At 56.1% G+C, this 57,671-nt stretch carries 52 protein-coding genes and 4 pseudogenes (2 of these 56 only partly in view); 21 read left to right on the top strand and 35 right to left on the bottom strand.

Annotation, left to right across the window (positions count from 1 at the left end; all coding sequences use genetic code 11):
* The 4 genes from ACTG27_RS06010 to ACTG27_RS05995 all read left to right on the top strand — a co-directional run.
* Positions 1–1,490, top strand: partial view of a hypothetical protein gene (locus tag ACTG27_RS06010; RefSeq protein WP_439979301.1) — the 3' portion only. 13 nt of this gene lie to the left of the window's left edge; 1,490 of the gene's 1,503 nt are visible here — the last part of the coding sequence; the start codon falls outside the window, past its left edge; it ends in the stop codon at positions 1,488–1,490.
* Positions 1,491–1,494: 4 nt separating this feature from the next.
* On the top strand, positions 1,495–1,809 hold the full coding sequence (locus ACTG27_RS06005; RefSeq protein WP_113739540.1) for a DUF2523 domain-containing protein: 315 nt from the start codon (positions 1,495–1,497) through the stop codon (positions 1,807–1,809).
* Positions 1,810–3,012, top strand: a complete 1,203-nt coding sequence (locus ACTG27_RS06000) for a zonular occludens toxin family protein (protein ID WP_439979299.1) — start codon at positions 1,810–1,812, stop codon at positions 3,010–3,012.
* A 757-nt stretch (positions 3,013–3,769) separates the two neighbouring features.
* On the top strand, positions 3,770–4,102 hold the full coding sequence (locus ACTG27_RS05995) for a hypothetical protein (RefSeq protein ID WP_139441351.1): 333 nt from the start codon (positions 3,770–3,772) through the stop codon (positions 4,100–4,102).
* 22 nt (positions 4,103–4,124) lie between these two features.
* On the opposite strand, the gene ACTG27_RS05990 is transcribed toward ACTG27_RS05995, so the two are convergent.
* Entirely contained in the window at positions 4,125–4,475 is a 351-nt protein-coding gene (locus ACTG27_RS05990; protein WP_019446393.1) for a DUF3653 domain-containing protein, read from the bottom strand.
* A gap of 115 nt (positions 4,476–4,590) precedes the next feature.
* Between ACTG27_RS05990 and ACTG27_RS05985 the strand changes: the two genes are divergently transcribed.
* A complete protein-coding gene (locus ACTG27_RS05985) occupies positions 4,591–4,818 on the top strand; it encodes a helix-turn-helix domain-containing transcriptional regulator (protein WP_439979297.1) in 228 nt (75 codons plus the stop codon).
* A 364-nt stretch (positions 4,819–5,182) separates the two neighbouring features.
* Here ACTG27_RS05985 and ACTG27_RS05980 read toward each other — a convergent pair whose 3' ends face one another.
* From ACTG27_RS05980 to ACTG27_RS05965, 4 genes are all read right to left on the bottom strand, one after another.
* A complete protein-coding gene (locus tag ACTG27_RS05980) occupies positions 5,183–5,449 on the bottom strand; it encodes a hypothetical protein (protein WP_439979296.1) in 267 nt (88 codons plus the stop codon).
* 322 nt (positions 5,450–5,771) lie between these two features.
* Positions 5,772–6,110 carry a hypothetical protein gene (locus ACTG27_RS05975; protein ID WP_335873242.1) on the bottom strand — a complete coding sequence of 113 codons (339 nt, stop codon included), beginning with the start codon at positions 6,108–6,110 and terminating at the stop codon, positions 5,772–5,774.
* 376 nt (positions 6,111–6,486) lie between these two features.
* A complete protein-coding gene (locus ACTG27_RS05970) occupies positions 6,487–7,764 on the bottom strand; it encodes a tyrosine-type recombinase/integrase (RefSeq protein WP_439980501.1) in 1,278 nt (425 codons plus the stop codon).
* A 392-nt stretch (positions 7,765–8,156) separates the two neighbouring features.
* The gene (locus ACTG27_RS05965) at positions 8,157–8,459 is read right to left on the bottom strand and encodes a YebG family protein (protein ID WP_244776639.1); all 303 of its coding nucleotides are present in this window, start codon (positions 8,457–8,459) and stop codon (positions 8,157–8,159) included.
* A gap of 170 nt (positions 8,460–8,629) precedes the next feature.
* Between ACTG27_RS05965 and ACTG27_RS05960 the strand changes: the two genes are divergently transcribed.
* A complete protein-coding gene (locus ACTG27_RS05960; protein ID WP_439979294.1) occupies positions 8,630–9,529 on the top strand; it encodes an esterase/lipase family protein in 900 nt (299 codons plus the stop codon).
* A 60-nt stretch (positions 9,530–9,589) separates the two neighbouring features.
* On the opposite strand, the gene ACTG27_RS05955 is transcribed toward ACTG27_RS05960, so the two are convergent.
* Positions 9,590–11,563, bottom strand: a complete 1,974-nt coding sequence (locus tag ACTG27_RS05955; RefSeq protein WP_429135217.1) for an SDR family oxidoreductase — start codon at positions 11,561–11,563, stop codon at positions 9,590–9,592.
* Positions 11,564–11,811: 248 nt separating this feature from the next.
* Between ACTG27_RS05955 and ACTG27_RS05950 the strand changes: the two genes are divergently transcribed.
* From ACTG27_RS05950 to ACTG27_RS05935, 4 genes are all read left to right on the top strand, one after another.
* Positions 11,812–12,384 (top strand): phasin family protein, encoded by a 573-nt coding sequence (locus tag ACTG27_RS05950; RefSeq protein ID WP_005333118.1) that lies wholly within the window; start codon positions 11,812–11,814, stop codon positions 12,382–12,384.
* Positions 12,385–12,478: 94 nt separating this feature from the next.
* Positions 12,479–13,666 (top strand): patatin-like phospholipase family protein, encoded by a 1,188-nt coding sequence (locus tag ACTG27_RS05945; protein ID WP_252657272.1) that lies wholly within the window; start codon positions 12,479–12,481, stop codon positions 13,664–13,666.
* 1 nt (position 13,667) lies between these two features.
* Entirely contained in the window at positions 13,668–14,309 is a 642-nt protein-coding gene (locus ACTG27_RS05940) for a TetR/AcrR family transcriptional regulator (protein WP_439979292.1), read from the top strand.
* A 25-nt stretch (positions 14,310–14,334) separates the two neighbouring features.
* Positions 14,335–15,123 carry a hypothetical protein gene (locus ACTG27_RS05935; RefSeq protein WP_439979291.1) on the top strand — a complete coding sequence of 263 codons (789 nt, stop codon included), beginning with the start codon at positions 14,335–14,337 and terminating at the stop codon, positions 15,121–15,123.
* 115 nt (positions 15,124–15,238) lie between these two features.
* On the opposite strand, the gene ACTG27_RS05930 is transcribed toward ACTG27_RS05935, so the two are convergent.
* Positions 15,239–16,669 (bottom strand): wax ester/triacylglycerol synthase family O-acyltransferase, encoded by a 1,431-nt coding sequence (locus tag ACTG27_RS05930; RefSeq protein WP_439979290.1) that lies wholly within the window; start codon positions 16,667–16,669, stop codon positions 15,239–15,241.
* 255 nt (positions 16,670–16,924) lie between these two features.
* On the bottom strand, positions 16,925–17,257 hold the full coding sequence (locus ACTG27_RS05925) for a polyhydroxyalkanoic acid system family protein (protein ID WP_151286033.1): 333 nt from the start codon (positions 17,255–17,257) through the stop codon (positions 16,925–16,927).
* A gap of 259 nt (positions 17,258–17,516) precedes the next feature.
* Between ACTG27_RS05925 and ACTG27_RS05920 the strand changes: the two genes are divergently transcribed.
* Complete coding sequence (locus ACTG27_RS05920) at positions 17,517–18,245, top strand: FFLEELY motif protein (protein ID WP_021230124.1); 729 nt, start codon at positions 17,517–17,519, stop codon at positions 18,243–18,245.
* A gap of 99 nt (positions 18,246–18,344) precedes the next feature.
* On the opposite strand, the gene ACTG27_RS05915 is transcribed toward ACTG27_RS05920, so the two are convergent.
* The 3 genes and pseudogenes from ACTG27_RS05915 to prpB all read right to left on the bottom strand — a co-directional run bounded on the left by ACTG27_RS05915 (position 18,345) and on the right by prpB (position 21,825).
* Positions 18,345–19,790 carry a bifunctional 2-methylcitrate dehydratase/aconitate hydratase gene (locus ACTG27_RS05915; protein WP_439979289.1) on the bottom strand — a complete coding sequence of 482 codons (1,446 nt, stop codon included), beginning with the start codon at positions 19,788–19,790 and terminating at the stop codon, positions 18,345–18,347.
* 10 nt (positions 19,791–19,800) lie between these two features.
* The gene (gene prpC / locus ACTG27_RS05910; RefSeq protein ID WP_439979288.1) at positions 19,801–20,928 is read right to left on the bottom strand and encodes a bifunctional 2-methylcitrate synthase/citrate synthase; all 1,128 of its coding nucleotides are present in this window, start codon (positions 20,926–20,928) and stop codon (positions 19,801–19,803) included.
* Positions 20,929–20,938: 10 nt separating this feature from the next.
* A pseudogene (prpB, locus tag ACTG27_RS05905) lies at positions 20,939–21,825 on the bottom strand (methylisocitrate lyase).
* Between the two features lie 147 nt (positions 21,826–21,972).
* Between prpB and ACTG27_RS05900 the strand changes: the two are divergent.
* From ACTG27_RS05900 to rsmF, 4 genes are all read left to right on the top strand, one after another.
* Positions 21,973–22,599, top strand: coding sequence for a paraquat-inducible protein A (locus tag ACTG27_RS05900; RefSeq protein ID WP_439979287.1), 627 nt, complete (start codon positions 21,973–21,975; stop codon positions 22,597–22,599).
* Positions 22,583–23,185, top strand: a complete 603-nt coding sequence (locus ACTG27_RS05895) for a paraquat-inducible protein A (RefSeq protein WP_150995855.1) — start codon at positions 22,583–22,585, stop codon at positions 23,183–23,185. The genes ACTG27_RS05900 and ACTG27_RS05895 overlap by 17 nt, the downstream gene beginning before the upstream one ends.
* Before the next feature lie 55 nt (positions 23,186–23,240).
* Positions 23,241–25,793, top strand: a complete 2,553-nt coding sequence (locus ACTG27_RS05890; protein ID WP_439979286.1) for an MlaD family protein — start codon at positions 23,241–23,243, stop codon at positions 25,791–25,793.
* Positions 25,794–25,937: 144 nt separating this feature from the next.
* Complete coding sequence (rsmF, locus tag ACTG27_RS05885) at positions 25,938–27,368, top strand: 16S rRNA (cytosine(1407)-C(5))-methyltransferase RsmF (RefSeq protein WP_323909363.1); 1,431 nt, start codon at positions 25,938–25,940, stop codon at positions 27,366–27,368.
* Between the two features lie 226 nt (positions 27,369–27,594).
* On the opposite strand, the gene ACTG27_RS05880 is transcribed toward rsmF, so the two are convergent.
* On the bottom strand, positions 27,595–27,867 hold the full coding sequence (locus ACTG27_RS05880; protein ID WP_180343660.1) for a RepB family protein: 273 nt from the start codon (positions 27,865–27,867) through the stop codon (positions 27,595–27,597).
* 272 nt (positions 27,868–28,139) lie between these two features.
* Here ACTG27_RS05880 and ACTG27_RS05875 point away from each other — a divergent pair.
* Positions 28,140–29,537: pseudogene (locus tag ACTG27_RS05875) on the top strand (ISNCY family transposase); the annotation flags it as partial.
* 194 nt (positions 29,538–29,731) lie between these two features.
* Entirely contained in the window at positions 29,732–30,478 is a 747-nt protein-coding gene (locus tag ACTG27_RS05870) for a hypothetical protein (RefSeq protein WP_439979285.1), read from the top strand.
* A gap of 28 nt (positions 30,479–30,506) precedes the next feature.
* Here the strand turns inward: ACTG27_RS05870 and ACTG27_RS05865 are convergent, their stop codons facing one another.
* The 16 genes from ACTG27_RS05865 to yceD form a co-directional block, all read right to left on the bottom strand.
* Positions 30,507–30,668 (bottom strand): helix-turn-helix domain-containing transcriptional regulator, encoded by a 162-nt coding sequence (locus ACTG27_RS05865; RefSeq protein WP_212513169.1) that lies wholly within the window; start codon positions 30,666–30,668, stop codon positions 30,507–30,509.
* 12 nt (positions 30,669–30,680) lie between these two features.
* Positions 30,681–31,238 (bottom strand): hypothetical protein, encoded by a 558-nt coding sequence (locus tag ACTG27_RS05860; RefSeq protein WP_439979284.1) that lies wholly within the window; start codon positions 31,236–31,238, stop codon positions 30,681–30,683.
* Positions 31,239–31,460: 222 nt separating this feature from the next.
* The gene (locus ACTG27_RS05855) at positions 31,461–32,402 is read right to left on the bottom strand and encodes a site-specific integrase (protein ID WP_425856708.1); all 942 of its coding nucleotides are present in this window, start codon (positions 32,400–32,402) and stop codon (positions 31,461–31,463) included.
* 372 nt (positions 32,403–32,774) lie between these two features.
* Positions 32,775–33,554: a TatD family hydrolase gene (locus tag ACTG27_RS05850; RefSeq protein ID WP_279504705.1), complete on the bottom strand. Its 780-nt coding sequence runs from the start codon at positions 33,552–33,554 to the stop codon at positions 32,775–32,777.
* Between the two features lie 25 nt (positions 33,555–33,579).
* Positions 33,580–34,527 (bottom strand): DNA polymerase III subunit delta', encoded by a 948-nt coding sequence (gene holB / locus ACTG27_RS05845; RefSeq protein ID WP_069526838.1) that lies wholly within the window; start codon positions 34,525–34,527, stop codon positions 33,580–33,582.
* Entirely contained in the window at positions 34,512–35,153 is a 642-nt protein-coding gene (gene tmk, locus ACTG27_RS05840; protein WP_439979283.1) for a dTMP kinase, read from the bottom strand. Before tmk ends, holB begins: the two co-directional genes overlap by 16 nt.
* A complete protein-coding gene (gene mltG / locus ACTG27_RS05835; protein ID WP_005333156.1) occupies positions 35,153–36,154 on the bottom strand; it encodes an endolytic transglycosylase MltG in 1,002 nt (333 codons plus the stop codon). The genes tmk and mltG overlap by 1 nt, the downstream gene beginning before the upstream one ends.
* Positions 36,144–36,950, bottom strand: coding sequence for an aminodeoxychorismate lyase (pabC, locus tag ACTG27_RS05830; RefSeq protein ID WP_439979282.1), 807 nt, complete (start codon positions 36,948–36,950; stop codon positions 36,144–36,146). The genes mltG and pabC overlap by 11 nt, the downstream gene beginning before the upstream one ends.
* A gap of 68 nt (positions 36,951–37,018) precedes the next feature.
* Entirely contained in the window at positions 37,019–38,260 is a 1,242-nt protein-coding gene (gene fabF, locus ACTG27_RS05825) for a beta-ketoacyl-ACP synthase II (RefSeq protein ID WP_439979281.1), read from the bottom strand.
* An 82-nt stretch (positions 38,261–38,342) separates the two neighbouring features.
* On the bottom strand, positions 38,343–38,579 hold the full coding sequence (gene acpP / locus ACTG27_RS05820) for an acyl carrier protein (RefSeq protein WP_005300909.1): 237 nt from the start codon (positions 38,577–38,579) through the stop codon (positions 38,343–38,345).
* A 158-nt stretch (positions 38,580–38,737) separates the two neighbouring features.
* A complete protein-coding gene (fabG, locus tag ACTG27_RS05815; protein WP_005351850.1) occupies positions 38,738–39,472 on the bottom strand; it encodes a 3-oxoacyl-ACP reductase FabG in 735 nt (244 codons plus the stop codon).
* A gap of 13 nt (positions 39,473–39,485) precedes the next feature.
* The gene (gene fabD, locus ACTG27_RS05810) at positions 39,486–40,421 is read right to left on the bottom strand and encodes an ACP S-malonyltransferase (RefSeq protein WP_005333161.1); all 936 of its coding nucleotides are present in this window, start codon (positions 40,419–40,421) and stop codon (positions 39,486–39,488) included.
* A gap of 71 nt (positions 40,422–40,492) precedes the next feature.
* On the bottom strand, positions 40,493–41,452 hold the full coding sequence (locus tag ACTG27_RS05805; protein ID WP_203117018.1) for a beta-ketoacyl-ACP synthase III: 960 nt from the start codon (positions 41,450–41,452) through the stop codon (positions 40,493–40,495).
* A gap of 7 nt (positions 41,453–41,459) precedes the next feature.
* The gene (plsX, locus tag ACTG27_RS05800) at positions 41,460–42,479 is read right to left on the bottom strand and encodes a phosphate acyltransferase PlsX (protein ID WP_005351844.1); all 1,020 of its coding nucleotides are present in this window, start codon (positions 42,477–42,479) and stop codon (positions 41,460–41,462) included.
* A gap of 9 nt (positions 42,480–42,488) precedes the next feature.
* Positions 42,489–42,656 (bottom strand): 50S ribosomal protein L32, encoded by a 168-nt coding sequence (rpmF, locus tag ACTG27_RS05795; protein ID WP_005300935.1) that lies wholly within the window; start codon positions 42,654–42,656, stop codon positions 42,489–42,491.
* Positions 42,657–42,675: 19 nt separating this feature from the next.
* Complete coding sequence (yceD, locus tag ACTG27_RS05790; protein ID WP_013723766.1) at positions 42,676–43,197, bottom strand: 23S rRNA accumulation protein YceD; 522 nt, start codon at positions 43,195–43,197, stop codon at positions 42,676–42,678.
* A gap of 119 nt (positions 43,198–43,316) precedes the next feature.
* On the opposite strand from yceD, the gene ACTG27_RS05785 reads away from it, so the two are divergent.
* Positions 43,317–43,898, top strand: coding sequence for a Maf family protein (locus ACTG27_RS05785; protein WP_255912219.1), 582 nt, complete (start codon positions 43,317–43,319; stop codon positions 43,896–43,898).
* Positions 43,899–43,998: 100 nt separating this feature from the next.
* Here ACTG27_RS05785 and ACTG27_RS05780 read toward each other — a convergent pair whose 3' ends face one another.
* Positions 43,999–44,661, bottom strand: coding sequence for an HAD family hydrolase (locus ACTG27_RS05780; protein WP_439979280.1), 663 nt, complete (start codon positions 44,659–44,661; stop codon positions 43,999–44,001).
* Positions 44,661–45,605: a 23S rRNA pseudouridine(955/2504/2580) synthase RluC gene (rluC, locus tag ACTG27_RS05775; RefSeq protein WP_439979279.1), complete on the bottom strand. Its 945-nt coding sequence runs from the start codon at positions 45,603–45,605 to the stop codon at positions 44,661–44,663. Before rluC ends, ACTG27_RS05780 begins: the two co-directional genes overlap by 1 nt.
* Before the next feature lie 413 nt (positions 45,606–46,018).
* Between rluC and rne the strand changes: the two genes are divergently transcribed.
* Positions 46,019–49,111, top strand: a complete 3,093-nt coding sequence (gene rne / locus ACTG27_RS05770) for a ribonuclease E (RefSeq protein WP_439979278.1) — start codon at positions 46,019–46,021, stop codon at positions 49,109–49,111.
* Positions 49,112–49,227: 116 nt separating this feature from the next.
* Positions 49,228–50,318, top strand: a pseudogene (locus tag ACTG27_RS05765) (IS3 family transposase); the annotation flags it as partial.
* Between the two features lie 184 nt (positions 50,319–50,502).
* Here the strand turns inward: ACTG27_RS05765 and ACTG27_RS05760 are convergent.
* The 4 genes and pseudogenes from ACTG27_RS05760 to apbC form a co-directional block, all read right to left on the bottom strand.
* Positions 50,503–51,973, bottom strand: a pseudogene (locus ACTG27_RS05760) (inorganic phosphate transporter).
* A 377-nt stretch (positions 51,974–52,350) separates the two neighbouring features.
* Positions 52,351–52,932 (bottom strand): dCTP deaminase, encoded by a 582-nt coding sequence (gene dcd / locus ACTG27_RS05755; protein ID WP_005336719.1) that lies wholly within the window; start codon positions 52,930–52,932, stop codon positions 52,351–52,353.
* Positions 52,933–52,995: 63 nt separating this feature from the next.
* Positions 52,996–53,640, bottom strand: a complete 645-nt coding sequence (gene udk, locus ACTG27_RS05750) for a uridine kinase (protein ID WP_307894918.1) — start codon at positions 53,638–53,640, stop codon at positions 52,996–52,998.
* Between the two features lie 110 nt (positions 53,641–53,750).
* Positions 53,751–54,833, bottom strand: coding sequence for an iron-sulfur cluster carrier protein ApbC (gene apbC, locus ACTG27_RS05745; protein WP_307894919.1), 1,083 nt, complete (start codon positions 54,831–54,833; stop codon positions 53,751–53,753).
* A gap of 186 nt (positions 54,834–55,019) precedes the next feature.
* Between apbC and metG the strand changes: the two genes are divergently transcribed.
* On the top strand, positions 55,020–57,053 hold the full coding sequence (gene metG / locus ACTG27_RS05740; RefSeq protein ID WP_041202234.1) for a methionine--tRNA ligase: 2,034 nt from the start codon (positions 55,020–55,022) through the stop codon (positions 57,051–57,053).
* A gap of 137 nt (positions 57,054–57,190) precedes the next feature.
* Here metG and ACTG27_RS05735 read toward each other — a convergent pair whose 3' ends face one another.
* Positions 57,191–57,671: the 3' portion of a CHAD domain-containing protein gene (locus ACTG27_RS05735; protein WP_439979276.1), read on the bottom strand. The gene runs 386 nt beyond the window's last position; 481 of the gene's 867 nt are visible here — the last part of the coding sequence; its start codon lies beyond the right edge, outside the window; it ends in the stop codon at positions 57,191–57,193.

The following is a 57,671-nucleotide window of genomic DNA, read 5'->3' as shown; positions in this document are numbered from 1 at the left end:
GCGAACATCCTTTTCAATCTAAGGCGGCTTCGGTCGCCTTTTTTTATATTGGGGGCTGTGTGCGCATAGGTTGGCTTTTATTATTTTTCCCATCGCTGGCATTTGCTATCTCGGGCTGTCCTGTCGGTGTGCAATTGGGTAACGTTACTTTGGCAACGCCTTTGCCAGCTTGTCTTAAATTCGAAAGTTCCGAACTGGGTGGCTGTGAGGTTAATTGCGTTGGGGTTTGTATTGATCGCCCCTTGCTTAATCAACGCGGGCCAGTGGAGACCACAGGTACGGCTTGTAAGTTTACAGGCTATGGCAGTGGTGATGGTGATTCAGATGGTAGTGGTAATACGCCAGATGAAGGCCCTTCTGGTACTAAGCCGATTGCTGGTTGGGTTGATTTTGAACCTGTGATTGGTGATGCCACCGGAACATCTGTTTCGGGTGCTGTTGCCAAGTTAAATAAAAACTTGGGTGTTGCTCTGCGTCAGGTTGTAGAAAGCACTAAGTCAGATACAGCCAATCTCAATTCTATCGCTCATAATGCCGAGTCATTTTCTCGTGATATGAAAGATGCGCTTTATCATATAAAGCAATCATCTAGCGAGTTGTCTCATGTTAATGGCAATCTTGGCGGTGTGGCTGCTGCACTTAGTACCACAAGGGACTATTTGCAATCTATAGATGTTAAGTTGAGTAATCTTGGCTCTGGTTCTTCTGGTGGCGTTCCTTCTTCTGTTGCGTCTGACGTTGCTGGTATTTCCTCAATGATGGGTGCCTCTTTAAATATGATGTCCAGTATTCAGGGCAACACAAACGGACTTAATAATAAACTTGACGACATTTCTGGAAATACTAAGGCAACCTCTTACTTTGCCAAGGATATGAAAGACTCGCTGAAAAATATTGAGCGTTCTTTGGGTGGTGGTTCTGGCTCCGGTTCTGATGGTGGCTCATCTGCTTGGACTGCTTCTGACATTGCGTCACTTGTTGAGAGTGCCGGAACTACTGCAAACCAATCTGAGCAACAGACGTATGTTTTGCAAGATATGCGCACTGCTCTTGAGATTATGGCCGAGAAGGCTGGCAACGGTAACGGTAATGGCGGCGGTGACGGTAGCGGTGAAGGTTCTGGCGTTGACTATTCCAAGATGCCCGGATCTTCTTCTAATCCTCTTTATGTTGGTTCTGCGTCTTATAAGTCACAAAGGTGTGAAGGGGGCGCTGATTGTTTCTTTGATTTGCCCTCTATTAATAAGAAGTTGGAAGAGGCAAATGATTCATTGACTAATAAATATCAGTCCATATCTGAAGATGTTAAGCAGGTCTTTGCGTTTAATCTTACTGGCTCTGCTGATCCAATGGAGTGTTTGGAGCTATTTACACATCAGGGTAAGGAATACACTGTTTGCCCTCCATCTGGTGATTACTGGAAAACCTTGGCGGCGTTGATGATGTTTATTTTTTACTTCGTGGCGTTGATGATTATCTTTAAGAGGTGATGGCATGGAATGGCTTTCTGATTTCTTTGGTGGTTTTTATAACGACTTATATAACTTGGCCGTTGATTTTGCTGCATGGATTGCTGTCAAAATGGCGGTTCAATGGGTTGAGTTTAAGTTATTCCTCTTGATGTTTACTTGGGATGTGGCAAAGGAGGTTTTGTTGAATGTCCATTTCAGCGAGTTGCTTTCATCTTCTTTTAATTCATTGCCTCCCAGTGTTCGGGGGATATTGCTTTACCTGCATTTCGATAAGGGTCTGGCGATATTGTCTCAGGCGTTTGTCACCCGCTTCATGCTCAATATGATGGGGTGGTAAATGTCGATTAAGATCCATCACGGGGCGCCAGGTTCTTACAAATCATCAGGGGCGATCTATACCGATGTGCTGCCCGCCATCAAAGCCGGTCGTCACATCATCACCAACGTGCGGGGCTTCACTGCCGAGCGTTGCAGGGAGGTGCTGGGCAAGGCGGTGCCTGAAGGCTTTGAAGTGACCTACATCGAGACCGAATCACAGGAGGGGCGCGATAAGTTCGCTCGGTTCTATCACTGGGCACCAAAGGGGGTGTTCTTTCTGGTCGATGAAGTGCAGCGGATCTTTCCGCCTTCATGGCGTCAGAGTGATTTAGATCGTCTGGATTATCCCAACGGGCCGGATGCAGCCAAGGCAGATGGCCGACCGGAAACCATAGACGTTGCATTTGATATGCACCGACATCACAACTGGGATTTTGTATTTACGACTCCGAACATCAAAAAGGTTCACGCTGTTATTCGGGCTGCTGCTGAAACCGCAATTCGCCATACCAATATGGGCCTGTTGGGCATTGGTGGGCGTTATAAGACGGTTTTACATCTGGCTGATAATAGCGGGTCGTCCATGTCCGATGTATTGCAAGCCAAGCCATTTAATAAGGTGCCGAAATATGTTTTCAAACTCTATGACTCAACTACAACAGGTAAGGTCTCGGATACAATCGCGGGCAGCTCGATGTTTCGAGATCCTAAAATACTTTTTTTTCTGGCGCTTATGGGGTTTTGTATCTTCTTTGGCTTCATTAAGCCTGCGTATATCGATAAGCCTAATGAAGCCCCTCCGCCCTCTCCTGCCGCTGTTCCGGCTGCTGGGGAGGTGGGTGGTACGTCCAGTGCTGGGGTACGTGCTAGCGGCGCTCCTGCTGCGTCTGCTGGCGGGGTTCTTTCTGTAGGGCCGTTTGCGGGGCACAAGCTGATCATCAGTTGTCACCAGCTGATAAAGGATGAACGGGGATCATATCGGGTTGAGTATTGCTTTGCCCTTCGCAAGGGTGACGATGTGCAGCCCGTCTACAGTGACGATTGGCCGGATCAACTGGCCAGTGTGGATGCTATGAGCGCCTGCCATGCGGTTGTGAAGTATCAGGGCAAGCCTGTTGATGTTTATTGTGATCCAGAGGGTGACGCCCTGCGCCGTAAATACAATGCTGCCCTCTTTGCGGGTGGTGATACCAAAAACAAACCAAGTGATGACCGGACATAATTAGGGCCGGCTCTGAAGTACAGCATCTTTTCGCTGTACTGAACGAGCTGGCGGGCAAGCGATAGCGCGGCAGTTTTATGCTAACTGCGTAACGCGGATATTTATGTTAAATATGGCTGTTAATGCCACAAAGAACAGGGGCGGTAGCCCCTACAAGCCGCCCTCTGCTGTCCATTTGATCTCCAAAAGCCTCGCGGCGGAACATGCCCATCTACCCCAGAGACTGGATCACCCCCTTCCCTGCCAAACCGATCTTTAATGCCCCAGTCAGAGCGACCAGTCGTAAGGGTTGAGGAAGGAGCGCAGCGAGGACGAAACCCTGTAGGCTATAGGGCGCGGGTGGTGCCTGCCTATTCCTCCTGTCGTAGACAAGCCGCTCTCAAGGTCTTTCGCCGTCTTTGTCTTTGGGGCTGCGGGTTTTCCGGTTCGGCTCCCCCCGTGTAGTAATACGGGGGGAATACTACCCCTTCCCTCTACCCCTACCGTCTACCCCCCGCCCCTTCCCGTTCTGCCCTTGACCACTCGATGGTGGGGCCATACGGGCAACCACTCGGCTAAGGCTTACTCGGGCGAGTGTTTAGTGCAGGGGCGTTCTTACTAAAGCGCGGGGGGCGCAGCCTCCAGCTTTTGCGGCGCTACGCGCCGACATATGTTTTTTCTATCAACCCATCTTAATGATAGTTGTTGATTATAATTGACACAGTTGACAGTATAGTTTCTGGTTGTGGTAAAGCCATTGATAACAAGAGGGATTCTTATGGATACAACCTTAAAAATACTATGTCATTTGTTTAGTTTTGACCTTCTCAAGAATGCTAGCCCGATGGTTGTTGCCTTGGCTCATCGTTCAATTCGGTTTGGCTTTGATAGTCTATCTGTAGAGCAGAAATTGATTCTTAAACCCTTTCTATCCGTTAAGTGTTCTGGTTATGACGATGTGGATGGTGCGCATCAGTGTTCGAAGGTGTTAGAGGGTGAAGATCTTTTGGAGGCTTATGGAGCATCGGGTGGGTCTTGGTTCATTCAATGTCGTCTCTGTCACGCAGCAACGAAGTACATTGCTTATTGCGCTTCGGCGAATGATAAATAAATGGGGGCCGTAGCCCCCAAGCTCACATTACGCCAAGTTTCTTTCTCCAATAGAAAGCAGCCATTTGCCGTTCGGATCGCTCCACCTGGATGATGGCAATCGCCTCTATCCTGCGTCTGTCGAATCTCACACCTGTTGGTGATACAAGGCAATCATTCATCATTCGCCAACCTTCCCAGTCTTTCCAAATTGTGGGCAGTTCTCTCCCTGAAGCCATACGCATTAGCCGTTTATAGACAGGTGGGATCTCTTTGCCTTTATCCCAATATGTGACCTGCCTCACAGAAACAAAACAAAGATTGGCCGTTTCTTCAATTGATAAACCGCACTCAAACCATCGAAAAATGAAGTTTTTGGTCAACTCTCGTTCCATCCAAGTAAATACCTGATAAACCAGCAAAATTGCGTGGATTGGCTTATCGGCGGGTTTCGGATGGGCATTTAACAAAACGTCGCATTATGCGCAATGACGGGTGCAGGAGGAGGAAATGAAGAGAACCAAACAATGGAGCCGCTTTGATGTGGCTGACGTCTTGGCCACTGAGGCCGACATGGTTGCCTATCTGCTGGCAGCTCTTGAAGATGGTGATCCGGCGCTGCTGACTGCGGCGCTTGATGATGTGGAGCGTGCTCGCAGCCAAGCTGCGTGGCCAGCCGCGCTACACTCTGGAAGAACTGTTGGCTCAGTGTGGCCCCAATGCTATTTCACGAGGTGAAATGGCATTGGGGTCAAGATTAGAGATTACGAGGAATAAGCGGACGTATGCTTCGACGCATAATTATTGCAGGCCTCATTGGCTTTGTGCAATTCATTGGCTTTAGACCAAAGTTGCTCTGGCGAGGCTCCAGACTTCTTCATGGCCTCATACTCTTGTTCTAGTTTTTTCTCATTCTCGCTGAGAACAAGCATCTCATCATCACATATGTTCATATATAGGAGCTTCCTCGTAAGTAGAGCAAAATGCTCTAGACAGATATGAGTCCAGCTTGGATGAATTTCAAGCTGTGGCGAGCTGAGGCTCTAAACTGATGCCGATAAATGTGGTTATCGGCATCACGTGAGAGATAACAAGGCTTTCTTCAGCCGGTTCTGCGGCACAATTCCTTCATCAATCCAGCGCATGACGATGAACCGTCACGAATGCCAGTCTCGGTCAGCTTAAGAAGATCCTCACCCAAGTCAGCAAGACCTGCTATCCGGTTCCCCTGCTGTTTGGCAATGTAGAGGTCGGCCAACTTGGCCAACTGATCCGCCAAAGCCCCCTCGCCCACAACATCTACTCGCTCAACCAGGAAGTCAGGCGGTGCCTTTTCCTGGTTGAAGTAGTCATCCCAATGATCAGACATACCCCCTCCCCTTAGTCGATATTCTGAAACCACAAATGTCCCATTTTGAGACAAGAGTTCACTATTAAATCAATACGTTGTGCGGAATCCCCCTCACTTATTGAGCGTTATGTTTGATTTTCACCGTTATAACTATCGTCATTACCGTGAATATTCTTGGAAATATCTGTCCCCTACTTGAGAGGTATCTCTCTGAAAATATTGATACTCCTTCTTGTAAAACAGCCATAAAAATGCCGACTATCGCGATAGATTCCCCTCCCCTTAATTCTCACGGTTTATTGTTGTGGCTGGCATGATTGCGACTTTTTTGGAAGTCGGGTCAATTCATATTTAAGGCACGTTTGGCGATGGCCAATGTGGGTGGCTGGCAGGTCAAGTAGAGGGTGCTGTTGAACTGCTGCACTATGCGTTTGAGCTCGTTCATATCATCGGGATGGAGGGTTAAGGACCAGAGTGCTCGGGGCTGGCCGTGATGGAGGCCATTGGTATAGATAATGGTGCAATCTTCGATACGCAACTCTTTGCAGTGGGCCTCCATCTGCAGGCCCACATCCGGAAACCAGATATGCAGCGTGCCTGAAGAGATAAAGGTGAACTGGGCTATGAGCGACCCTTTGCCAACGATTCTGAAGGTCTTTTCCACCACTGCCACTTGCATACCCGCTCCTTGGTATCTCGTTAATATCGATATCAATATCACCAATGATGACTGGATATGCAAGTGTGATAACAAGGCGCTGTTCAACCGAATATGATTGCTTCCGGCATGTTTTACTTAGCTTTCGGCATCGGGTGTTCTCGGTGTTTCAGCAAGCAATTTCGTTTTTTGCTTCTCTGTTACGCGATAAATATGTATGCCGCAGATGAGAAGGTGCCTGTTCTTAATCATCCATGTGAGCCAAAAATATTTCCTGAACCGATTGCCATCCAGAGAAGTACAACATTGCCGCGCCAACTTCTATGACACCCCAAACAAGCCATTCTGTGTTCTAAGAGCAGTCAATACAAATCAGGGTCAGATGTCACATTGTTCGTTAGCTTTTGTGAACGTTATCTCTCATTTGTTGGTTCAGTCGGTCCAGCGGCTTTTGCTGGGCGCTCTCATGTCGTTCACTGTTGCTGGTGTGCAGGTATTTCGAAGTGGTGTCGATGCTGTCATGTCCTGCATCGGCCTGTACGTGGGAGAGCGGCCGCCCGTGCAGATTGATGTCATGGGTGATCCCGGTATGGCGGATCGCATGGGGAGAGAGTTGCCGCATTTCGGCTGCATCCTGGGCAAAGCCATCTTGCTCTGCCAGTTCGGCTCCCTTACCTATGATCACCATGATCAAATCCCGTAACTGGCGAATACCGAGGTTGGCATTGAGTTCCCCCTGCTCGCGACCATGTGCTGCCGCTTTATGGCGAACGAACAGGGGGGTCTGTTCATTCGGTGTCGGCAAGGGAGAGAGACCGAGGAAGCGGCGGTAGCGTTCGAGTGCCGCCAACAACGCTTGGGATACCGCTACGGTACGCCGTTTGCCCCCTTTGCTTTGCGGAATAAAGTAGCCCCAGACGCCGGTTTTGCGATCCCGCCTGAACTGCCCCATCACAGGGGTAAAGCCCGGCCGGGCTGCAACCTCAGAGATCCGCAGATAGCAGGCGTACATCAGAATGGTGAGAAAACGGCTGCGCTCATGCTGCTCCGGATGGTCGTTGGCAAGGGTATCGGCAGCTTGCATCACGTATGACCACTGCAACTCGCTGAAGGCCTGCACCTGATCATCGGCCTCCTGCTGCTGCGGCCGTTTGACCCGCTGCAGTAGCAGAGCGGGATTCCTGTCCATGTACTCCTCCTGGATCAGGAACTGGAAGAAGGCCGACAGGATGGCCAGCTTGGTCTTCATCGCCTGCTCGCTCAGGCGATAGGGCAAGGTGCGGCCCAGCTCCCGCTTGCCGAGAAACGGTCGCCATTGCGGATTGGGCAACCGCTCTCCCCACTCCTTGTCGAGGACAAACTGCGCCACGTTGCGATAGGCGATTAGCTCTTCAGGGGGGGACTGACAGTAGTCGAGATAGCGGATCATGATGCGGCGAGTGAGATCTTTCGGGCTGATGGCCGCCTCGCGAAAGCACCAGTGCAAAAAAGTGGTCAGTTCGCTGCGATAGGTTTTGTAGTTGTTTTCGCTGTTGCGCTGCTCCAGCAGCCAATCGACCGCCAGTTCGTAAACCAGACCGGCATCGGGTACATCGTTGAGGCTGAGGTTGGCAAGGTACTGATTGACCTGTGGGTTACCGGCCTCCAGATAGATAAGGCTGTCAAACAGCGGCATGGCTGGCGGCAAGGATAATGGTTGTTGAATCATGGTGTTGCTTGTTGCTTGTTGCTTGTTGATGCTGAGATGAGTCGATATGAGCCTGTGAGCCGAGTTGCTAGAAAAGGGCTCGTGATACATGAATGCGGCTTCTATTGGGATTGGTACTACCTCTTGTTGTTGCTGATTAAGGTCACCAGGAGCGATCTGGATAACGTTTTCTCCACTGTTTGCTCATTATTTCCTCATAGATCTGGCTGATGTCGCTCAGTGGTTCACGCTATTCAGTTATGCATTGGATATGCACCGTTGTTAAAAAATTCTCGGGGTAAATAGCCGTAAAAATGGTTTTAAATGCAAATAAAGTGAATGAATTGAGCCATTTATCCCGAGGAATAAGGTCTGTGCAATCAGGCCACCTGCTTTAGTGGCTTCTCCTTGCGCTTGGCTGCTGGGGCCTCTTCCTCTTTCGTGCCTGCCTGAACCTTGCCGCCACGCATCAGGGTTTGCAGCACATCACGCTGCTCTGCCAGGTAGAATGCCAGACTCTCTTGCTGCTCTGGCGCCAGCTCGATCGGGGCGCCAGCCAACAGGGTCATCAACTCATCGGCCGTATCCAGCAGCTTGTCATAGGCATCGGCCTCTTTTTTGCTGGCAAAGGTCATTTTTTCCACTCCCCCACGAACAACCACATATTTGATCTCGACAGCCATGATGGCCTCCTCTTGGTGATGATGGATAGAGTATATGTATGGATATACAGTATTGCAAATAACCTCACCGGAAAAGAGTTCGCCGGGGTTTAGCGACAAAAGCCGCGCTGGATCAAGCTGTCTCAAAGTGCCATTTGACTTCCACGCCTGACTGGTCGGATCATGGCCTTATGACGATCGTACGACACCTGTTTATCCTGCTGATGGTAGAGGTGCTGCTCCTCGGGAGTATCGCCCACTTGGTCGTGGGACTCCCCTGGTTGCTGACCCTGCTGTTTGTTGTGTTTGCCCTGCTTGGGTTGCGTTGTCTGGTGGTGCTCGGCAGCTGGCTGTTTACCCGCTTCTACCCCTCCCCGGCTATCGGCCCCTGGCGCAGGGTGAAGATGATGGCGCAGGAGATGCTGGCCTACCTTTACACCTTCACCTTGCTGTTGCCATTCGAGCCTTTGTTGATGGCACCCGATCGGCTGCGGCTATGCCAGCGCCCCGTATTGTTGGTGCATGGTTACGGTTGCAGTCGCGGGATCTGGCGCACCCAGCGCGCCCGGCTGGAAGCTGCGGGTCATGTGGTCGCTACCATTACCCTGACGCCGCCATTTGGTCATATCGACGAGATGGTGCCGCTGCTGGCCAAGCGGATCGACTATGTGCTCGCGGCAACCGGTGCCAGCCAGCTGGTACTGATCGGCCACAGCATGGGGGGATTGGTCTGCCGCGACTATCTGGCGGTCCATGGCGGTGACAAGGTAGCGAGCCTTATCACGCTGGCAACGCCCCATCAGGGCAGCCAGCTGGCGATGCTGGGGGTGGGGGCCAATGCGCGGGAGATGGAGCCGGGCTCCGGCTGGTTGCAGCGCTTTGCCTCTGTGCCTCTCTGCGTTCCCGGGATCTCGGTGCGTACCAGCCACGATAACGTGGTTATGCCGCAGGAGCGCCAGCGTCTGGCTGGCATGGAAGATATCGAGCTGGCCGGCATTGGCCACCTCACCCTGCTCTACTCGCGCCGGACCACGGCGCTGCTGCTCACTCTGCTGGCTCGCAATTCGGCCATAGGCAATCCCCCACAATAAAAGAGCGGGCCCGAATGTGCGGGCCCGCTCTGTTTTTATCTTCCTTGCAACTGCGCTGGCTTAGAAGTGGATCCCCTTGATGAAGGTGGAGACGGCAACCTGATCGGCGGTGGCCTTGGACTTGTCGCCATCCTTGGGATCGGCAAAGGTGCGGAAGCTGGTGTTCATGATGACCTGCGCAACGCGAGGTGCCAGGGCATGAACCACCTGACCAAATACCCCGAGGCGAGTGGCCAGACGAACGTGCTTGTTGATGATGGTATCGCATACCAGATCGGCCGCCTCTTCCGGCGTCATCATCGGTACCTGCTCATAGACCTTGGTCGGTGCGACCATCGGCGTTTTCACCAGCGGCATATTGATGATGGAGAAGCTCACCCCTTTATCGGCAAACTCGGAGGCGGCGGTACGCACCCAGGCATCGAGGGCAGATTTGGAGGCAACATAGGCGGAGAAGCGCGGCGCATTGGTCAACACCCCGATGGAGGAGATGTTGATGATGTGGCCTTTCTTCTTCTCGATCATGGTGGGCAGCACCCCCATGATCACCTTGAGTGCGCCGAAGTAGTTGAGCTGCATGGTGCGCTCCAGATCGTGGAAGCGATCGAAGGAGTCCTCGATGGAGCGGCGGATGGAGCGGCCGGCATTGTTGACCAGAATATCGACGCCGCCGTGATCGGCCACGATGCGAGCGGTGATCTCCTCGGCCTGCGCCAGATTGGAGAGATCACCCTGATAGATCTCGATGGTCAGTCCCAGCTCGGCAAACTCGGCTTTAGTCTCGGCAATCTTCTGCTCGTCGCGGGCGATGGTAACGACGTTGGCCCCCGCCCCCGCCAGCTTGCGTGCGGTTGCACGGCCAATGCCGGAGGTGGCCCCGGTCACCAGCACCACCTTGCCCTCTACCCGACCACGCAGGGAGCGATCGATGAAGAGTTCGGGGTCGAGGTGGCGCTCCCAGTAGTCCCACAGCCGCCAGGCGTAGCTGTGCAGCGGCGGCACTTCGATACCGGTCCCTTTCAGTACCCGCTGGGTTTCGCGACTGTCGAAACGGGTGGGATAGCTGATAAGGCGGAACACATCCTTGGGTAGACCCAGATCGGCGATGGCGGCATCGCGGATGCGGCGCACCGGCGCCATGGTCATCAGCATGGCGGTCAGGTGGCGGGGAATGAAATTAAAGAGAGAGGCGTTGATGCGGATAGCAGGCTCCGGCGCATGGGCGGCGCGGGAGAAGGTGCTCAGCATGTCGCCAACCCGCATCGGGTTGGGGTCGGTCAGGTGGAAGGTTTTGTTCTCCTCTCCCTCCTGATGGGCGATATGCACCATGGCATCGACCACAAAGTTGACCGGCACTATGTTGATGCGCCCGCCCTCAACCCCGATGGCCGGCATCCAGGGCGGCAGCAGACGGCGCAGCTTCTGGATGGTCTTGAAGAAGTAGTAAGGGCCGTCGATCTTGTCCATCTCGCCGGTATTGGAGTCACCGACAACGATGCCCGGGCGGTAGACCCGCCACGCAATGGTGCACTCGTTACGCACAATCCCTTCCGCTTCATGCTTGGTCTGGAAATAAGGCATGTCGAGGTGCTCGGCTTCATCGAACATATCCTCGCGAAACAGACCATCAAAGAGACCGGCTGCAGCAATAGAGCTGCAGTGGTGGAACTGGCGGGCCGCGAGTCGTTCGGCCAGCTGCACGGACTGGCGGGTTCCTTCGGTGTTGACCTGTTGCTGGATCCCAGCCTTGGCGTTGAGATCATAGATGGCAGCCAGATGGAAGAAGTGGTCGATCTTGCCGATCAACTGCTCCTGCATCTCGACCGATACCCCCAGCAGCGGTTGCGTCATGTCGCCAAAAACCGGGACCGCGCGCGATTCATCCACATGCCAGAATGAGAACAGCTCTGGCAATTTTTCCTGATGAGAAGAGCGCATCAGAAAATAGACGGTACAGTCGGGATGCTGTTGGAATAACTTTTTGATCAATCGACGCCCGATAAAACCACTACCGCCGGTAATGAAATAGTTCATAAAGAGAATCCTGCTACTGATTAGGGTGTTACTAGGTTGTTAGATATATCACGATTCATATGGAAATCCGCAATTTGATTGTCGGTTCGTGAGCAAACCCTAATTTCGGTGGTATGCCTGTTCCGTTATTAGGTAGAACCCTCTATTTTTTGTCCCTAGACTGAAGTTGAAAAATCAGTAATGCCACAACCCGATTGCAGTTTCGTTGTCGCCATTACATTTAACTGTCGTTATTCAAGGAGAAGATCATGGCTAAGAAATTGAAAGCGCTGGCAGGGTCAGTGACCGACAACCAACTCACCTCCACCATCAAGGAGTCCACCCAGCAGATCTGGTTGGCGGGTCTGGGTGCCTATGCCAAGGCGCAGGAAGAAGGTGGCAAGATCTTTGAAGCCCTGGTGCAGGAAGGTGAAGCGCTGCAAGCAAAAACCCGTCAGAGCGCAGATGAGAAGATTGCCGCTGTGACCGACAAGACCGCCAATACCTGGGGTCGTCTGGAGCAGGTGTTTGAAGACCGCGTGGCCCGCGCTGTGGCCAGCCTCGGCATCCCGACCCGCAAGGATATCGACAAGCTCTCCAAGCGCATGGCCGAGTTGACCGACGTGGTCCAGCAACTGCTGGATGCACAGGAAGAGGAAGCCCCGGCCGCAGAAGCCAAACCGGCTGCCGCCAAAAAGCCCGCGGCCCGCAAGCCTCCGGTAAAGAAGGCACCGGTAGCCAAGGCTAAAGAGGCCGTGGTTGAGCAGGCTGCCGATCTCCTCTCCGCAGCGGAAGATGCGGTGAAAGAGGTGAAAGCCAAAGCAGAGAGCGTCCTGCCCTGATCCCTCGCGGTGACGGAAGGTGATTGATACCGGCCCATGCCCTTCGCTGGGCCGGTCTTGTCATGGTGAATGTCATGGATAGGGAGGCAACGCTATGAGTACCATCGCAATTGCCCTTGCTGGCGGCGGGCCGCTCGGCGGCATCTACGAGATCGGTGCCTGCGCAGCCCTCTCTGACAGCATCAACGGCCTGCGCCTTGACCATGCCGACATCTATGTTGGCGTCAGTTCGGGGGCCGTGGTGGCATCGGCGCTGGCCAACGGTATCTCGCCGGCTAAGCTGGTGCGGATCCTGCTCAGCGATGATTCGGGGGAGATGTTTGACCCGGCCACCTTGCTGCGCCCCGCCTTTCGTGAATATGCCGACCGCCTGACCTCGATCCCGCCGCTGGCGTGGCAGAGCCTGACCTACTATCTGGCGGCGCCCTGGAAGCGCAGCCTGTTTGAATCGCTGCAGGGGCTCTCCAAGGCCATTCCGACCGGACTGTTCGACAACCGCGGGGTGGATCGCACCCTGACCCAGTTTTTCTCTCGTCCCGGCCGCAGCAACGATTTCCGCCAGCTGCGCAGCCGACTGTTTGTGGTCGCTACCGAACTCGATACCGGCCATCCGGTCGCCTTCGGCAGCCCGGGGCTCGATGATGTGCCTATCTCGGCGGCGGTACAGGCGTCAGCCGCCCTGCCCGGTCTCTTTCCGCCCTCCTTGATCAACGGTCGTTACTATGTGGACGGGGCGCTGATCAAGACCCTGCACGCTTCGGTAGCGCTGGAAGAGGGGGCGGATCTGGTGTTCTGCATCAATCCGCTGGTTCCCTATGATGCGGACATGGCCGCCGGCCCCCCGACCAATCTGGTGGACAGCGGTCTGCCGGTGGTACTGGCCCAGACCTTTCGCGCCATCATCCACTCCCGCATGCATGTGGGGATGGATCGCTACAAGCACCAATATCCCGACGCCGACGCCCTGCTGTTTGAGCCCTCTTCTGCCGATGGCGAGATGTTCTTCACCAATGTGTTCAGTTACCGGGATCGTCGCCGCCTCTGCGAGCACGCTTACCAGCATACCCGTCGCGATCTCTGGCAGCGTCGTGACGAGCTGGCGCCGGTGCTGGCCAAACATGGCCTCGAGCTCAATCTGGCCGCGCTGGCCGATGAAGATCGCACCCTGCTGGCCCCCGGCATTGGCTCAGTCGCCGCCCTCGACAAGTCGCTGGAGCAGTTGCAGCACTGGCTTGCCAAACGCTATCGCCACGGCGTGCGCCGTTCATCACCAAAGGAGTAGCATGGATCGCAAACCCAAACGCCGTACCCGGGAGCGGATCCTGACCACTGCCCTCGCCTGCTTCAATCGACAAGGGGAACCCAGCGTCACCACCTCGGCCATTGCGGCCGAGATGGAGATCAGCCAGGGCAATCTCTACTACCACTTCCACAACAAGGAGGAGATCGTCAACGCCCTGTTCTGCGAATTTGAACAACAGATGGATCGCCTGTTGGAGGCGGTAAGCACCCCGTCCGATGAGCCCGAAGATATCTGGCTCTTTCTCCACCTGATGTTTGAAGCCATCTGGCAGTACCGTTTCCTCTACTACGATATCGCGACCCTGATGAGTGGTTATCATCAGGTGAAACAGCGCTTTTCCGCCCTGCTGCGCCGCAAGGAGCAGACCGCCATCGCCATTTGCAACCATCTGCAAACGGTCGGGCTGATGGAGGGCACGGCGCAACAGATGCGCACGCTGGCGGCTAATGTGGCGCTGGTGGGCACATTCTGGATCTCTTACCAGCGGGCACTGCACCCCAAGGCGGACGCCGATATCGCCCTCGGCGTCTTTCAGGTGATGCAGCTGGTCGCACCCTATTTGCGGGCCGATGCCCGCGCTCATCTGGGCGCCCTCGCCCACCACTACACCGACAAGGTTTGATTCACATGCTACAGGGAGAACAAGCATGACCACTTCACAACTCGAATTTGTCCCCTTCCCCTACGCGGATGTGGCCTATGACTATGCCGGCCAGAAGCTGGCGGACAACTGGGATCGTCTCCATCAGGGGGATGCCGAACCCTGGCCCGAGGATGAACAGGTGCAGGATGCCTGGCGGGCCTATCATGCCGGGGATTTTGCCCGGGCCGTCGCCCTTGGCGAAGCGGCCGGTGAGGCGGGCCTCAATGTGGCGAACAAAGCGCTGGTGATCCATGCCAGCTATCTGCTGGAAGACAAGTATGCCAAGCGCGCCGCCTTCGAGCGGGCGGCCAGCCATGCCGAGAAGCTGCAAAAACGTCAGCCCAGGAACGCCAACGCCTGGTATTTCCACGCGCTGGCCCTTGGTCGCTACAGTCAGGTGATTTCCATCTCCAAGGCCCTCTCGCAAGGAATTGGCGACAAGATCAAGGTAAGCCTTGAGAAGGCGCTGGAGCTGGCGCCAGATCACGCCGAGGCTCATATCGCCTTTGGCGCCTGGCACGCGGAGATCGTCGACAAGCTGGGGGCCATGATCGGCGGCCTCACCTATGGCGCCAAGAAGGAGGAGTCCGAGCGTCACTTCAAGGAGGCGCTGGCGCTGATCCCCGACTCGGCTATCGCCCGCATGGAGTACGCCAACGCACAGGTGATGCTGCACGGCAAGAGCCGCCTGAAAGCCGCCGAAGCCCTCTATGCCGAAGCGGCCGAGTGCGAACCCATGGATGCCATGGAGCGCCTCGATGTGGAGGCAGCGCGGGAAGAGTTGGAGGATTAACCGCCACTCCTGCCACTAAGAGGTAGTAAAACAAAAGGCCAACCCGCGGGTTGGCCTCTTTTATGATGGGTGCAGTCCGGTTGGCCACGCTGTCACTGGTCGCTCAAATGCTCGCTCAACCGAGCAGCGCATCCAGCCCGTTGGGGTCAAACAGCAGCTCCGGTTCCATCAGCACCAGCAACAGCAGTTGCTCGAACTCCACTGCAAACCGCTCGACCACCCGATCCGGATCCGGTACCAGCTTCTTGTCGGTGATAAGGCCCAGCTGCACCTTGTGATCGTAAGAGAGGATGGAGACGCCGACGCCGATATCCCCCGATTGTGGCACCCAGAACAGCGGCTGACGCAGTCTTGCACCGGCCAGATAGAGGGTCTGCTGCGGGCCAGGCACGTTAGTTATCACCGCGCTGGCCTTGGCCGTGAGCAGCTCGACGGCCTGCTGCTGCACCGCATTGGGGGCCATGCCAAGGGCATGTAACAGGTTGAGCACCACCACGGGTTGCAGCGAGGTGCGCAGCGCCTGCATCCGGTCACGTACGGTATAGAGCCGCTGCAACGGGTGTTCAACATCCAGTGGCAAGTCCAGGGCCACCAGCCCGAAGCGGTTGCCAAGTGCCCCCTCATCATCCGGCGCACGCATATTGACTGGCACCAGGGCGCGGATCTTGACCTTGTTGGCATCATCCCCTTTCTCCTGCAGGTAGTGGCGAAACGCCCCTGCGGTGGCGGCGATCAGCAGATCGTTTACCGAGCAGCCCAGAACCTTGCCCACTGCCTTGATATCCGGCAGATCAATTTGCTCCGACCAGGCCACCCGCTTGGTGCTGGTAGTCTTGCCACGCAGGCGGCAGGGTGAATCATCACCGAGGGTGGCGATATTGCACAGCTCGCTCGCCAGATCGCGCCCGGTCTTGAGGTAATCCACCGCCTTGGTGGGATGGGTGACCACTTCGACATATTTGGACCAGAGGCTACCGGTCAGCTTGAGACCGGCCCGCACCAGACGGCTGCCCTGGTGGCAATCCTCCTCATCCTCGTCATCGCTGTCATCCAGTGGTTCCGGTGACGGTGGTCGCGGCGCCCCTTCCGGTGTGTTATCCATCATGGTCAGCATGGCCCGAACCAGCGAGAAGCCGTCGCCCATGGCGTGGTGAATGCGCACCACCAGCGCTTGCCCACCCAGCGACGTGTCGGTCAGGTGCATATCCCACAGGGGGCGCTGGTGGTTGAGCGGCGTCGAGGCGAGATCGGCCACCAGCTTCTCCAGCTCCAGCTTGCCTGCTTCACCCGGCAGGATCACTCGCTTGAGGTGCTGATCGAGATCGAAATCGGGATCATGACGCCAGTAGTAGGAGCCCCCCTCCAGCACGGCCCGCTGATGGAAGCGGGGTTGCACCGAAATGGTGTGGCATAATCCGGCCCGCAGACGCGTTTCATCAAGCTCTCCTTCAAACATCAGGACACCGATGATCTGCATCAGGTTGTTGGGTCTGTCCATGCGTAACCAGGCGGTATCGACGCAGGAGATAAATTCACTCAGTGGCATGGTTGTTTCCCTACAAAATGAATTTACCGAGGCGGCAAATTGCTTCTGCCCTCATATCCGGATGAAGGCTTGATGCAATCAGAATGACTTTAATGAGTGCCGACTCGAAATATGAAATAAAGATGAAAGATTACTTACAAAATAGAATCGAGACCTTGCCGAATAATAAATCTGACAAACCATATGGCTTGCCAACTTATTTTAAACAGCCATCGTTTACAGCTGGTTTATTTAAAACCAGTGCAACGAAGAGATTCAAACACGTTTGGGGCAAGGTAAGCGATTGTCGACATAATCGAGGATCTCTTGCTCCAGTACGCTGCGTACTGGCAACAGTATCAAACCAAGATGCACTTCCAGTTCCAGGGTATCTTCGTCCAGGGTGAGAGTGCCATGTACCCCTGAGCCGCGAAAGTGTAGCTCGGTCTCCTCTTCATCTGCCCATTCGCAATCGAGTTGATAGCTCTCGCTCATGTCCGCAGCGATGGCCTCGGCCGCGAGCCGGGCGGCGGCCAGTCCCAGCGGATGCTGACGGCTGATCTGAATGATGGAGAGTGCGCTGCTGCCAGCGAGCGAGTTGAAGAACATGGTCGTTACTCTGGGTCATAAGTTAGTTATTGATATTAAACACATGTTCACAACAAATGAAAGGATGGTTCACATAAATGGGACTCACTTAACAGAGTCGAGAGGGATGCAGGCCATCAGCGGGGCATGGCATTTATTCCCTCCCCCGTGCGCGCTACACTTGTCACGGAACGGTCAGCAAAAGCTGCTTGTTTTTCATTCACTTGTATCTTCGTATCACCCAATCCCCATCAATCGGCCCAAGGCCAGAGAGCTGTAGATGACGCATCAAGAACATGCCCACGACGACGATAGCACCCTGGGTCGGCTATACCGCCAGCTCAAGCGGGTTGCAGCCTTGCGCGAGCAGATGCGTGCCCACCCGGAAGATCAGCAGGATCGGGATCGGTTACGCCAGTGGCAGGCTGACCGGTTGGGGCGAACCCACCGTGATCTGCTGGAGAGTGACCGCTACGGCCCTGCCGCCGAGTTTTTCCTGACCGACCTCTATGGCCCCGGGGATTGCGCCCGCCGCGATGCAGACGTGATGCGGGTGATGCCGACCGCCGAACGGCTGTTGCCGGAGTCCGGCCTCAAGGTGCTAGCGCAAGCGATCGAGCTCGACGCTCTCTCCGAAGAGCTGGACTACCTGATGGTGGTGGCGCTGCGGCGCATTGATGGCATTGATCCAATCACACCGGATCATTACACCATCGCCTATCGTGCCGTAGGTGAACAGGCGCGCCGGGAACATCAGATTGCGTTGGTGAGCGAGCTTGGCATGACGCTGGACAGGCTGGCGAGAAAACCGCTGCTGGGGGCAACCCTCAAACTGGTGTCAGGTCCTGCCCATCTGGCGGGGCTTGGCGAGCTCTTCTCCTTTGTCGAGCGTGGTTATCAGGTGTGTCATCAGATGGGGCGTGCCAACGAGTTTCTCGAGACCATCGCCAGTCGTGAGACGGCCATCATGACGGCGCTCTTTAACGGCGACAGCAGTGCGCTGGGGTAAGGCTTATCGAGGGATAAGCCGCCAGAATAACCAAGCGGGCCGATGAGCCCGCTTTTCGTTTATCACAGTTTGCCGATATGTAGCCCAATACAAGACCGGTCAGATCACCAGCAGATCCATAAAGGCGTGTACCGGGGTGGCGGCAAGGCGCGGCCCATCCTGACAGAGGGCCAGAATATCGTTGACCCGTTTGGCCGGGAAACGGGTGGCCAGATTGTGCTGGAATTTCTCCACCAGCAGCGGGATCCCCTCCTCCCGACGGCGACGATGGCCGACTGGATACTCCACCTCCACCTTGGTGGTGTGAGTGCCGTCCTTGAAGAAGATCTGGATGGCGTTGGCGATGGATCGCTTATCCGCCTCCAGATATTCGCGGCTGTAGCGTTTATCCTCCTGCACCACCATCTTGCTACGCAGCGCGTCGATGCGGGGATCGGCAGCGATGCCATCTTCGTAATCCTCGGCGATCAGGCGACCGAAGATGAGCGGTACCGCCACCATGTACTGCAGGCAGTGATCCCGATCGGCCGGGTTATTGAGGGAGCCGACCTTGCTGATGATGCGAATGGCCGACTCATGGGTGGTGAGCTCGATACGGTCGATCTCCTCCAGCCGTCCCTTCACCTGCCCATGCAGCTTCATGGCGCACTCTACCGCAGTCTGGGCGTGGAACTCGGCGGGATAGGAGATCTTGAACAGCACGTTCTCCATCACATAGCTGCCGTACCCCTGATTCAGGGCGAACTGGTTGCCCTTGAACAGCACGTCGTAGAAGCCCCACTTGGGCGCGCTCAGTACGCCTGGATAGCCCATCTCGCCGCTCATGGTGATAAGGGCGAGGCGCACCGCGCGAGAGGTGGCATCCCCCGCCGCCCAGCTCTTGCGCGACCCCGCATTGGGGGCATGCCGGTAGGTACGCAGGCTCTGGCCATCGACCCAGGCCTGGGAGACCGCATCGATCACCTGATCACGGGTGCCACCCAGCATATGAGTCACCACGGCGGTGCTGGCGACCTTGACCAACACCACGTGATCGAGACCGACCCGGTTGAAGGAGTTCTCCAGCGCCAGCACCCCCTGAATTTCGTGGGCTTTGACCATGGCCACCAGCACATCTGCCATGGTGAGCGGCGCCTTGCCCTCGGCCACGCGAGTACGGGAGAGCCAGTCGGCGGTGGCCAGAATGCCCCCCAGATTGTCGGATGGGTGACCCCACTCGGCGGCCAGCCAGGTGTCGTTGTAATCGAGCCAGCGGATGATGGCGCCGATATCCCAAGCCGCCTTGACCGGGTCGAGGCAGAGCTGGGTACCGGGCACCCGGGCGCCGTGGGGTACCAGTGTACCGGGGACTATGGGGCCAAGGTGTTTGGTACACTCGGGGAAGCGCAGGGCAAGCAGGCCACAGCCGAGCGTATCCATCAGGCAGTAGCGGGCGGTGTCGAGGGCTGCCTGGCTGTTAATGGGGTGGTTGCAGACATAATCGGCAATATCGATCAGCACCTGATCGGGGTCTGGTCTGTGGTTGACGTCGACGTTGGAGGACATCGTGACTTCCTTATCGTTGTTGTAGAGAGACAAAGTGACGGGGGGCCGGGCCGACATAATCGGCGCTCGGGCGGATGATCCGGTTGTGCTCGCGCTGCTCCATCACGTGGGCGCACCAGCCGGTGACCCGCGAGCAGACGAAGATAGGCGTGAACAGCTTGGTCGGGATCCCCATGTAGTGATAGGCGCTGGCATGGAAGAAGTCTGCGTTGGGAAAGAGCTCTTTCTCTTCCCACATCACCTTCTCCGCCTCGCAGGAGACGCGATAGAGGCGATCATCCCCTACCGCCTCGGCAAGCTTGGCCGACCACTCCTTGATGATGACGTTGCGCGGATCAGAAGTGCGGTAGATGGCGTGGCCAAAGCCCATGATCTTCTCCTTGGCCGCCAGCTTGGCCAGCAGTTCGCGCCTTGCCTGCGTTTCATCCTGCCAGTGTTCGATCATCGCCATGGCTGCCTCGTTGGCTCCGCCGTGGAGTGGGCCGCGCAGGGTACCGATGGCGGCGGTGATGCAGGAGAACATGTCGGAAAGGGTCGATGCGCAGACTCGCGCCGCAAAGGTGGAGGCGTTGAACTCATGCTCGGCGTAGAGGATAAGGGAGACATGCATCACCCGGCGCTCCAGCTCGCTCGGCGCTTTCTGGTGCAGCAGCGCCAGAAAGTGGCCACCGATACACTCCTCGTCGCTGTCGAGGGCGATGCGAACGCCCTCGTGACTGAACTTGTACCAGTAGATCAGAATGCCCGGAAAGGCGGCCAGCAACCGATCCGCCACTTCATGCTCATGCTCGAAACCATCTTCCGGCTCCAGATCGCCGAGCATGGAGCAGCCGGTGCGCAGCACATCCATCGGATGAGCATCGGCGGGGATACGCTCCAGCACCTCCAGCAGCGGCTGGGGCAAGGCGCGCAAGCGACGCAGTTCGCGCTTGTAGGCGTCAAGCTGCTGCTCACCGGGCAATTCCCCCTTGAGCAGCAGATAGGCGACCTCCTCGAACTGGGCGCTGTCGGCCAGCGCCTTGATGTCGTAACCGCGATAGGTAAGACCGGTGCCACTCTTGCCCACGGTGCAGATACTGGTCTCCCCTGCGCTTTGGCCGCGCAGACCGGCCCCGCCCAACGGTTTTTGCTGTCCCATAAGCTGCCTCCTATTCCTTGGCTGTAAACAGACGATCCAGTGTCTGCTCGTAGTGGTGATATCCGAGGAAGTCGTAGAGCGACTCCCGGGTCTGCATGGTCTCCAGGACGGCCCTTTGATGGCCATCCTGGCGAATATGTTGATAGACGTTGAGGGCGGCCTGATTGGCGGCCCGGTTGGCACTCAAGGGGTAGAGCACCATATCGACCCCGTGGGCGGCCAGTTGCTCTTTGTCAAACAGCGCGGTTTTGCCGAACTCGGTCATGTTGGCGAGGATCGGCACTTTGGCCGCCAGCTTGAACTGGTCGTACTGAGCCAGCTCGGTCACCGCCTCGGCGAAGATCATGTCGGCCCCAGCGGCCACATAGGCGGCAGTGCGTTCAAGAGCCGACTCCATCCCCTCCACCGCCAATGCATCGGTGCGGGCCATGATGACGAACTCGCTATTCTCGCGGGCATCCACCGCTGCCTTGATGCGATCGCACATCTCCTCAAGCGTGACCACCGCCTTGTTGGGGCGATGACCACAACGCTTCTGAGCCACCTGATCTTCCATATGGACGGCGGCAACACCGGCCCGCTCAAACGCGCGAATGGTACGGGCGATGTTGAATGCCCCACCCCAGCCGGTATCGATATCGACCAGCAGTGGCACTCGGGTCGCCGCTGTGATCCGCTCGGCATCGATCAGCACGTCGTTGAGGGAGTCATGCCGAGATCCGGCAAGCCGTAGGAGGCATTGGCTACTCCGGCACCTGAAAGATAAATAGCTTGAAAACCGCTGCGCTCGGCCATCAGCGCCATATAGGCATTGATGGTGCCGACGATCTGCAGGGGATGTTCATTGGCAAGGGCGGTGCGAAAGCGCAGGCCTGCCGAGGGGGACAAACTGGACATCATGACTCCTTTCACCTGTCTAGTCTGGCTATCTAATATCACGTTTACGTTAACGTCAATTATACTTTCGTAACATTCCGGCCGCAGGCAAGACAGGAAACCGGTTTTAGGGTAAATTTCACCAATTCCTTCAACAGGTTGAATTGTATGATGGAGCCCGGTTCCGTGATTGTCTGTCCGGCGTGCGACTTGCTGATCCAGCGCAAGGCGCTGCCGCTGCGTCGCCATGCCCACTGCCCGCGTTGTCACCAACATCTCTATGGCCGTTATGCCTTTCGTCCCTCCCAGTTGATGGCCCTGACCATCACTGGATTTCTGCTGCTGCCCTCCGCATTTTTTGAGCCGCTGATCTATCTGCGGCTGGCTGGGGTCAACACCGATGCCGACCTGCTGCGCGGTATCCTGGTGCTGTTTGGCGAAGGTGAATGGTGGGTAGCCAACCTGGTGCTCTGGTGCGCGGTGTTGGCGCCAGTGGGGTTGTTGGCGGGGATCTTTGCGCTGGCTTCGGGTCTGGCCAAACGTTGGCACATTCTTCCCGTCACCTTGAAGCTGGTCGAGGTGTTTCGCCACTGGGCCATGCTGGAGGTCTATATCGTCAGCTTGCTGGTTGCCCTGTTCAAACTGATCGACATCGCCGATGTGCGCCTCGGTGGCGGCTTGCTCAGTCTCGGTATTTTGATGCTGCTCAACATGACCCTGCTGATCCTGTTTGACCCCGCCCCCTACTGGGCGCGGATCCCGTTAAAGGAGCCGGAACATGACCAACGCCCGTGAGATGGGGCTCTGCCGCTGCCATACCTGTGGTTTGCTGGTGCGCTATCAAGCCGGGGCAGTCTGCCCCCGTTGCAGCAGCAAATTGCAGGTGCGCATTCCCCGCTCCCTCGCCTGGTCGTGGGGCTTGCTGGCACTCGCCACCTTCATGTTGTTGCCTGCCAATCTGTTGCCCATAACCCATTTCTACAACAAGGGGTTACTGCAGTCAGATACCATCTTCAGCGGTATCATGATGCTCTATCGCAGCAAAATGAGCGGGATTGCCACCATAGTTCTCACCGCCAGCATACTGGTGCCGGTGGGAAAAATATTGGGGCTGGGCTGGATCTGCTGGCAGTTGCAGCGGGCCAAACCGGTGCGGCGCAAGCGCCAACTGGTGATGTATCGGGTGATCGATTTTATCGGTCGCTGGTCGATGCTGGACTTGTTCGTGATTTCGCTGATGGTGGCACTGGTCGATCGGGGTGTACTGCTGAGTGTCCGCGCAGGCCCGGGGGCCACCGCCTTTGCCGGTGTGGTCGTGCTGACCATGATGTCGGCCCGCATGCTCGATACCCGTTTACTGTGGGACAAGGCGGCCCGTTGATGATTTCTCTGTTTTTGTCTGATGTGCTGTTTAATCCAGCCAATAAGGAGTCACTATGATCGGGGCTGAACCCGTCATCGAAAAGCGCCGCTGGTTATCGCCGGTCTGGCTGTTACCCCTGATAGCCCTGCTGCTGGCGGGTGGCTTTCTCTATCAGCAGGTATTGAGCCGTGGCCAGCTTATCCAGATCAACTTCGCCCAGGGCAACGGCATCTTGCCGGGTAAAACCCAGGTTCGTTATCAGGGGGTGGCCATCGGCGTGGTACAAGAGCTGGAGTTGGCTGAAGATGGCCGCAAGATTGCGGTGATGGCCAAGATTGACAGCCGTGCCAGGCCGCTGATCCGCAAGGGATCCGACTTTTGGCTGGTGAGCCCCAAGGCGTCGCTCACCGAGATCTCCGGCCTCGATACCCTGGTCTCCGGCAACTACATCAACCTGCAACCGGGGCGTGAAAGCAATCCGCTGGAGGAGACCTTCGATGCACTGGAGGGCCCTCCTCCCGGCTATCAGGCTCAGGGGCGCATGCTGCACCTGACTGCCGATTCGCTGGGTTCTGTGGGGATTGGCGCCAAGCTCTATTTCCGCGGTATCGAGGTGGGCAGCGTCATCAATACCCGTCTGGGTCAGGACAACCAGAACGTCATTCTGGATCTGGTGATCGAGCCACGTTTCGAACATCTGGTCAAAGCCGATACCCGCTTCTGGAACATCAGCGGCATCAAGGGCTCCTTCAGTCTGGCCGGGGTGAGCGTGGAGGCAGGCAGCCTCACTTCCATTCTGAGCGGCGGCATTGCCTTTGACTCACCCAAAGATTCACCAGAGCCGGAGAAGGGACAGACTTTCGTCCTCTATAAAGGGCTTGCGGAAGCGGCGCGTGGCGAGCGTATCGACATTGCGGCTGGCGATCTTCCGGTCAAGGAGGGGATGCCCATCCTCTATGAGGGGATCGAGATTGGTCGTATCGACCCCATTCGCCTTACCGATAAAGGCCGTATGGTCACAGCGCTGATCAACCCGGAGCAGGCTTATCGCATTACCGACAAGAGTCAACTGGTGTGGGAGAGTGTCTCCCTCTCCGCGACCGGCGTGCAGCATGCGGATCGCCTGCTCTCCGGCCCAGCCATTCGCCTCGACTATGTGGCGGGCAAACCGGTACAGAAGATGACCCTGACCGATCGCGCGCCCCAGAGCGGCACCAAGGTGACGCTGCAGGCTGACGATCTGGCGGGGCTCAATCAGGATGCACCTGTCTGGTACAAGGGATTGCAGGTGGGCCGCATCAGCCAGCTCATCCTGGATGCGCGCGGCAATGCCAGCGTCGAGCTGGTGATGGCGCCGAACTATGGTCACCTGCTCAACCGTGCCCGCTTCTATCGCGCCGCCCCGTTGCAGATCGATGCCGATCTGAGCGGCATCAAAGTAGAAACCAGTCCGGCCAGTGCCTGGTTGGGGGGCGGGATCAAGCTGGTACAAGCCAGCAGTGGCGAGCGGATTAACCGTCTCTACCCGAGTCAAGAGCTGGCACTGCTCGGTACCCGTGATGCCAAGCCCCAGCGCTGGTTGCTCAAGGCAGATCAGGCCGATGGCATCGGCATTGGTTCGCCTGTGCTCTATCTGGGGCTGGAAGCGGGCAAGGTCAAACAGCTGCGCGCCGCCAAAGAGGGGGTCGAGATCGAACTCGAGATTGATGGGGTCTATGCTCCCCTCCTCGCCCAACAACCCCAATTCTGGAAAAAACCGGCCATCGACACCAAGGTGCGGGTCGATGGGGTGCAGGTCAAGGTGGGCAACCTCGGTACCCTGCTGCGCGGTGCCATCGAGTTCGATCGGTTAGCCAACGGCCGCAGCAGTCATCAACTGTTCGATTCCAGGGAGCAAGCCAAGGCCAAGGTGCGCCAGCTGTCACTGGTGGCAGAGAGCAATCCGGGGCTCGGGATTGGCAGCCCGATCCGCTATCGCGGTGTCGATATCGGCAAAATTGAAGAGATCGAGCTGGAGCCGTCTCTGGGTCAGGTGATCTTCAAGGCCGAACTCGATGGCCACTATGCCGAGCGTTTCCTGCAGTCCGGCGCCCGCTTTACTCTGGTGCAGGCCAAGCTGGGGCTGGGCGGTGTCGCTCACCTCGATACCCTGATCAAGGGGGCGTTTGTAGAAGCTCAACCCGGTAAAGGCGCTGGCAAAGATCGCTTCCCCTTGAGTCAAGTCGGCCCGGTGGGTCTGGCCCTGACCCTCAAGAGCCCCTCCGTCAATGGCCTGAGCGTCGGCAGCCCGCTGCTGTTTCGCAAGATGGTGGTGGGCAGTGTCACCAGGGTGGCGCTGGCTCGGGATGGCAGCGAGGTGGTGATCGACGTTAACGTGGATCAGGAGTATGCCCATCTGGTGCGGGCCAACTCCCGTTTCTGGAATGTCTCCGGGGTCAAGGCGGATATCGGCCTGACTGGCGGCACTATCGAAGTGGAGACGGTGCAGAGCTTGCTGGCTGGCGGCATTGCCTTCAATACCCCGGAGAAAGAGATGGGTCCAACCGTCAAGGCAGGGTACAGCTATCCGCTCTACGGCAAGGCCGAGAAAGAGTGGCTGGAGTGGAGTCCGCGTATCCAGCCCTGATCTCTTCCCTTTGTATCTCATCCAAGCCCGGCACCCTGCCGGGCTTTTTTATATTCCGGTACCTGTTGATAGGGTTCAGATTCAGAATATTCTTAGCCTTGTGGTAGGATATCGCTCCTCTTTTTCGGTCAACGAGACGGCACAGTGCACGACAACACCTTCCTTCCCGATTACTTTTTACGCCACATTGCGGCCATCATGCCGGCCCATCTCTCGATGGATGACTTTGTGGCCAGTTGTCGACGTCCGCTGCGCCGCAGCATTCGGGTCAATACCTTGAAGATCGCCGTCTCGGATTTCGTCGCCCTGATGGAGCCACTGGGTTGGCAGCTCGACCCTGTGCCCTGGTGTGATACCGGCTTCTGGCTGACCCGCAGCGATGAAACTGTCCCCCTTGGCAACACCGCAGAGCACTTGAGCGGGCTCTTCTACATTCAGGAAGCGAGCTCCATGCTGCCGGTGACGGCACTCTTTGCCAGCGACAAGATCAAAGCGGATGGCATGTTGCTGGATGCGGCGGCGGCCCCCGGCTCAAAGACCACCCAGATCGCGGCTCTGATGAACAATCAGGGAATGCTGGTTGCCAACGAGTTTTCCAGCAGCCGGTTGAAAGTGCTTAGCGCCAATATCCAGCGCTGCGGCGTGACCAATGTGGGGATGACCCATTTTGATGCCAAGGTATTTGGCCAGTGGTTGCCGGAGACCTTCGACGCCATCCTGCTCGATGCCCCCTGCTCCGGTGAAGGTACGGTGCGCAAGGATGAAGATGCACTGCGCAACTGGAGCATCGAGAGCATCGACGAGATTGCGTCGGTGCAGCAAGGGTTGCTTGAGAGCGCCTTCCATGCCCTGAAACCGGGTGGTGTGCTGGTCTACTCCACCTGTACCTTGAGTGAGCAGGAGAATCAGGCGGTCTGCCAATCCTTGCTGGACAAGTTTGGCGATGCTTTGAGTTTTGACTCGCTGGCAGACCTGTTCCCTCATGCAGAACAGGCATGTACATCCGAAGGATACCTGCACGTTTGGCCCCAGATCTTCGACAGTGAAGGCTTTTTCGTCGCCAGATTGCGCAAGCATCACTCGGTGCCCAACACCATGTTCAAGCCGGGCAAGCTGGGTAAATTCCCCTTTGCGCCGCTTCCTGCCAAAGAGGCGGAACCCATGTTGCGCGAGATTGAAGCCAACTTCGGGGTGGCACCACAGGGTCTGCTGTTTGGCCGCAATGACGAGATCTGGCTCTTCCCCCAGCGGTTTGATCAGGTGCAGGGCAAGTTGCGTTTCGATCGCATCGGCATCAAGTTGGCCGAAACCTTCAAGAAAGGTTATCGCCTCACTCATGAGTGGGCATTGGCCTATGGCGATAAAGCGAGCAAGGGCGTGGTCGAGCTGGATAGCGCCAATGCGCGGGAATTCATGATGGGGCGGGATGTCTGGCCAGAACAGGATGCTGGCACTGGCGAGGTGATCGTCCGCTATCAGGGGCATACCCTAGGCATGGGGAAATGGGTGGGGAGTCGGGTCAAGAATGCCCTCCCCCGCGAGCTGGTGCGTGACAACAATCTGTTCAATGCGTAGCGGGTCGTTCGGTGCATCAGCACTTGAACGAGTCTGAAATACCCACACTCTGGTTGAACTTTTCTTCGGATCTTGAAAAGCCTTGAGCCTTGTCTAAGCTTAAGGCAATCCGAACACCAGTTAGCGCACGGCTCTGCAAGGAGCCAATTCCCCTATGCCAGGTACAAGGAATTCGTACCTGGCTTTTTTTATCTCTTCACGTATCGCTGTTACTTCACTCTTGTATCTATTCAACGGTCTCTTCGACCTGTGTGGCGACTCTGTTTTCAAACGGAGGTTCTCTACCCAGCTCATGTTGGTAGAGCAGATCGATCGCCTGCTCGATGAGTGATGCCTGACTGTCTTCGAGATGGATACCCAGAGCGGCCAATCGCTCTGCGTGGCGATTGCTGATCCAGCATTGCAGCCGGGTATGGGTCTCCTGCTTGCGTTTTACATGTTGGCGCTGCCGCTCGGCATTGTTTTGGGGCCCCGCCTCTTGCACTTCACGCCCTGTCATTTCTTGGCTCATATGTCCTTGCGATATTCCATTTCCGGATTTGTTATCTCTCATCACATGCCATTACCCATAGGAAGATGGCCCTTCCCCTTTGGGCTGCAGGCTGCACGGCAAATATATCATCAGATCAACAAGATATCATTTAACATAAAAAATGAATATGCGCAGTGACCATGTAAGCGTTAAGTAGTAATGTCATGTTTCAGGCAAATTGAATTGTCACTCTGGGTTGCTAAGCTGGTTAGTTACCGACCATGCCAAGGGCATCCCTGATGAGACGCAACGAGATCTGGTTTAGCATGAGAGAGATCGACCGGCTCAAGACTATCCAAGCAATCGTGGATGGCCATCTAACAGCAAGCATCGGGGCCCAGCGGCTGGACTTATCCGTTCGCCAAATTTACCGATTAGTCGATCGGTATAAGTTATCCGGGCCACCGGGGCTGCGTTCACAACATATTGGCAAGCCCAGTAATCATCAGCTGCCCATTGGTGTGAAGGAGCGTGCCGGACGGCTCATTTTACAGCATTACCCTGATTTTGGGCCAACATTAGCCGCTGAGAAGTTGGCTGAGCTACATGGCATCCATCTGGCCATCGGCACGGTTCGCCAGATGATGATCGATCTGGGGTTGTGGGTGCCGCGTCGGCAGCGTCCCCCAAGGATCCAACAACTTCGCTATCGGCGAGCCTGCTTTGGTGAGCTTATCCAAATTGACGGCTGTGATCATCGCTGGTTTGAAGAGCGGGCCCCAGCCTGTACCGCCATCGTGTTTGTGGACGATGCGACCAGCCAGATCACCGCTCTGCGTTTTGTACATTCCGAGTCTACCTTCGCCTACTTTGGTACACTGCGCGATCACCTGGTAGCTCACGGCAGGCCGCTGGCATTTTACAGCGACAAAGCCAGCGTGTTCAGGGTCAATCACAAATCGGTACGAGGAGAGGGACAAACACAGTTTGCCCGCGCTCTGAACGATCTCAACATCGATGGCTTCTGTGCACACAGCAGTGCGGCCAAGGGCCGCGTAGAGCGAGCACACTTGACCTTGCAGGACAGGTTGGTCAAGGAGTTGAGATTGGCGGGGATCAGCTCGATTGACGATGCCAACGCATGGCTACCGCGCTTCATCGTTGATTACAACCAGCGTTTCGGTAAGGCCCCTTTACATGAGTTGGATGTGCACCGGCCTTTAGGCCCACAGGACGATCTGGAGCACACGCTGATCTGGAAGGAGCCGAGACAGGTATCCAAGCGGCTTACGACCCAGTATGACAAGGTGCAATACCTGCTGCTCGATACCCCCGCCCAGCGCCGCCTGATCGGTCGAGAAATCATGGTGTACCACTATTGCGATGATCGGGTTGAGTTACGTGGGCCAGAGGGTGAGCTCCTGGAATACTACATCAATGATCACCTCGCGCCCGTGAATCAGGGGGCCATTGTCGATAACAAGCGGCTTGGCCATGTTCTGCAAATGGCGCAGGAAGTGCAAACCATGCGCGATGATGTGCGCTCACGCAGCTTGCCAGCCAGCCCGACCACGAACCGGAGGCGTGGGCCACATCCTGATAAGGTAAAACCCAATAGGCTAGGAGAAGAGCAGTATTACAAGGCGCTGATGGAAGTCAGCGGTGAACGGATGGAGGCGCAATCAGATAGGCCAGAGCTGGCAGACATTGCGAATGATGAAGCTATTCCAAAACTGATAAAACGGAAACGAGGAAGGCCACAGATCACCGGCCCACGGAATGACCCCCCTTCGCCAGCCGTCGCGGCAGCTGTTTGTCTGTGGCAACAGCGGACTCAAAAATAGAGTATTATGTACCCCGTTATTGGGATGGTTTTATAAAGGATGCAGACATGGCAAGGCTTACATTTCCTATTTTTATCCATCTTTGGGAAACCACCTCGTCAGTTGCAATCATGAAAATGCTTGCTGAGCAGGCCGAAAGGAATGTGGAACTGGCTATTAAAGAGGCTGAGTTGCCTGGTGCTGTCATGGAAGGGAGATATTCGGATGAAGTCACGAATGAGTATGGTATAAATTACGAATTTATGCAGACGTATTACACATGTGGTTCATGTATTGGTCATGACTATGATGAAGTCAAATCAGAATACATACATTTAATCACCCAGCTCACTCGACGCTCAGCATTTCTTACTATATTTGGCCTTTTTGAAGACCGTATGGGGAAATGCTTAGAGCTTATGAAAAAACTATCTGGATATACAGGAAAAATGAAAGGTGGGGTGATTGAGAAGACTCACTTTATTTTAAAGGAAGTTATTGGTGGTGAAAATATTGCAGATGTAGATCATCTTACAGTTATTAGAAATGTAATGGCACACAGTGATGGTGTTGCTTATGATTATAAAAGTATATCTACTACAAAAAGTAAGCAAAATGATCGTCAGAAAAGGTTACTACGAGCGATACGCAGGGCTGAGGCGGAAAATGCAGGTATATCAGTTAATTACTTCAACTATGTACTCATGAATGAACGGTTTTTGATGTATGCCGTTGATGAGATTCAGCGATATGTTAATAACGTCGAAGCCGCAGTCCAGACCTATTACAAAAATGAGAGCGATAGCCCTTTGTAAGAGCAGCGACGTAAGTATCACTCATCACTTACGTTGGTTCATCTCTGCCTCTGGCCTCTTCTATATCACTGAGGACGATAGTGAGTAAATAGGGGTCTTCTTCCTCAATAGCGGCGTTGAGATAGGCTGTTCTTTCAGCTTCGCTGATCAAGTAATCAGCGGGCTCGAATGGGGTAAACTCTTCTTTCATATTTTCCTACACTCAAAAAACATTCTCACTCGGGGCTCCTTCAGCCAAGAGCTCTAGGTAGCATTCCAAATTGTCTTTGATCTTCTCAAATACCCTAGGAAAATAACTCGCTAGCTCTTGAAAATTTGGATTATCCGATTCAGGGCCGTGGTGATAACGACGCATATGGTCAAGGATTTTATGTCTTTCCTCTGTGGTAAGAGTCGTAAGTGGATTTGATGCATTATAGCCATGAAAGTTCGAAAGATGAATAAAGGCACAGCCAAATCGATAGACAGAGCTAGCCCAACCACCAAATTTATCTGATATTTCGACCATCTGAGCATCAGTAACTTTGCTCAGCTTCCCTTTTGGTGTCGAAACTTTCCATTGCTTACCGCTAACGGTGCGTTCCATGAGTCTATTTCTTTCTTCTAGATCTGATATAGATAACAGATAAAGAACCCTAATTAAAGAATCAAGTTCCTGCCTAAGAATCGACATCATAGAGCCAGGAAGGTCATGTATACGAGAAAATGCTATGCCATGTTCATCTGAACGTGATTTTATCAGCTTTATGAATTCGTGCATATTTGCTCTCGCTCAGTTCCAAATGAATTTAATGTATAAATGTTAGCACAGCAAGTAGTGTTGGTTTGCATTGTAAAATTTCCGCGCGCGCGATCAAAATTGTGAGACTCCTGTGGCCCTTCATTATACTTCTGTTGTCGTGACTCTTTACTCAGCACTTCCTCTATTCTATGACATTTCTATTTGACGGAATTCACGACATTTCAAATAGTTTTTGACATGTCAAAGCAAGCCATCAAGGGCATGATCGGAGAATTTGTGGGCGTCATCGAAGTACTCCTGCAGGGTTCGCATATCCTTGTGGCGAGTGACTTCAATGATCTTGTTCATCGGCTTTCCGGCAGTCACCGCCGAGGTGATGAACCCGCGACGCAGGCTGTGGCCACTGACGTAGAGATCGTCAATGGTTTGGCCGGTTCGGCGCTTGATCATCAGATTGATGCCCTGGGGGCCGAGCGGTTCGGCCATCAGTTGCCCCCAACGATTCATGCGCCGAAATAGTGGCCCCTCGCTGATCCGGCTTTTGTGTAGCCACTTTTGTAGTGCCGAGACGGGACAGTAATGCTTGCCCGGGATCAGGGCGATCTCGGTTTCATGCAGCTGATGTTTGCTCGGTTTGAGGCGAAGGCGGATCCCCTGCCCCACAAAATCGAGATCGCTCACCTCAATTCGGGCTGCTTCCGAGCGGCGCAAGGCGCCACTGAACATCAAGAGCAGCAGGGTGTGATCACGCAAACCAGCCAGATCACCGGTGTCGATGCCATCCAGCACCTGGGTCAATGGTTGCAGCGTCAGGGCGCCGGTTTTGTGTTTACGGTTATCCCCCAACCTGACAATGCCGCGCATCATCTCCTTGATTTCGGGATGTTCGGTGGGCATGGGATGAATGCCTTTCTGCTTGAAGGCATAACGGATCCCGGCAAGCCGTCTCACCAGGGTTGCCGGTTTTCGAGGCTCGCCATTACGCAGCTCTCCCTTCCCCTCCTCTTTATCCAGCCATACCCAGTCGGCCAATACGCCATCGGCCTGATCAGCGAGAAAGTTCATGATGTCGTGATGAGTGGTTTGTAGCGGATCCAGCCCGTGCAATTGGCACCAGAAGACAAAAATACGGGTATCCGCCTGATAGGCATTGAGGGTGGAATCAGCTTTTGCACTGCGCAAAAAGCGGCGTGCCCGACTATTAAGCTGTGCATCGAAAACAGTCTGCAGTGACTGATGAGCTGGATACGACAAGGATGGATATGCCACGGAACTCTATGATTCATATGAATTTTGAGAGGATCTTACAGGATCCTCCACATACATCAAGTATCGATAATGAATATTATCGATACTTAGAACATCTTGTTTTAATGCCCTTTAACCACGCTGAATAAAGGAAACATAGGAATATCATTCAACCCAGTTTGGCAGAAACGAAAAAGTAAAATTGGCAGGAAAAGTGAGAGATAACACAGCTCGGTGTTGATATTCAGGTGGGTAATCAGCTTGGTATTTGAAATATAAAAAGCCCCGAGCAACGGGGCTTCTGTGTTATTTTTTCGCCAGTTTGAATAGTTCAAAGAAATTCCGGCTAGTGGCTTCTGCCAATTCGTTAAGCGGAATATGACGTAGGTCAGCAATAAACTGCGCAACGTCTCGCACAAAGGCGGGCTCGTTCTCCCTCCCCCGATGCGGCACGGGGGCAAGATAGGGCGAGTCGGTCTCGACCAGCAATCTGTCGAGGGGCAGAGCCTTGACCACCTCTTGCAGGGCAGACGCATTTTTGAAGGTGGCGATCCCGGAGATTGAGATATAGAACCCCATCGCCATTGCGGCTTGCGCCATCTCGAGAGACTCGGTGAAACAGTGCAGCACACCGCCAACCTGATCCGCGCCCTCTTCACGCATGATCTGCAAGGTATCTTGTTGAGCATCGCGGGTATGGATGATCAGCGGCTTGTTCAGCGCGCGAGCAACCCGGATATGTTCGCGGAAAGAGGCTTGCTGAACGTCCTTGTTCTCGGGCGAGTAAAAGTAATCGAGACCGGTCTCACCGATGGCCACCACACGTGGATCGGCAGCTTGCTTGAGCAGCAACTCGGCATCGACACCGGGTTCCTGATTGAGCGGGTGTACCCCGCAAGAGGCAAATACCTGGGGATAGGGGGCGATCGCCTCAAGCATGGTCGGGAACTGTGCCTGAGTCACACTGACACAGAGAAAATATCCCACGTCCAGTTTCGCGGCCTTTGCCAGTACATCAGCCATGCTGGTCTGCTTGCTGCCATAGCTGAGGCGATCAAGATGACAGTGGGAATCAACGAGTAACATATAAAACCTTTCTGCTTGTCGGTACTTATAACCAGCGACTGAGCCAGTTCATCAGATGGATGGTGGGATTGGAGAGCTGGCCCGGCTGGCATGCCGCTTTCAGGGCTACCAGATCTTGTTCTGCCTCCAGCAGTTTTTCGCTGGAGTGCTGCTCCGCCAACCGCTGGCTCAAGATTGCCAAGTCCGGCATCGCCAGCTGATGGTGACCGCATCCAGCCTGGGTTTTCAGGGCATCACACAAGAAGAGCTGCAACCAGTGCAACCTGACCTGCGTCTCCTGACCAAGCTGGCTGCACAATGCCGTCGCCTTGACCGGACTTTGACTCAGGGCGACAAACTGTTCCAGCAGTTCGCGGCGAGTCCCGTCCTGTTGCTGCTCGATATAGTCGAGTACCCGCAGCGGGGCCCCCTGACAGATCCGCACCTGAGCCAGAGTGGCCTGATGACCCTGCTCGGCCAACCAGCGTACTGTTTCCCCTTCCGCAGGCAATTGACAGACATGTTTGTGACAGCGACTGAGAATGGTGGGAAGCAACCGGGAAACCTGGGAGGCAATCAGCAACAGCAAGCTGTCGCCGGCCGGCTCTTCCAGGGTTTTCAGCAGGGCATTTGCCGCCGATTCGGTCATCCGCTCCGCATCAGGAATGATCACCACCTTGCCACGGCCGAGCTGGGCAGAGCCCTGCAGCCGGGTGCAGATCTCGCGAATGGCCTCGACCCCGATGGTCTTGCTGTCGCGCGTTATGGTGCCGAGATCCGGGTGGTTGCCCTTGTCAAACAGCTGGCAGGAGTGGCACTGACCGCACGGCTCTCCACGATCCGGTTGCTGGCAAAGGTGTAAACGTGCCAGCCGCTCGGCCAGTTGCTCCTTGCCAAGACCGGGATCGCCGAGCAACAACCAGGCGTGGCCGAGACGACCGGACTGGGCAGTCTGGCTCAGGGCATGCCAGTCGGGGATCAGCCAGGGATACATATGCGCTCGTTTGACAGATAGTGATCCAATGCAAGCTCGATGGCAGCCTTGACCTGTTCCGGCGTTTGCGCCGCATCGATCACCACAATGGAATCATCCTTGGCGGCCAGTTCGAGATAACGAGTTCGGGTGCGCTCGAAGAAGCTCAGTTGCTCCAGTTCGATGCGATCCAGCTCGCCACGATGGCGCGCGCGCTGCAAGCCAAGGGCGGGATCGATATCGAGATAGAGGGTGAGATCCGGCTTGAAGTTGCCCAGCACTGCCTGCTTGATGGCTCCGATAAGCTGTGCATCGATACCACGGCCGCCACCCTGATAGGCCTGGGAGGAGAGATCGTGGCGATCCCCCACCACCCAGACACCGTCGGCCAGTGCGGGTTTGATGCGGGTCTCCACCAGTTGTACCCGGGAGGCATACATCAGCAGCAATTCCGCCTCGATGGTGAGGCGCTCGTCGTGCACCTCTTTGACGATGGCCCGCATCCGCTCGGCCAGTGGCGTACCACCCGGCTCGCGGGTGCACTCGATCCGGTTGATGCCGTGGCGCTGCAGATAGTCGGTCACATAACGCACAGCCGAGCTCTTCCCTGCCCCTTCCAATCCTTCGATCACAATAAATTTAGACATTAGGGTTTCTTCAATATGTATTCGCGAACCGCCCGATTGTGTTCATCGAGGGTCTTGGAGAAATAGTGAGCACCGCCCCCCTTGGCGACAAAGTAGAGATAATCGGTCGATTTGGGGTTAAGCGCAGCTTCGATGGAGGCCTTGCCCGGCATGGCAATAGGCGTGGGCGGCAAACCGTCGATCACATAGGTGTTGTAGGGATTCTTGTCGGTCAGATCGCTGCGGCGAATGTTGCCATCGTAGCGATCTTTCACCCCGTAAATGACGGTGGGATCGGTTTGCAACTTCATGCCCAGACGCAGACGATTGACAAACACCGAGGCGATCTGTGCCCGCTCGTCCGGCTGGCCGGTCTCCTTCTCGATGATGGAGGCCATGATCAGCGCCTCATAGGGCGTTTTGTACGGCAGGTTGGCCTGACGTTTCTCCCAGCTCTGCTGCAGGAAAGTCTCCATATCCTGATGGGCGCGACGCAAGATCGAGAGATCGCTGGCATGGGTGGTATAGGCATAGGTTTCCGGCAGGAACCAACCCTCCAGCTTGCCATTCTCGATGCCGAGCTCCTGCGCCAAGTCGGCTTCGGATTGCTCGACGGTCAATCGCTCAAGGTATGGGGCGCTGGAGAGCTGCTTCTGCCAATCCTCGAAACGGGAACCTTCGACGAAGGTGAGGCTGAAGTGAAACTCCTTGCCCGATGCGAACAGAGAGAGGGTCTCCTTGAGAGGGGCCCCTTCCTTGATTTCATAGGTGCCCGATTTGATGGCCACCAGTTCGGGATGGCTGCGCAGCCAGAGCCGCACCGCCCAGGGGCTGGTTTCCCCCTCACCTAGTTCGGCGATGAGGCGCGCCGCATGGGCGCCCTTCTCCACCGTAAAGAGCCGGGTCGGCCCCTTGTTGGTGAGCGTCTCTACCTGTTGCCATTTGTAATGTACATAGCCCCCGGCAGCGGCTACCGTCAGTGCCGCCCCCGCGAGCAGGGTGTAAAGCCGATTAAACTTCAATGACCAAACGCTCCTGTAAACGGCGACTCAATACCGCTGTGGGATAGTGAATATCCTCGATGCCATTGACCGGCACGACCCCCATCAGGGTATTGGTGAGCCACACCTCTTCCGCCTGCCATAGTGACTCCAGCGGAGCCTCTACCACACGCAACTCAATACTCATCTGTTTCAACATCGCCATCACCTGGCGGCGCATGATGCCATCGACACCACCGCGGGCGAGATCGGGTGTAAACACCGTCTTGCCCCGACGCCAAAACAGATTGGCACTGACCCCTTCAATCAGAAAACCACGACTGTTAAGCACTATCCCTTCGACTGCATTTCGGCTGACAAGTTCGCTTTTCAGCAATACCTGCTCCAGACGATTCAAGGTTTTAAGCCCGGCCAGCATAGGCGCATCACCGATCCTCTGGCGGCACACCACTATCTCGATCCCCTCCTGTTGCCACTGGCCATAGTGAGTGGGAAATGGTGCCAGAGTGACAATCCGGGTTGTGTGCTGACATCCGCTGCCGTCATAGCCCCGCCCCCCCTCGCCGCGGGTCAGGATCACCTTGGCCACGCATTGTGGCTGGTCGGCCACAATCTCTTCAACCTCCCGGGTCAAGAGATCCCAGTCCGGTTCAACCAATCCCAGCCGGTTGTTGGCCAGCTGCAACCGTGCCAGATGGGCAGGCCACTGCAACACGCGACCCTCCCTGACCGCCATGGTGGTGAAATGACCGTCACCATAGGCCAGCCCCCGATCATGGGCCGAGATGGTATCAAGCTTCATGCCATTGATAAGCAAAGGGATCCCTCCGATAAAAAAGGCCCGATACCGGCAGTATCGGGCCTGTGTCTTTGCCCTGCGGCAAATTATACGCGTTTGAAGATCAGTGAGCCATTGGTGCCGCCAAAACCAAATGAGTTGGAAAGGGCGTACTCGAAGCTGCCAGGTTTGGCCACATGGGGTACCAGATCCAGATCGCACTCATCATCCGGGTTATCCAGGTTGATAGTGGGCGGAGCCACCTGATCACGCAGGGCCAACACAGTGATGATCGCCTCGATGGCACCGGCGGCGCCCAACAGGTGACCGGTCATGGACTTGGTGGAGCTCACCATCAGGGATTTGGCGTGCTCACCAAACACCGACTTCATGCCACGCAGTTCAGCCACATCACCCAACGGGGTGGAGGTACCGTGCGCGTTGATGTAACCAATCTGCTCGGGGGCAATGCCAGCATCCTTGATGGCATTTTTCATGGCGCGAGCACCACCGTTGCCATCTGCAGGAGGCGCAGTCATGTGGTACGCGTCACCGCTCATGCCAAAACCGACCAGCTCGGCGTAGATCTTGGCGCCACGGGCCTTGGCGTGTTCGTACTCTTCCAGCACCAGTACACCGGCACCGTCACCCAGCACGAAACCATCGCGATCTTTATCCCACGGACGGCTCGCTTTTTGCGGCTCGTCGTTGCGGTTGGAGAGTGCCTTGGCGGCAGCGAAGCCACCCATCCCCATCGCGGTGGAGGCTTTCTCGGCACCGCCGGCGACCATCACGTCGGCATCACCGTAAGCGATCATCCGACCCGCCATACCGATGGCATGGGTACCAGTGGTACAGGCGGTCGTCACGGCGATGTTCGGCCCTTGCAGACCTTTCATGATGGAAAGATGACCGGACACCATATTGATGATGGTGGACGGAACGAAGAAGGGACTGATCTTGCGCGGGCCGCCATTGACCAAGCTTTCGTGGTTCTGTTCAATCAGACCCAGACCGCCGATACCGGAGCCAATCGCCACGCCGACACGTTCGGCATTCTCTTCATTGATGGTCAGGCCGGAATCATCCAGCGCCTGGATACCGGCCGCGATGCCGTATTGAATGAAGAGATCCATCTTGCGAGCGTCTTTACGGTTGATACCGTACTGCTCGGGATCAAAATCCTTCACCAGACCTGCGAAGCGGGTTGCAAACTCGCTGGCATCAAAGTGTTCGATAAGGAAAATGCCGCTCTGCCCGTTGAGCAGTGCTTGCCAGCTGGATTCGGCAGTGTTACCCACCGGGGAAAGCATCCCCAAGCCGGTCACCACGACTCTGCGTTTTGACACTGAGGTAGTCTCCGAGAGGTGTTTTGAAAAGGAACAAATACAAAAGAAGCGGCCCTTGGGCCGCTTCTCTTAGAACAGGAACTTATTCCTGATTAGCGGTGATGTAGTCGATAGCCGCTTGAACAGTGGTGATCTTCTCGGCTTCTTCATCAGGAATTTCGGTATCGAATTCTTCTTCCAGCGCCATTACCAGTTCAACGGTATCCAAAGAGTCAGCGCCCAGGTCGTCGACGAAGGAGGCAGCGTTCTTAACGTCTTCCTCTTTAACACCCAGTTGTTCGATGATGATTTTCTTTACGCGTTCTTCGATGTTGCTCATGACCTGAATTTTCCTTTAAAAATACGCTATTTGCGTCTGGTTGGGGTAGTTTATTCAATTGACGTGAGTTTGCAAGTAGCTTGCCGCTGGTCAAACCACGAAATGTGCCAAACTTCGGCGTACTATCGCAAATTTGAACAGAACTTACGACAAATTGATTACACCATGTACATCCCGCCATTAACATGCAGGGTTTCGCCGGTGATATAGGCTGCTTCATCAGAAGCCAAGAATACCACAGCTGCGGCAATTTCTTTTGGATCACCCAAACGGGCGGCAGGCACCTGACTCATGATGCCGGCACGTTGATCGTCATTCAGGGCACGGGTCATGTCGGTTTCGATGAAACCGGGGGCAACCGCGTTCACTGTGATACCACGGGATGCCACTTCCCGCGCCAACGATTTGGTAAAACCAACCAGACCGGCCTTGGCGGCAGCATAGTTGACCTGACCGGCATTGCCCATGGTTCCCACCACGGAGCCAATGCTGATGATGCGACCGTGACGTTTCTTCATCATGGCACGCAACACCGGTTTGCTCAGACGGTAAAGCGAGGTCAGATTGGTATCGATGATCTCGTTCCACTCGTCATCTTTCATCCGCATTAACAGGTTGTCACGGGTGATCCCCGCGTTGTTGATCAGGATGTCGATGTCGCCAAAGCGCGCCTTGATGGCGGCGAAGACGGCTTCGATGGATTCTTGGCTGGTCACGTTCAGTGCCATGCCGCAACCATTGTCGCCCAGATAGGCGCTGATCGCCTCGGCACCGCTCTCGCTGGTCGCCGTACCGACCACTTTCGCGCCACGGGCCACGAATGTTTCGGCAATCGCACGGCCGATGCCACGACTGGCACCGGTCACCAACACAACCTTATCGGTAAAGCTCATCACTTGCTCCTGTTTACTTGATCTGGGCCAGCGCCTGCTCGAAAGAGGCGGCATCGTTGGCGTGAATACCTTCCACGCGCTTGTCGATGCGCTTGGCGAGCCCGGTCAACACTTTGCCCGGTCCCATCTCGATCTCGAGGGTAACGCCCTCATTGGCCATCCGCTCGACAGTCTCGGTCCAACGAACCGGGCTGAACAGCTGACGTACCAGCGCTTGCTTGATGGCGGCCGGATCCTGTTCACAGGATACGTCGACATTATTGATGACCGCGATGGTTGGAACCTTGATCTCGATCCCGTCCAGCGCAGCTGCCAGTTTTTCTGCGGCAGGTTTCATCAGCGCGCAGTGAGACGGCACGGAGACCGGCAGCGGCAGCGCACGCTTGGCGCCCGACTCTTTCATCAGCACGTTGGCGCGCTCAACGGCCTCTTTGTGACCGGCGATAACCACCTGGCCCGGGGAGTTGAAGTTGACCGGAGAGACCACCTGCCCTTGTGCCGCTTTTTCGCAGTTGGCGGCGATGGATTCGTTATCCAGACCGATGATGGCCGCCATGGCGCCGGTGCCTTCCGGTACCGCTTCCTGCATAGCCAGACCACGCAACTCGACCAGTTTGACCGCATCGGCAAAATCGAGTGCGCCGCTGCAAACCAGCGCAGAGTACTCACCCAGGCTGTGACCCGCCATCATGGCAGGCGTTGCCCCACCCTGCTGTTGCCACAGGCGCCACAGGGCGACAGAGGCAGTCAGCAGCGCAGGCTGGGTGCGCCAGGTTTTGTTCAGATCTTCAACCGGACCATCCATCACCAGGGCAAACAGGTCATAACCCAGCACCTGACTCGCCTCGGCGAAGGTCTCCTTGATCACGGCATGTTGTTCGGCCAGCTCGGCCAGCATGCCAACGGACTGGGAACCTTGTCCCGGGAAGGCAATGGCAAATTGGGTCATCATTGATTCCTTTTAGATAAGACAAAAATGAAATCGGTGACGGGATGATAGGTGCACCATCCCGCCGAAGATCAGAGGCGAACCAGCGCCGAGCCCCAGGCAAAACCGCCGCCGAAGGCCTCCAGCAGTACCAGCTGACCCGGTTTGATCCGGCCATCTCGTACCCCTTCGTCGAAGGCAACCGGAACGGAAGCGGCAGAGGTATTGCCGTGCTTGTCGAGGGTCAGTACCACTTTATCGAGGCTCATACCGAGCTTCTTGGCAGTGGCGCTGATGATGCGGAAGTTGGCCTGATGTGGCACCAGCCAATCCAGCTCGCTCGGCTCGATGCCAGCAGCGGCCAACGTTTCGGTGACGATCTCGCTCAGACGGGTGACCGCGACCTTGAAGACATCGTTGCCCTTCATGTACATGTAGGCTTCGAGCTCGGCACCCGGCATGCCGCGACGAGGGTGCGGCAGCTTGAGCAGCTCGCCATAACGGCCATCGGCATGGAGATGGGTAGAGAGGATGCCCGGCGTCTCGCTGGCACCGACAATCACAGCCCCTGCCCCATCACCAAACAGGATGATGGTGCCGCGATCTTGCGGATCGCACATGCGGGAGAGCACATCGGCCCCGACGACCAGCACATGGCGGGCGGCGCCGGATTTGACGAACTGATCGGCAATGGAGAGTGCGTAGGTGAAGCCTGCGCAAGCAGCAGCCACGTCAAAGGCAGGAATGCCCGGTACGCCGAGCAGCCCCTGCAGCTCGCAGGCGGCAGCCGGGAAGGCATTTTCAGCACTGGTGGTGGCCAGCACTATCATATCGAGATCGACAGCGGTCAAACCGGCTGCATCCAGGGCGCGCAGAGCGGCCTGGTAAGAGAGGGTGGCAACGGTCTCGTCAGCACCGGCAATACGGCGCTCACGGATACCGGTGCGTTCCACGATCCACTCATCACTGGTCTCAACCATCTGCTCGAGATCGGCGTTGGTACGCACTGAACTCGGCAGGTAGCTGCCAGTACCCAGAATTTTGCTATGCATAGAGTTCTTATAGATCCCTGTCAGAGAAGACAGCTTCAAGGCGATCTGCTATTTGCAGTGGAAGTTGATGTTTGGCCTCTTGTGCGGCCAGCAGGATCGCATTACACAGAGCGCGCCTTTCGGCACGCCCATGACTTTTTACCACAATGCCGCGCAATCCTAACAGACTTGCCCCGTTATACTGGTCGGGGTTCAGGTAAGAAAAACGCCGTTTGAACATAAATCCGGCGATCCGACCAAGAAAAGTGCGTTTCTTGCGGGGATATCCGGCCAGCTGGGCCATCATCCGCACTACCCCTTCTGCCGTCTTGAGGGCGACATTGCCGACAAAACCGTCACAGACAATCACATCGCTGTCACCGCTGAAGATGCGATCCCCTTCGACGAACCCGACATAATTGAGCGCGTGGCACTGACGCAACAATTCGGCGCTGTGGCGCACCAGATCGTTGCCCTTGATCTCCTCCTCGCCGATGTTGAGCAAAGCAACACGGGGGGATGCAATGCCTTCTACCTTTTCGGCCACCACAGAGCCCATCACGGCAAACTGCAGCAAGGTATCCGCATCGCAACTGACGTTGGCGCCGAGATCCAGCATCACGGTACGTTTGCCACTCAATGTCGGCAACGCCTTGATGAGGGCGGGTCTGTCTACCCCTGGCAAGGATTTGAGCACGCACTTGGCCATCGCCATCAGCGCACCGGTATTGCCGGCACTGACGCAAGCATCGGCCTCACCGGCTTTCACCAGATTGAGTACCACCCGCATGGAGGAGTCTTTCAGAGTTCGCAGCGCCACGATCGGTTTATCGCCCATGCCAACCACCTGGGATGCATGTACGAAACGGACTCGGGGATGATTCAGCAAACCATGTTGCTGTAGCAGAGAGGAGGTCTGGTGCTGGTCGCCGACCAGGATCAGTTTTAGCTGGGGTAAAAGAGACAGTGCCTGCACGGCGGCAGGCACTGTTTCCGAGGGGCCAATATCTCCCCCCATGATGTCTAGCGCGACAGTTTGCGTAGACAAAGGCAATCCTTAAGCGATTACCTTTTTACCGCGGTAGAAACCATCAGCAGTCACGTGGTGACGACGATGAATTTCGCCACTGGTCTGATCAACAGTCAGGGCAGCGGTGGTCAGCGCATCGTGGGAACGACGCATGCCACGCTTGGCACGGGTTTTACGGTTCTGTTGTACGGCCATTGTAGGCTAACTCCTAAATTCACTTACGTTTAAGCTCTTCAAGAACTGCAAAGGGATTCGGCCGCTCATCAGCAGGTTCGATTTCACCCCAGGTCATCTCCATGTTTCCTCTCGGGCATGCATCCAGAGAATGCATTGCGACTTGAGGCAACGAGAGGATGAGTTCATCCTCCAAGATTTGATGAAGATCTATCTCGCCGTTTTCGTCCAACTCAATGGGCTCATAAGCTTCCGGCAGTTCTTCCTCGTTTGTTCTTTCGAACAGCGGAGTGTAGATAAATTCAGCTTCACAGAGGTGTTCGAATGTCTCTCCGCAACGTTGGCAAACCAGGTCAACCTTGGCATGGGCAGTGCCTTTCATAACGGTCAACTTCTGGACATCTTTGCCAAAGTGCAGTGATACATCGATATCACTCTGCAAGCCAGCGGTTGATTCCTCCAGCCTGGGCATCTGCGACTTTTCCACTATCCCGATGTAATCGAGCAGCTTCAAGGCACTACGGACTGGATCAACCTTAACGGGCAACTTCACCTTTTGCATAGGGCGCGAATAATATAGGTCCAACAACTGATAGTCAAAGGAAAAAGTCCTTACCGCCGATGATTTTAACGTCACAAGTCCCTAGAATGCCGGTACTTGCTTTCATCGGTAACTCGATTATGCCACAGAATCTGATCCTCGCCTCAACTTCTCGCTATCGCAAAGCCCTGCTGGAGAAGCTCGGACTCCCCTTTGAATGTGCCGCCCCCGATGTGGATGAGCAACCACTGGCTGGTGAATCCGCCGACGCGCTGGTGGCCAGACTGGCCCGTGCCAAGGCTGATGCCATCGCCGGGCAACGTGATCACGGCTTGATCATCGGTTCTGATCAGGTGTGTGTCTGTGATGGGCACATCCTCGGCAAACCTGGCTCCATCGACAATGCCATCGCCCAGCTAATGGCGGCCCAGGGGCGCAGCGTCACCTTCTACACCGGCCTGTGCGTAGTGAATGCCGCAACTGGGGAGGCTCATCAACTGGTGGAACCTTTCACCGTCCATTTTCGCAACCTCGATGAAGCCGCCATTCGCCGTTATGTAGAGGCTGAATTGCCCCTAGATTGTGCGGGCAGCTTCAAATGTGAAGGGATGGGTATCGTGCTATTCAAGGGGCTGGAGGGGCGAGATCCTAACGCATTGATCGGTCTGCCACTGATCGGCCTGATCGAACTGCTGGAGCGCCACGGTATTGCCCTGCCCTGATCGCGGACGAATATATAAGCTAGAACGAGAATATAAAAAGCCCGGTCAATAGACCGGGCTTCTGTTATCAATCAGATCGATGTCTCTTAAATAGAGGCGTCTATAACAGCGCGCGAAGAGCCGCCATGGAATCCACCACCGCCACAGGCCCGTGACGACTGAGGGCATCGCGGCTATCTACACCCCAGGTAACGCCAATACGCGGCATGGCGATTGCTTCGGCCATCGCCATATCGTGAACAGAGTCACCGATCATGACGGCCTGGCGGGGTGAAAGCTCCAACTCGTCCAGGATCTGCTCAAGCATCAGCGGATCAGGCTTGGATCGAGCCTCATCGGCCCCACGACTGGTCATAAACAACGGGCGCAGCCCGGTCTCATCCAATACCCGATCCAGCCCACGGCGCGATTTGCCGGTAGCGACGGCCAGTTGCAGCCCTCGTGACTGCCAGTCATGCAGCAACTCCCCTGCCCCGGCAAACAACGGGCTGGGGGTAGCGTCGTGCAGATAGTGATGACGATAGCGATCGATGAGTGCAGCAATCTGGCGCTCATCTCTGGTAGCGCCACTGTCACTGCATAAGGGGAACAGACGGGACATGGCGACATCGAGGCTCAATCCGATGATCTGCCGGATCTGGGTTGGTGCAGGAACCGCCAGCTCACAATCTCTGGCGGCCCCCTGCACACAGGCCACAATCCGGCCCACCGAATCCATCAGGGTACCGTCCCAATCGAAAATTGCGAGCCGGATATCCTGCATCAGCGTGGTAAGCCGTTGAGGAAGTTGTCGAGTTCAGGTGCCAGCGGTGCTTCTACCTGCATTTCGCGACCATCGGCCGGATGGGTGAAGCTGAGCTTCCAAGCATGCAAAAAGAGCCGTTTCAGACCTTGGCTGCGCATTTTCTCGTCAAACGCCGCTTCACCGTACTTATCGTCACAGGCGATCGGGTGACCGGCATGCAGGGTGTGCACGCGGATCTGGTGGGTACGACCAGTAATGGGGCTGCACTCGACCAGAGTCGCTTCGGCAAATTGACGCATGATGCGGAACCGGGTTTCGGAGGGCTTGCCATCGGCGCTAACCCGCACTACACGTTCACCTGACTGCAGATCGTTTTTGCGCAGCGGCGCATTAACCACCTTGACGTGAGCCTGCCACTTGCCGCGCACCAGCGCCAGATACTGTTTGCGCATCGTTTTGACCCGCAACTGCTCATGCAGGCTGCGCAGGGCGCTGCGTTTCTTGGCAACCAGCAATACACCAGAGGTGTCGCGATCCAGTCGATGAACCAGTTCGAGGAAGCGGGCTTCCGGCCGCAGGGCGCGCAGCCCTTCAATCACGCCAAAGCTCAGGCCGCTGCCACCGTGTACTGCCATGCCGGAGGGCTTGTTCAGCACGATCATGGCATCGTCTTCGAACAGGATCTGGCTCTCCAGACGCTGGATAACCCCGAGGTTAGCTGAAGGCAGCTCATTCTTCTCGGCAACGCGCACGGGGGGCACCCTCACCTCGTCACCTGCGCAGAGTTTGTACTCCGGTTTGATGCGCTTTTTGTTTACTCGCACTTCGCCTTTACGAAGGATGCGATAGATCAGGCTCTTGGGGACGCCCTTTAGCTGAGTCTTGAGAAAATTGTCGATGCGCTGCCCGTCATGCTCAGCTTCGATGGTGAGCAGCTGCACTTGTTGTTGTATCTGTGTCATGGCGCGGATTTTAACACTGCCAGCGCCCCTTGGCTGCATGGTTTGTTGAAAAATGGCGCCTTGCTATAAAAGAGGTTTAAATGGGATAATAAACAAGGTTTTGTCATTGTGTTCAAGCCTTGTACTAAGTGGCCAAAAAGTATGCCACCCAATCCCGAAACACCGTGTATACAAGAACATGACGGTTCCCGGGTGCGAGGTACAACGCATGGAGAACACAAACATCACCGTTTATTTGTCTCCATTTCGGCATCCTTATTCATTCCTTCTCGAGAAGTGATGACCAGAACGCCCTTAGTTTGCGCCTCATGCATACCCCAACCGGGAGGTTGCCCCAGTATGCTGAAGACCCGAGGCCGGCGCTGGCAGGACCCAGATGGAGGAAATCAAAATGACACAATAATGAGAACTCAATGAAAAGAATGCTTATCAACGCAACTCAAGAAGAGGAGTTGCGCGTAGCGCTGGTTGACGGACAACAGCTCTACGATTTGGATATTGAAAGTCCGGGACACGAGCAGAAGAAAGCGAACATTTACAAGGGTAAGATCACCCGCGTAGAACCCAGCCTTGAAGCTGCTTTTGTCGACTACGGCGCCGAGCGCCACGGTTTCCTGCCGTTGAAGGAGATCGCCCGCAATTACTTCCCCTCCGGTTACTCCTATCAGGGTCGTCCCAACATCAAAGAAGTGGTTCGCGAAGGTCAGGAAGTTATCGTCCAGATCGACAAGGAAGAGCGTGGCACCAAGGGTGCAGCCCTCACCACCTTTATCAGCCTGGCAGGTAGCTACCTGGTACTGATGCCCAACAACCCCCGTGCCGGTGGAATCTCCCGCCGCATCGAGGGTGATGAGCGGACTGAACTGAAAGAAGCCCTGAGCGGATTGACCGTGCCGGAAGGCATGGGCCTGATCGTGCGCACCGCAGGTGTGGGCAAGTCGCCAGAAGAGCTAGAGTGGGATTTGAACGTCCTGCTCAACCACTGGGACTCCATCCACAAGGCCTCCCAGGAGCGCGCTGCGCCGGTACTGATCCACCAGGAAAGTAACGTCATCGTGCGTGCCATCCGTGACTATCTGCGTCGCGATGTGGGCGAGATCCTGATCGACAATCCGGTGATTTTCGAACGCGCCAAGGCCCATATCGAGCTGGTGCGTCCGGATTTCCTCAACCGTGTGAAGCTGTACAAGGGTGAAGTTGCCCTGTTCAACCACTTCCAGATTGAGAGCCAGATCGAATCTGCCTTCCAGCGTGAAGTGCGCCTCCCCTCCGGCGGCAGCATCGTTATCGATCCGACCGAAGCACTGACCTCCATCGATATCAACTCCTCCCGCGCCACCAAGGGCGGCGATATCGAAGAGACTGCGTTGCAAACCAACCTGGAAGCCGCCGACGAAATTGCCCGTCAATTGCGTCTGCGCGACTTGGGTGGCCTGATCGTAATCGACTTCATCGACATGACGCCGGTTCGCCATCAGCGCGAAGTGGAAAACCGTCTGCGTGAAGCAGTTCATCAGGATCGTGCCCGCATCCAGCTGGGTCGGATCTCCCGTTTCGGTCTGCTAGAGATGTCTCGCCAGCGTCTGCGCCCCTCCCTCAACGAATCCAGCAGCCATATCTGCCCTCGTTGCCAGGGTCAGGGCGTGATCCGTGACAACGAATCCCTCGCCCTGTCCATCCTGCGTCTCATCGAAGAAGAGGCCATGAAGGACAACACCGAGCAGGTTCACGGCCAAGTGCCGGTGGATGTTGCCGCCTATCTGCTTAACGAGAAGCGTGCCGCCATCGCCAGTCTGGAACAGCGCAATGATGTGCGTGTTTACATCATTCCGAACCAGCATCTGGAAACCCCGCACTACGAAGTGACTCGCATTCGTCAGAACGAGATCCCGGAAGCGGCCAGCTACGAGCTGAAAACCGAGATTGCCAAGCCGGTCTACCAACCGAAGCAAGCTCAGGTGATCGAGCGTGAGCAACCGCTGCTGCAAGGCTTTGCCCAACCGGCACAACCGGCCCCTGTTGCACCGCAACAGCCGGCGGCTCCCGTTGCTGCGGCCCCTGCCGAAGTCGGCTTCTTCAGCAAGCTGATCAAAGGCATTACCGGCCTGTTCAGCAACGATGCAGCCCCTGCCGACGTGAAAACAACCGCCGAGAAACCTGCTGCTCGTGAAGCACGCAAGGATGAAGGTCAGCGTCACCAGCGCGAAGAAGGTCGTGGCCGTGGTCAGCGTCCTCGTCGTGACGACAATCGTGGTAACCGCAACAATGCGGAAGCTGGCGAGAAGCGTGAAGGTGGCAACCGCGAAGCTGGTGAAAACCGCAATCGCCGTCCACGTAAAGAGCGCGAGCCTCGTCAGGAGCGTGAAGCTCGTGGCGAAGTACGCAGCGAACAACGCATGGAACGTGAACCCCGTCAGGAGCGCGAGCCTCGCGAACCGCGCCAGGAACGTGCGCCACGTCCGGCCCGTGAACCTCGTGCTCCCCGTGAGCCGCGTGCCGAAGTCGTTGTTGACGCAGTAGATACCGTCGATACAGCTGCCGCCCAGCCACGTCAGGAAAAAGAGCAGAAAGTGGCCGAGCGCCGCGAACGTCGCCAACTGCGCAAGCAGATCCGCGTCGATGTCGCCGCTGCTGACACCCCTGCCCTGCCGGTTGACGAAGTACCAGCGCAAGCTGAAGTGATCGATGCCACCGTGGGTAACGAGCAGGAAGAGCAGAGTGAAGGCCAGCGCCGTTCACGCCGCACTCCGCGCAGCCAGCGTATCGAAGGTCAGCGCCGCAAGCGCATCAACGAAGATGCCCGCAGCCAGCGTGAAGAAGAACAGCAAGATACCACCACTCTGACCACCGCAGCCCAGGCAGATATTGCCAAAGCGCAGGTTGAAGAGCCGGTAGTGCCTGTTGTTACCATCCCGAGCGCTGAAGCCGTCGCAGCTGCCCTGCAAGCCTCTGCGGCACTGACCGAGCATGTGGTTGTCGAAGCCGTTGCTGAAGAAGCGGCCGAGCAGGCTGCAGCCCAGGTCGAAGCAACTCAAGCCGATGTGATCGCTAGCCCGGTTGTTGCAGCTGTTGCAGAAATCGTGGTTGCAGCAGAGCCAGAAGTTGCTGTTGTAGCTTCGCCGGCTGCCGAAGTGGTCACCGCCACCATGGTTGAAACGGCTCCGGTTGTTGAAGAAACACCAGCTGTCAGCACTCCTGTCGTGGAAGCTGTACCGGCTGCAGTCGAAATGCCAGTTGCTGTTGTCGAAGCCCCGGCTCCTGTCGCTGCGGTTGCGGTGGAAGAGACTCCGATCGTAACCAAACAGGTAGCTCACGGTGCTGGCCTGCTGGCTCGTGCCCGCAAAGCATCCGCCCCGATGGCAACCCCTGCCGAAGCCCCTGCCCTGCCTGCTCGTGAGCCGGTTAACTACCCGCCGCTGGTACGCAACGAAGTGAGCACATCAGGTCGTCATGGTGGCAGCACTGCCGCCGTCAACGTGGCCACCTGCCCGGCCGGTCGCCCCTAAGCAACCCAGGTTGAGCCCCTAAACAAAAGCCACACCAACCGGTGTGGCTTTTTTATTTCTCTTTTCCCATCCTGAATATGGTTTACACCTTTCCCCCCCAATAAATGGAGAATCCGATGGGACAAGGTGTGAAACGGACACAGCGCGATTACTCGCTGACTTTTAAACTGGCACTGGTCGAGCAGATTGAAAAAGGTGAGCTCACCTATAAACAGGCTCAGGTGCGTTATGGCATTCAGGGCCGCTCCACCGTTCTGGTATGGTTGCGTAAACATGGTCGGCAAGATTGGAGCCAGGGGGCTTCTGTACGCGCCGGCAGGAGCATCACCATGCCTGACCCCGACAACCAGACGCCCGAACAGCGCATCAAGGAACTCGATCAGCAGCTGGCGCTGATGAGTCAGAAGGCGCAGTTCTTTGAGGCCGTCGTCGATGTACTGAAGAATGACTACGGCGTCTCCATCGTAAAAAAGCGACCCGGCAAGTCCTCTCGCAGCGGCAAGTCGAGAGGCTGACCATTGTCAGGGCTTGCCTGTTTCTGGGGATAAGCCGGCAGGCTTACTACAAGCGCAATCGGGTAGCCGACGAGCGCCATGCACAGGAATTGCAGGTGGTGCGCTTCGTGCGTCAGGTTCGACTGCGACAACCGCGGGTGGGCACTCGCAAGCTGCATTATCTGCTGCAGGGTCAGGATGATGGCGGGCTCAAGGTCGGGCGGGACAGGCTGTTTCAGATATTGGCCGAGCACCGCCTGCTGGTGCTGCCCAGGCGGGCGTATCACAAGACCACCCATAGTTTTCACCGTTTCTACCGTCATCCCAACTTGCTCAAGGCGGGGTCAGAGCAGGTCACACCGGTGGCCCCGGAGCAGGTCTGGGTCGCAGATATCACCTATCTGCCAGCCAGGAGCGGGCCGCTGTACCTGAGCCTGGTGACGGATGCGTACTCACGCAAGATAGTGGGCCATCACGTGCACGAAGGAATGCATGCCGAATCGGTGGCAATGGCGTTCAAGAAAGCGCTGAAGCAACGACGTGGCGGCGGTGAACTCATCCATCACTCGGACCGCGGCGTGCAGTATTGCTCGGTGCTGTATCAGTCACTACATGAACGGTACGGGGTGAAATGTTCGATGACAGATGGGTATGACTGTTACCAGAATGCGTTGGCGGAGCGGGTGAACGGGATTTTGAAAGGAGTGTTGCTACAGGAAAACGCCCTGCTTTCTCCTGTGTTTGCGCTTTTGATATCTCTGAGAAAGTTCATTCAAAGCGTTAATGTTCAGTATCACACCTATTGATAATTTCAATACAACATTTTGTTTGTTGGCATATTAAAACCAATCACAGATATGAAAAAAGGGCCCGCAGGCCCTTAGAAAAATAGCGATATTATCCACCAAACAGATGGTGGCTGACGATAAACAGGCCACCGGAGAGCAACATGGTCAGCGGCAGGGTCAGCACCCAGGCCATCAGGATGGTCTTGATGGTCTGGCTCTGCAGGCCGGATTTGTTGGCAATCATTACCCGCCACCGCAGAAGAGAGGATGTGGGTGGTGGACACCGGCATACCGGTCAGACTGGCGACCCCGATGGAGGTTGCAGCCGTGATCTGGGCCGCAATGCCCTGGCTGTAGGTCATGCCGGTGGTGCCGATCTTCTCGCCCACGGTATGGACGATACGACGCCAGCCCACCATGGTGCCGCAACCGAGCGCCAGCGCGATGGAGACGATCACCCAGGTCGGTGCGTATTCAGCGGTCGCGGTCAGATCCTTGCGCCATTTGGCCAGATCGGTCAGCTCCTTGGCTGGCAGCGGCAGCTTGGCAGCCTTGCGGGCGGTGTCATCGATACAGAGCAGCAGACGACGCACTTCGCGGCGGTCGGTCAGGCTCATCTGATCATAAGTACGCACGGCCCCCAGACGGGCATCCAGGGTGGCCATCGCCTGCAGCACGCCATCGGCGGAGCAGTGGGTCATCAGCTCTTCCTGAGCCGTTGCTGGTGCAGAGAAGTTGATGACACCAGAGAGGGCGGACTGGTTGCGCTGGTAGATCTCCATGATGCGCTGGTTGGCATCCTGGGTCCGGTCCAGATCATAGGCGCGGCTGTTCATGTCCAGTGCGAAATAGGCAGGCGCCATACAGATCAGCACCAGCATCACCAGACCGATGCCCTTCTGGCCATCGTTGGAGCCGTGTACGAAGCTGACGCCCATGGCCGAGGCCACCAGGGTCAGACGCGCCCAGAATGGCGGGTGCTTCTTGCCATCGACCAGCTGACGCTCTTCCGGTGTTTTGTGGATCTTGTTGCTGGTCCAGATGCGTTTCATCGCCAGCAGCAGCAGTGCCGCTATGATGAAGCCGATGGTGGGAGAGATGATGAGGGAAAGCATGATGTCGATCGCTTTGCCCACGTTGATCCCTTCTGTCACCGGTTTATGGGTGATCCAGGCATAGGCGCCGCCTACCCCCAGAATGGAACCGATCAAGGTATGTGAACTGGAGGCCGGGATCCCGAAGAACCAGGTGCCCAGGTTCCACACGATGGCGGAAAACAACAAGGAGAAGACCATGATCAACCCTTGGGTGGAGTCCATCCCAAGCAGCAGGTCGATGGGCAACAGATGGACAATGGCATAGGCCACACCCAGACCGCCGAACATGACGCCAAAAAAGTTGAAGATCCCCGATGCAACGACCGCCAGGTGAGCTGGCATCGCCTTGGTATAGATAACCGTTGCTACCGCGTTGGCGGTATCGTGAAAGCCGTTGATAAATTCATAGGCAAGCACAAAAAAAACGGCCAATACCAAACCGATTGACCACCACAAACCCAAACCACTAAACATTTCAAACATAAAAAAAAGCCTGTTTATGAGTTGCGGCGGATTATGCCAGATGGCGGCCAACACCATAGCCACCATTGAAATATTTCAGCCATAAAAAAAAAGAGCTTTTTGGAAAAAAATATCCTAGAGCCAGTCTTCATGCGGCTTGCCATCGATTAATTAAAGCCATCAATGATTGCGGGAAAGGGCAAAAATAGCTGACAATTAAGCCAATAATTTAATTTTTATGACATTTTTATGACAGAAAAACGGGCAGAAGTGGTGATAAAACGTCCCTGCCCAACCAATCTCATCCGACCAGCACCATCAACCCCATATCCGTTTGATTCCAGATGCAAAAAGGGAGCACCTTGTGCTCCCTTGCATCGTTGCCGTGTTGCCAGTTATCAGTCCTGATTGATACGGCTGGCAACGGCACCCTGCTGGCTCTTGTACTTGGCATTTTCCCGCTTGTTGTAGGGACGGGCCGCGACGCCGGAGAGCATCTCGAAGTTCAAGGCGCCAATTTTCATCTTCGGGCGCAGTGCCAGCGGCAGTTTGCCGCCGTTGTAGAACTCCAGCACGATGCGACCGGACCAACCCGGATCGATCCGGTGCGCGGTCACGTGCACCATCAAACCCAGCCGCGCCAATGAAGAGCGGCCATCCAGCCAGCCGACGATATCGGCAGGCAGGGTGACGGATTCGTAGGTCACCGCCAGCGCCAGCTGACCCGGGTGCAGGTAGAAGGCTTCGCCATCGGGGATGTGGATCTCGTCACTCATCACCCGATCGATGGCATCGGCCATCTCGCTGCTCGGGCCGCTCAGGTCGATATAGGGCGCGGTATGATCGCGAAACACCCGAAACTCGTTACCCAGCAGCACATCGACACTGACACCACTGATCCGCTCTACCCCGGGCCGTGGCTCAATGACGATCTTGCCTTCATCCAGATGGCGTTCAATATCGGTATCACACAGACGCATTGGGCGACTCTCCTGACAAATTGTGCTTTTAAAAAAGCCGGGCATCACCCGGCTTGTTTCATCTTAACCAATCAACATGTGGCGGATACGCGCTTTGAGCATGTCGATGGCGATGCGGTTCTTGCCACCACGGGGCACGATCACATCGGCATACTGTTTGGACGGCTCGATAAACTGCAGGAACATCGGACGCACTGTCTTCTGGTACTGCTTGAGCACGGAGTCCATGGTACGGCCACGCTCCTGCACATCACGCACCAGACGGCGCAGCAGGCAGATGTCGAGCGGGGTATCCATAAAGATGGAGGCATCCATCAGATCCCGCAGACGGCTGTCGGTCAGCAGCAGGATCCCTTCCAGAATGATCACCCGGCGCGGCGCAAACGGTGTCACTTCGCTCATCCGGGTGTGTTCGGTGTAGGAGTACTGGGGAATGGCAACCGCGTCACCTTGGACCAGCTGGCTCAGGTGCTGTACCAGCAGGTCGTGATCCAGCGCGTTAGGGTGGTCATAGTTGGTCTTGACCCGCTCTTCCATGGTCAGGTGGGTCTGATCACGGTAGTAGCAATCTTCGGTGATCACACCAATCTGACCTGCGCCCAGTTCGGCCACCAGCTCTTCATAAATGGTCTGGGCTATAAGACTTTTGCCAGACGCAGATGCGCCCGCAATACCGATGATCACACACGAATGTTGAGTATCAGACATGACAAATACCTAAAAGAGAAGAGCAGTGGGGATGGTTTAAACCGATCCATTATATAAAAAAGGGTGGGTCATGCCCACCCTCAATTCCCTTTCAAGTGACCGACCGCCGATTATTCATCCAGCGCCATGGCATAGAGGGGGGTCGCAATCGGTTTTGCGCTGAAAAAGAGTTCAGCCCCTACCCTGCGCGCCAGCTTCAAATAGGCCTTAGCCAAGCTCCCTTCCGGTGCGCCGAACACGGTCGGACAGCCATCATCCATGTGTTGGCGGATATCGATGTGCAGCGGCAACTGGCCAAGCAGTGCCACTTGATACTGCTCTGCCATCTTCTGGCCGCCACCGGTACCGAACAGCGGCTCATGATGACCACAGGCGCTGCAGACGTGGTAGCTCATGTTCTCGATAATACCGAGCACCGGCACATTGACCTTGTTGAACATGGCGATCCCCTTGCGGGCATCGGCCAGCGCCACATCTTGCGGGGTGGTGACGATCACCGCCGCCGACGTCGGCACCTGCTGGGCCATGGTGAGCTGGATATCGCCAGTGCCCGGCGGCATGTCTACCACCAGATAATCCACCTCGCCCCAGCGGGTCTCATGGAGGATCTGCGCCAGCGCCTTGCTCGCCATCGGGCCGCGCCAGATGGTGGCATCCTGCTCGGAAACCAGATAGCCGATACTGTTGCTCTTGAGGCCGCAGGCCATCACCGGCTCCATCAGCTTGCCGTCATGGCTGACCGGGCGCTCTGTGAGGGTGCCCATCATGGTGGGAATGGAAGGGCCATAGATATCGGCATCGAGAATGGCGACCCGCGCCCCCTCTTTTTGCAGGGCCAGCGCCAGATTGACCGCAGTGGTAGATTTGCCCACCCCCCCCTTGCCGGAGGCGACCACGATGATGTTGCGAATGCCCTGCACGGCATTGAGGCCCTGCGCCCTCGGCATGCTGGCGACGTCAATCTCCAGTGCCCAGTCGATACGGGCAGCACCGGTGGCGCTGCGCAGTCTGGCATCGTAGTTCTCTTTGAGCTGATCGAGCAGCGAGAGACCGGCAAACGGCAATACCAGCCGGATAGTAAGCCCCTGACCCTGATTGATGATCTCGCGAACGAATCCGGCATCCACCAGATCCTTGTGCCAGCCTGCTGGCTTAAATTCGGCGAGGATCTGTTTTACTGAATCAATCACCATTAACTCCTCATTATCTTGTCATTATCTTGAGGTGAACGGTTACCGCACACAAATCAGTGGCTTGCCTGCCATCATAACGGCAGGTGCTGCCAAGGTTGGCATAGCCACAACCCTAGGCAGGCTACCCCCAATTCGGGTAACATGCACGGCACTCTATCATCCCAACAAGCACATCAAGAACGTAATATGGCAACTGATCCTCGTAAAATGCTGGTAACCTGCGCCCTCCCCTATGCCAATGGCTCCATCCATCTTGGCCACATGCTGGAACACATCCAGGCCGATATCTGGGTTCGTTATCAGCGAATGCGCGGTCATCAGGTGCACTTCATCTGTGCCGATGATGCCCACGGCACCCCGATCATGCTCAAGGCGCAACAGATGGGGATCACCCCGGAAGAGATGATTGCCGCTGTCTCCAAGGAGCACCAGGCCGATTTCGCCGGGTTCAACATCAGCTTTGACAACTATCACTCCACCCACAGCGACGAGAACCGCGAGCTGGCGGAGCTGATCTATGGCCGCCTGAAAAATGGTGGCTTTATCAAGAGCCGCACCATCTCCCAGCTGTTCGATCCGGAAAAATCCATGTTCCTGCCGGATCGTTTCGTCAAGGGAACCTGCCCCAAGTGCAAATCTCCGGAGCAGTATGGCGACAACTGCGACAGCTGCGGCGCCACCTACAGCCCGACTGAGCTGATCGATCCGAAATCGGCCGTCTCCGGCGCGACTCCGGTAATGAAGGACTCCGAGCACTTCTTCTTCGACCTGCCGCAGTTTGAAAAATGGCTCTCTGAGTGGGTGCGCGGCTCCGGCGCCATTCAGGAAGAGATGGCCAACAAGATGCAGGAGTGGTTCGAAAGCGGTTTGCAGCAGTGGGACATCACCCGTGATGCCCCCTACTTCGGGTTCGAAATTCCCGGCGCCCCGGGCAAGTACTTCTACGTCTGGCTGGATGCCCCCATCGGTTACATGGCTTCCTTCAAGAACCTGTGCAACAAGCGTGGCGACATCGACTTTGACAGCTACTGGAAAGCGGACTCCGACGCCGAGCTCTACCACTTCATCGGCAAGGATATCGCCTACTTCCACTGCCTGTTCTGGCCGTCCATGCTGGAAGGTGCCAACTTCCGCAAGCCGACCAAGGTCAACGTGCACGGCTATGTGACCGTCAACGGCGCCAAGATGTCCAAATCCAAGGGCACCTTTATCAAGGCATCCACCTACCTGAACCACCTGGATCCGGAGTGCCTGCGTTACTACTACGCCGCCAAGCTCAACAGCCGCATCGATGATCTGGACCTGAACCTCGAAGATTTCGTGCAGCGCGTCAACGCCGACGTGGTCAACAAGCTGGTCAACCTCGCCTCCCGCAACGCCGGCTTTATTGCCAAGCGTTTTGGCGGCAAGCTGGCAGCAACCTGCGCCGAACCCGAGCTCTACGCCGAATTCGCCAACGCCCGCACCGCCATTGCCGAAGCGTATGAGAGCCGCGAGTTCAGCCGCGCCATCCGCGAGATCATGGCGTTGGCCGACAAGGCCAACCGCTACGTGGACGACAAGGCGCCCTGGGTTATCGCCAAGCAGGAAGGGGCTGACGCCGAGCTGCAGGCGGTCTGCTCTGTTGGCATCAACCTGTTCCGGGTGCTGATGGCCTACCTCAAGCCCGTCATGCCGCTGCTGGCCGAGCGTGCCGAAGCCTTCCTGGCCGAAACCCTCAGCTGGGATGGCATCGAGATGCCGCTGGTCGATCATACCGTTGCGCCGTTCAAGGCCCTCTTCTCCCGCATCGAGCCGGCGAAGATTGAAGCCATGATCGAGGCATCCAAGGAAGACTTGGCCAAGGAGCAGGCACCGAAAGTGAGCGGCCCGCTGGCTGATGACCCCATCAGCGAAACCATCACCTATGACGATTTTGCCAAGATTGACCTGCGCGTCGCGCTGATCAAGAAGGCCGAAGCGGTACCGGAAGCCGAGAAGCTGCTCAAGCTGCAACTGGATATCGGCGGCGAGACCCGTCAGGTGTTTGCCGGTATCAAGTCCGCTTACAACCCGGAAGATCTGGAAGGCAAGCTGACCGTGATGGTGGCCAACCTGGCGCCGCGCAAGATGCGTTTCGGCATGTCCGAAGGCATGGTGCTGGCTGCAGGCCCGGGCGGCAAGGATCTCTGGATCCTGGAGCCGCAGGAAGGCGCCCAGCCGGGCATGCGCGTCAAGTAAGCGTATCGCTGACTGCGACCACAGCCAGATAGAGAAGAGAGGCCAAACGGCCTCTCTTTTTTTGTCTCACATATTTGGCTTGGATAGTTTCTGTAGATGCTGGTCGCGGATGACTTCCGCAGATTGCGGTCTCGGGGCTATCCACAACCGGGATTCGCGGTCGATACATTTTGTTCTGAATATCTGACCAGCCGACTTGCCATGTCTTCCATGTTGTGGCCTGCCTGCATCGCCAGTTTGAGCGCCACCAGCTCCGCCTGCTGGCAGTCCAATTGACGCAAACGGGCAGTGATCTTTTGCTTCAACTGCTGCCGCAGTTTCGTCTGCTTGCGGGTGTTCCCCTGCTCTGCTCGCAACCTCCGCCGCCATTGACGCCAATCCTGCAACTGGCCGAGTCGTTCCTGCCAGTGAGTCAGGGTGCTCAACCAGCCGGGATCTCCACTCCCCAGATCCAGCAACAGTTCCACGCCATAACGGGCCTGCTTGATCTCGAGGCGCAGCCGATGCCAGCGGCGCAACTGTTGCTGACGGGAGCTGGCAGATTTCCCAACGCAGGGAATAGGTTCATCGAGAGCGCCCTGCGCCTCATCAAGGCGCAGGGCCAGATGCTGCTGATAG

The sequence above is a fragment of the Aeromonas sp. 97A genome, from assembly GCF_051919185.1.
In the GTDB taxonomy this organism is placed as follows: Bacteria; Pseudomonadota; Gammaproteobacteria; order Enterobacterales; family Aeromonadaceae; genus Aeromonas; species Aeromonas veronii.
Note: the sequence above shows the minus strand (reverse complement) of the source record. Positions and strands in the feature narration are given on the sequence as shown.

Excerpts from the sequence above, each read along its gene's own strand:
- ACTG27_RS06005 (WP_113739540.1), top strand. The coding sequence starts at position 1,495 with ATGGAATGGCTTTCTGATTTCTTTGGTGGTTTTTATAACGACTTATAT.
- ACTG27_RS06000 (WP_439979299.1), top strand. The coding sequence starts at position 1,810 with ATGTCGATTAAGATCCATCACGGGGCGCCAGGTTCTTACAAATCATCA.
- ACTG27_RS05995 (WP_139441351.1), top strand. The coding sequence starts at position 3,770 with ATGGATACAACCTTAAAAATACTATGTCATTTGTTTAGTTTTGACCTT.
- ACTG27_RS05990 (WP_019446393.1), bottom strand. The coding sequence starts at position 4,475 with ATGGAACGAGAGTTGACCAAAAACTTCATTTTTCGATGGTTTGAGTGC.
- ACTG27_RS05985 (WP_439979297.1), top strand. The coding sequence starts at position 4,591 with ATGAAGAGAACCAAACAATGGAGCCGCTTTGATGTGGCTGACGTCTTG.
- ACTG27_RS05980 (WP_439979296.1), bottom strand. The coding sequence starts at position 5,449 with ATGTCTGATCATTGGGATGACTACTTCAACCAGGAAAAGGCACCGCCT.
- ACTG27_RS05975 (WP_335873242.1), bottom strand. The coding sequence starts at position 6,110 with ATGCAAGTGGCAGTGGTGGAAAAGACCTTCAGAATCGTTGGCAAAGGG.
- ACTG27_RS05970 (WP_439980501.1), bottom strand. The coding sequence starts at position 7,764 with ATGCCGCTGTTTGACAGCCTTATCTATCTGGAGGCCGGTAACCCACAG.
- ACTG27_RS05965 (WP_244776639.1), bottom strand. The coding sequence starts at position 8,459 with ATGGCTGTCGAGATCAAATATGTGGTTGTTCGTGGGGGAGTGGAAAAA.
- ACTG27_RS05960 (WP_439979294.1), top strand. The coding sequence starts at position 8,630 with ATGACGATCGTACGACACCTGTTTATCCTGCTGATGGTAGAGGTGCTG.
- ACTG27_RS05955 (WP_429135217.1), bottom strand. The coding sequence starts at position 11,563 with ATGAACTATTTCATTACCGGCGGTAGTGGTTTTATCGGGCGTCGATTG.
- ACTG27_RS05950 (WP_005333118.1), top strand. The coding sequence starts at position 11,812 with ATGGCTAAGAAATTGAAAGCGCTGGCAGGGTCAGTGACCGACAACCAA.
- ACTG27_RS05945 (WP_252657272.1), top strand. The coding sequence starts at position 12,479 with ATGAGTACCATCGCAATTGCCCTTGCTGGCGGCGGGCCGCTCGGCGGC.
- ACTG27_RS05940 (WP_439979292.1), top strand. The coding sequence starts at position 13,668 with ATGGATCGCAAACCCAAACGCCGTACCCGGGAGCGGATCCTGACCACT.
- ACTG27_RS05935 (WP_439979291.1), top strand. The coding sequence starts at position 14,335 with ATGACCACTTCACAACTCGAATTTGTCCCCTTCCCCTACGCGGATGTG.
- ACTG27_RS05930 (WP_439979290.1), bottom strand. The coding sequence starts at position 16,669 with ATGCCACTGAGTGAATTTATCTCCTGCGTCGATACCGCCTGGTTACGC.
- ACTG27_RS05925 (WP_151286033.1), bottom strand. The coding sequence starts at position 17,257 with ATGTTCTTCAACTCGCTCGCTGGCAGCAGCGCACTCTCCATCATTCAG.
- ACTG27_RS05920 (WP_021230124.1), top strand. The coding sequence starts at position 17,517 with ATGACGCATCAAGAACATGCCCACGACGACGATAGCACCCTGGGTCGG.
- ACTG27_RS05915 (WP_439979289.1), bottom strand. The coding sequence starts at position 19,790 with ATGTCCTCCAACGTCGACGTCAACCACAGACCAGACCCCGATCAGGTG.
- prpC (WP_439979288.1), bottom strand. The coding sequence starts at position 20,928 with ATGGGACAGCAAAAACCGTTGGGCGGGGCCGGTCTGCGCGGCCAAAGC.
- ACTG27_RS05900 (WP_439979287.1), top strand. The coding sequence starts at position 21,973 with ATGATGGAGCCCGGTTCCGTGATTGTCTGTCCGGCGTGCGACTTGCTG.
- ACTG27_RS05895 (WP_150995855.1), top strand. The coding sequence starts at position 22,583 with ATGACCAACGCCCGTGAGATGGGGCTCTGCCGCTGCCATACCTGTGGT.
- ACTG27_RS05890 (WP_439979286.1), top strand. The coding sequence starts at position 23,241 with ATGATCGGGGCTGAACCCGTCATCGAAAAGCGCCGCTGGTTATCGCCG.
- ACTG27_RS05880 (WP_180343660.1), bottom strand. The coding sequence starts at position 27,867 with ATGACAGGGCGTGAAGTGCAAGAGGCGGGGCCCCAAAACAATGCCGAG.
- ACTG27_RS05870 (WP_439979285.1), top strand. The coding sequence starts at position 29,732 with ATGGCAAGGCTTACATTTCCTATTTTTATCCATCTTTGGGAAACCACC.
- ACTG27_RS05865 (WP_212513169.1), bottom strand. The coding sequence starts at position 30,668 with ATGAAAGAAGAGTTTACCCCATTCGAGCCCGCTGATTACTTGATCAGC.
- ACTG27_RS05860 (WP_439979284.1), bottom strand. The coding sequence starts at position 31,238 with ATGCACGAATTCATAAAGCTGATAAAATCACGTTCAGATGAACATGGC.
- ACTG27_RS05850 (WP_279504705.1), bottom strand. The coding sequence starts at position 33,554 with ATGTTACTCGTTGATTCCCACTGTCATCTTGATCGCCTCAGCTATGGC.
- holB (WP_069526838.1), bottom strand. The coding sequence starts at position 34,527 with ATGTATCCCTGGCTGATCCCCGACTGGCATGCCCTGAGCCAGACTGCC.
- tmk (WP_439979283.1), bottom strand. The coding sequence starts at position 35,153 with ATGTCTAAATTTATTGTGATCGAAGGATTGGAAGGGGCAGGGAAGAGC.
- acpP (WP_005300909.1), bottom strand. The coding sequence starts at position 38,579 with ATGAGCAACATCGAAGAACGCGTAAAGAAAATCATCATCGAACAACTG.
- fabG (WP_005351850.1), bottom strand. The coding sequence starts at position 39,472 with ATGAGCTTTACCGATAAGGTTGTGTTGGTGACCGGTGCCAGTCGTGGC.
- fabD (WP_005333161.1), bottom strand. The coding sequence starts at position 40,421 with ATGACCCAATTTGCCATTGCCTTCCCGGGACAAGGTTCCCAGTCCGTT.
- ACTG27_RS05805 (WP_203117018.1), bottom strand. The coding sequence starts at position 41,452 with ATGCATAGCAAAATTCTGGGTACTGGCAGCTACCTGCCGAGTTCAGTG.
- rpmF (WP_005300935.1), bottom strand. The coding sequence starts at position 42,656 with ATGGCCGTACAACAGAACCGTAAAACCCGTGCCAAGCGTGGCATGCGT.
- yceD (WP_013723766.1), bottom strand. The coding sequence starts at position 43,197 with ATGCAAAAGGTGAAGTTGCCCGTTAAGGTTGATCCAGTCCGTAGTGCC.
- ACTG27_RS05785 (WP_255912219.1), top strand. The coding sequence starts at position 43,317 with ATGCCACAGAATCTGATCCTCGCCTCAACTTCTCGCTATCGCAAAGCC.
- ACTG27_RS05780 (WP_439979280.1), bottom strand. The coding sequence starts at position 44,661 with ATGCAGGATATCCGGCTCGCAATTTTCGATTGGGACGGTACCCTGATG.
- rluC (WP_439979279.1), bottom strand. The coding sequence starts at position 45,605 with ATGACACAGATACAACAACAAGTGCAGCTGCTCACCATCGAAGCTGAG.
- rne (WP_439979278.1), top strand. The coding sequence starts at position 46,019 with ATGAAAAGAATGCTTATCAACGCAACTCAAGAAGAGGAGTTGCGCGTA.
- dcd (WP_005336719.1), bottom strand. The coding sequence starts at position 52,932 with ATGCGTCTGTGTGATACCGATATTGAACGCCATCTGGATGAAGGCAAG.
- udk (WP_307894918.1), bottom strand. The coding sequence starts at position 53,640 with ATGTCTGATACTCAACATTCGTGTGTGATCATCGGTATTGCGGGCGCA.
- apbC (WP_307894919.1), bottom strand. The coding sequence starts at position 54,833 with ATGGTGATTGATTCAGTAAAACAGATCCTCGCCGAATTTAAGCCAGCA.
- metG (WP_041202234.1), top strand. The coding sequence starts at position 55,020 with ATGGCAACTGATCCTCGTAAAATGCTGGTAACCTGCGCCCTCCCCTAT.